Annotated in this window: 54 protein-coding genes, 1 other RNA gene and 1 pseudogene (1 of these 56 only partly in view); 19 read left to right on the top strand and 37 right to left on the bottom strand. The window is 26.1% G+C overall.

The genetic code is table 11. The annotated features are described in order from the left end of the window. Positions 1 to 799 (bottom strand): hypothetical protein (locus ACH5BH_RS07740; protein ID WP_423297968.1); only part of this gene is annotated, 799 nt, incomplete at its 3' end. 121 nt (positions 800 to 920) lie between these two features. Here ACH5BH_RS07740 and rnhB point away from each other — a divergent pair. Then, entirely contained in the window at positions 921 to 1,493 is a 573-nt protein-coding gene (rnhB, locus tag ACH5BH_RS07745) for a ribonuclease HII (protein WP_423297969.1), read from the top strand. 1 nt (position 1,494) lies between these two features. Here the strand turns inward: rnhB and ACH5BH_RS07750 are convergent, their stop codons facing one another. After that, positions 1,495 to 1,809 carry an MTH1187 family thiamine-binding protein gene (locus ACH5BH_RS07750; RefSeq protein ID WP_404305369.1) on the bottom strand — a complete coding sequence of 105 codons (315 nt, stop codon included), beginning with the start codon at positions 1,807 to 1,809 and terminating at the stop codon, positions 1,495 to 1,497. Positions 1,810 to 1,970: 161 nt separating this feature from the next. After that, positions 1,971 to 3,125, bottom strand: coding sequence for a signal peptidase I (lepB, locus tag ACH5BH_RS07755; protein WP_423297970.1), 1,155 nt, complete (start codon positions 3,123 to 3,125; stop codon positions 1,971 to 1,973). A 322-nt stretch (positions 3,126 to 3,447) separates the two neighbouring features. Between lepB and ACH5BH_RS07760 the strand changes: the two genes are divergently transcribed. Next, positions 3,448 to 3,786, top strand: coding sequence for a hypothetical protein (locus ACH5BH_RS07760; RefSeq protein ID WP_404305373.1), 339 nt, complete (start codon positions 3,448 to 3,450; stop codon positions 3,784 to 3,786). Here ACH5BH_RS07760 and msrA read toward each other — a convergent pair. The 7 genes from msrA to ACH5BH_RS07795 form a co-directional block, all read right to left on the bottom strand. Further along, positions 3,783 to 4,265 (bottom strand): peptide-methionine (S)-S-oxide reductase MsrA, encoded by a 483-nt coding sequence (msrA, locus tag ACH5BH_RS07765; protein ID WP_423297972.1) that lies wholly within the window; start codon positions 4,263 to 4,265, stop codon positions 3,783 to 3,785. The two genes, ACH5BH_RS07760 and msrA, sit on opposite strands and share 4 nt — an antisense overlap. Next, complete coding sequence (locus ACH5BH_RS07770) at positions 4,258 to 4,626, bottom strand: methionine-R-sulfoxide reductase (RefSeq protein WP_404305377.1); 369 nt, start codon at positions 4,624 to 4,626, stop codon at positions 4,258 to 4,260. The genes msrA and ACH5BH_RS07770 overlap by 8 nt, the downstream gene beginning before the upstream one ends. Positions 4,627 to 4,635: 9 nt before the next feature. Continuing rightward, positions 4,636 to 5,250: a fumarylacetoacetate hydrolase family protein gene (locus ACH5BH_RS07775; protein ID WP_423297973.1), complete on the bottom strand. Its 615-nt coding sequence runs from the start codon at positions 5,248 to 5,250 to the stop codon at positions 4,636 to 4,638. 3 nt (positions 5,251 to 5,253) lie between these two features. Continuing rightward, complete coding sequence (locus ACH5BH_RS07780) at positions 5,254 to 6,138, bottom strand: tetratricopeptide repeat protein (protein WP_423297974.1); 885 nt, start codon at positions 6,136 to 6,138, stop codon at positions 5,254 to 5,256. Between the two features lie 65 nt (positions 6,139 to 6,203). After that, positions 6,204 to 6,860, bottom strand: coding sequence for an NUDIX hydrolase (locus ACH5BH_RS07785; RefSeq protein ID WP_404305383.1), 657 nt, complete (start codon positions 6,858 to 6,860; stop codon positions 6,204 to 6,206). A 1-nt stretch (position 6,861) separates the two neighbouring features. After that, positions 6,862 to 8,127 carry an adenosylmethionine--8-amino-7-oxononanoate transaminase gene (gene bioA, locus ACH5BH_RS07790; protein WP_423297975.1) on the bottom strand — a complete coding sequence of 422 codons (1,266 nt, stop codon included), beginning with the start codon at positions 8,125 to 8,127 and terminating at the stop codon, positions 6,862 to 6,864. 43 nt (positions 8,128 to 8,170) lie between these two features. Next, a complete protein-coding gene (locus ACH5BH_RS07795; protein WP_423297976.1) occupies positions 8,171 to 10,768 on the bottom strand; it encodes an ABC transporter substrate-binding protein in 2,598 nt (865 codons plus the stop codon). Between the two features lie 182 nt (positions 10,769 to 10,950). On the opposite strand from ACH5BH_RS07795, the gene ACH5BH_RS07800 reads away from it, so the two are divergent. The 3 genes from ACH5BH_RS07800 (at position 10,951) to ACH5BH_RS07810 (ending at position 12,788) form a co-directional block, all read left to right on the top strand. Further along, positions 10,951 to 11,229: a hypothetical protein gene (locus ACH5BH_RS07800; protein WP_423297977.1), complete on the top strand. Its 279-nt coding sequence runs from the start codon at positions 10,951 to 10,953 to the stop codon at positions 11,227 to 11,229. 361 nt (positions 11,230 to 11,590) lie between these two features. Beyond that, positions 11,591 to 12,475 (top strand): LysR substrate-binding domain-containing protein, encoded by an 885-nt coding sequence (locus ACH5BH_RS07805; RefSeq protein WP_423297978.1) that lies wholly within the window; start codon positions 11,591 to 11,593, stop codon positions 12,473 to 12,475. Positions 12,476 to 12,575: 100 nt separating this feature from the next. Beyond that, entirely contained in the window at positions 12,576 to 12,788 is a 213-nt protein-coding gene (locus ACH5BH_RS07810; RefSeq protein ID WP_423297979.1) for a hypothetical protein, read from the top strand. A gap of 11 nt (positions 12,789 to 12,799) precedes the next feature. Here ACH5BH_RS07810 and ACH5BH_RS07815 read toward each other — a convergent pair. Continuing rightward, positions 12,800 to 13,456: pseudogene (locus ACH5BH_RS07815) on the bottom strand (DUF2161 family putative PD-(D/E)XK-type phosphodiesterase). A gap of 211 nt (positions 13,457 to 13,667) precedes the next feature. Between ACH5BH_RS07815 and ACH5BH_RS07820 the strand changes: the two are divergent. After that, on the top strand, positions 13,668 to 15,605 hold the full coding sequence (locus ACH5BH_RS07820; protein WP_423297980.1) for an amidohydrolase: 1,938 nt from the start codon (positions 13,668 to 13,670) through the stop codon (positions 15,603 to 15,605). A gap of 162 nt (positions 15,606 to 15,767) precedes the next feature. On the opposite strand, the gene purH is transcribed toward ACH5BH_RS07820, so the two are convergent. The 3 genes from purH to ACH5BH_RS07835 all read right to left on the bottom strand — a co-directional run bounded on the left by purH (position 15,768) and on the right by ACH5BH_RS07835 (position 20,629). Further along, positions 15,768 to 17,300: a bifunctional phosphoribosylaminoimidazolecarboxamide formyltransferase/IMP cyclohydrolase gene (gene purH / locus ACH5BH_RS07825; protein ID WP_404305397.1), complete on the bottom strand. Its 1,533-nt coding sequence runs from the start codon at positions 17,298 to 17,300 to the stop codon at positions 15,768 to 15,770. An 84-nt stretch (positions 17,301 to 17,384) separates the two neighbouring features. Further along, positions 17,385 to 19,598, bottom strand: a complete 2,214-nt coding sequence (purL, locus tag ACH5BH_RS07830) for a phosphoribosylformylglycinamidine synthase subunit PurL (protein ID WP_404305399.1) — start codon at positions 19,596 to 19,598, stop codon at positions 17,385 to 17,387. Positions 19,599 to 19,663: 65 nt separating this feature from the next. Further along, positions 19,664 to 20,629, bottom strand: coding sequence for a L,D-transpeptidase Cds6 family protein (locus ACH5BH_RS07835; protein WP_423297981.1), 966 nt, complete (start codon positions 20,627 to 20,629; stop codon positions 19,664 to 19,666). 80 nt (positions 20,630 to 20,709) lie between these two features. On the opposite strand from ACH5BH_RS07835, the gene ACH5BH_RS07840 reads away from it, so the two are divergent. Next, positions 20,710 to 21,891, top strand: coding sequence for a peptidoglycan DD-metalloendopeptidase family protein (locus ACH5BH_RS07840; protein ID WP_404305402.1), 1,182 nt, complete (start codon positions 20,710 to 20,712; stop codon positions 21,889 to 21,891). Positions 21,892 to 21,907: 16 nt separating this feature from the next. Beyond that, entirely contained in the window at positions 21,908 to 23,260 is a 1,353-nt protein-coding gene (gene mgtE / locus ACH5BH_RS07845; protein ID WP_423297982.1) for a magnesium transporter, read from the top strand. A gap of 23 nt (positions 23,261 to 23,283) precedes the next feature. On the opposite strand, the gene folE is transcribed toward mgtE, so the two are convergent. The 9 genes from folE to ACH5BH_RS07890 all read right to left on the bottom strand — a co-directional run bounded on the left by folE (position 23,284) and on the right by ACH5BH_RS07890 (position 33,541). Continuing rightward, a complete protein-coding gene (gene folE, locus ACH5BH_RS07850; RefSeq protein WP_404305406.1) occupies positions 23,284 to 23,856 on the bottom strand; it encodes a GTP cyclohydrolase I FolE in 573 nt (190 codons plus the stop codon). Positions 23,857 to 23,869: 13 nt separating this feature from the next. Further along, complete coding sequence (locus ACH5BH_RS07855; protein WP_404305407.1) at positions 23,870 to 25,063, bottom strand: type II secretion system F family protein; 1,194 nt, start codon at positions 25,061 to 25,063, stop codon at positions 23,870 to 23,872. After that, on the bottom strand, positions 25,060 to 26,427 hold the full coding sequence (locus ACH5BH_RS07860) for a GspE/PulE family protein (protein ID WP_423297983.1): 1,368 nt from the start codon (positions 26,425 to 26,427) through the stop codon (positions 25,060 to 25,062). The genes ACH5BH_RS07855 and ACH5BH_RS07860 overlap by 4 nt, the downstream gene beginning before the upstream one ends. Then, positions 26,408 to 27,046 carry a hypothetical protein gene (locus tag ACH5BH_RS07865; RefSeq protein ID WP_423297984.1) on the bottom strand — a complete coding sequence of 213 codons (639 nt, stop codon included), beginning with the start codon at positions 27,044 to 27,046 and terminating at the stop codon, positions 26,408 to 26,410. The genes ACH5BH_RS07860 and ACH5BH_RS07865 overlap by 20 nt, the downstream gene beginning before the upstream one ends. Beyond that, positions 27,021 to 27,896, bottom strand: a complete 876-nt coding sequence (locus ACH5BH_RS07870; RefSeq protein ID WP_423297985.1) for a hypothetical protein — start codon at positions 27,894 to 27,896, stop codon at positions 27,021 to 27,023. Before ACH5BH_RS07870 ends, ACH5BH_RS07865 begins: the two co-directional genes overlap by 26 nt. Positions 27,897 to 27,968: 72 nt before the next feature. Then, positions 27,969 to 28,853, bottom strand: a complete 885-nt coding sequence (gene era / locus ACH5BH_RS07875; RefSeq protein WP_423297986.1) for a GTPase Era — start codon at positions 28,851 to 28,853, stop codon at positions 27,969 to 27,971. A gap of 83 nt (positions 28,854 to 28,936) precedes the next feature. Further along, positions 28,937 to 30,805, bottom strand: coding sequence for an HD domain-containing phosphohydrolase (locus tag ACH5BH_RS07880; RefSeq protein WP_423297987.1), 1,869 nt, complete (start codon positions 30,803 to 30,805; stop codon positions 28,937 to 28,939). Position 30,806: 1 nt separating this feature from the next. Next, entirely contained in the window at positions 30,807 to 31,982 is a 1,176-nt protein-coding gene (locus ACH5BH_RS07885; RefSeq protein ID WP_423297988.1) for an ABC transporter substrate-binding protein, read from the bottom strand. Positions 31,983 to 32,035: 53 nt separating this feature from the next. After that, on the bottom strand, positions 32,036 to 33,541 hold the full coding sequence (locus tag ACH5BH_RS07890; protein WP_423297989.1) for a YifB family Mg chelatase-like AAA ATPase: 1,506 nt from the start codon (positions 33,539 to 33,541) through the stop codon (positions 32,036 to 32,038). Between the two features lie 140 nt (positions 33,542 to 33,681). On the opposite strand from ACH5BH_RS07890, the gene ACH5BH_RS07895 reads away from it, so the two are divergent. Further along, a complete protein-coding gene (locus ACH5BH_RS07895) occupies positions 33,682 to 34,050 on the top strand; it encodes a hypothetical protein (RefSeq protein ID WP_423297990.1) in 369 nt (122 codons plus the stop codon). 26 nt (positions 34,051 to 34,076) lie between these two features. On the opposite strand, the gene def is transcribed toward ACH5BH_RS07895, so the two are convergent. From def to tig, 3 genes are read right to left on the bottom strand one after another with little or no spacing between them, the layout of a single operon-like run. After that, positions 34,077 to 34,598 carry a peptide deformylase gene (def, locus tag ACH5BH_RS07900; protein ID WP_423297991.1) on the bottom strand — a complete coding sequence of 174 codons (522 nt, stop codon included), beginning with the start codon at positions 34,596 to 34,598 and terminating at the stop codon, positions 34,077 to 34,079. A gap of 11 nt (positions 34,599 to 34,609) precedes the next feature. Continuing rightward, a complete protein-coding gene (clpP, locus tag ACH5BH_RS07905) occupies positions 34,610 to 35,194 on the bottom strand; it encodes an ATP-dependent Clp endopeptidase proteolytic subunit ClpP (RefSeq protein ID WP_404305426.1) in 585 nt (194 codons plus the stop codon). A gap of 17 nt (positions 35,195 to 35,211) precedes the next feature. Next, positions 35,212 to 36,513 carry a trigger factor gene (gene tig, locus ACH5BH_RS07910; protein WP_404305428.1) on the bottom strand — a complete coding sequence of 434 codons (1,302 nt, stop codon included), beginning with the start codon at positions 36,511 to 36,513 and terminating at the stop codon, positions 35,212 to 35,214. A gap of 90 nt (positions 36,514 to 36,603) precedes the next feature. Here tig and ACH5BH_RS07915 point away from each other — a divergent pair, with 90 nt between their 5' ends. After that, positions 36,604 to 38,253, top strand: coding sequence for a VWA domain-containing protein (locus ACH5BH_RS07915; protein ID WP_423297992.1), 1,650 nt, complete (start codon positions 36,604 to 36,606; stop codon positions 38,251 to 38,253). A 24-nt stretch (positions 38,254 to 38,277) separates the two neighbouring features. Here ACH5BH_RS07915 and ppk2 (ACH5BH_RS07920) read toward each other — a convergent pair whose 3' ends face one another. The 5 genes from ppk2 (ACH5BH_RS07920) to ACH5BH_RS07940 form a co-directional block, all read right to left on the bottom strand. Beyond that, positions 38,278 to 39,399 (bottom strand): polyphosphate kinase 2, encoded by a 1,122-nt coding sequence (gene ppk2, locus ACH5BH_RS07920; protein WP_404305432.1) that lies wholly within the window; start codon positions 39,397 to 39,399, stop codon positions 38,278 to 38,280. Next, entirely contained in the window at positions 39,400 to 40,326 is a 927-nt protein-coding gene (gene ppk2 / locus ACH5BH_RS07925) for a polyphosphate kinase 2 (protein WP_404305434.1), read from the bottom strand. It abuts the gene before it with no gap. Positions 40,327 to 40,343: 17 nt separating this feature from the next. Continuing rightward, complete coding sequence (gene nspC / locus ACH5BH_RS07930) at positions 40,344 to 41,483, bottom strand: carboxynorspermidine decarboxylase (RefSeq protein WP_423297993.1); 1,140 nt, start codon at positions 41,481 to 41,483, stop codon at positions 40,344 to 40,346. Next, positions 41,473 to 41,637, bottom strand: coding sequence for a rubredoxin (rd, locus tag ACH5BH_RS07935; protein WP_423297994.1), 165 nt, complete (start codon positions 41,635 to 41,637; stop codon positions 41,473 to 41,475). The genes nspC and rd overlap by 11 nt, the downstream gene beginning before the upstream one ends. 83 nt (positions 41,638 to 41,720) lie before the next feature. Then, complete coding sequence (locus ACH5BH_RS07940) at positions 41,721 to 42,923, bottom strand: saccharopine dehydrogenase family protein (protein ID WP_423297995.1); 1,203 nt, start codon at positions 42,921 to 42,923, stop codon at positions 41,721 to 41,723. A 137-nt stretch (positions 42,924 to 43,060) separates the two neighbouring features. On the opposite strand from ACH5BH_RS07940, the gene ssrA reads away from it, so the two are divergent. Both ssrA and ACH5BH_RS07950 read left to right on the top strand, forming a co-directional pair. Next, positions 43,061 to 43,458: a transfer-messenger RNA gene (gene ssrA / locus ACH5BH_RS07945) on the top strand. Between the two features lie 184 nt (positions 43,459 to 43,642). Beyond that, on the top strand, positions 43,643 to 44,878 hold the full coding sequence (locus tag ACH5BH_RS07950; RefSeq protein WP_423297996.1) for a tyrosine-type recombinase/integrase: 1,236 nt from the start codon (positions 43,643 to 43,645) through the stop codon (positions 44,876 to 44,878). Positions 44,879 to 44,884: 6 nt separating this feature from the next. Here the strand turns inward: ACH5BH_RS07950 and ACH5BH_RS07955 are convergent, their stop codons facing one another. After that, positions 44,885 to 45,724, bottom strand: coding sequence for a hypothetical protein (locus ACH5BH_RS07955; protein ID WP_423297997.1), 840 nt, complete (start codon positions 45,722 to 45,724; stop codon positions 44,885 to 44,887). Positions 45,725 to 45,855: 131 nt separating this feature from the next. Between ACH5BH_RS07955 and ACH5BH_RS07960 the strand changes: the two genes are divergently transcribed. Genes ACH5BH_RS07960 through ACH5BH_RS07980 form a run of 5 tightly spaced genes read left to right on the top strand, consistent with a single transcriptional unit; the run spans position 45,856 to position 49,156 of the window. Continuing rightward, positions 45,856 to 46,062: a helix-turn-helix transcriptional regulator gene (locus tag ACH5BH_RS07960; RefSeq protein ID WP_423297998.1), complete on the top strand. Its 207-nt coding sequence runs from the start codon at positions 45,856 to 45,858 to the stop codon at positions 46,060 to 46,062. Then, positions 46,052 to 46,279 (top strand): hypothetical protein, encoded by a 228-nt coding sequence (locus ACH5BH_RS07965; protein WP_423297999.1) that lies wholly within the window; start codon positions 46,052 to 46,054, stop codon positions 46,277 to 46,279. Before ACH5BH_RS07960 ends, ACH5BH_RS07965 begins: the two co-directional genes overlap by 11 nt. After that, positions 46,260 to 47,048 carry a hypothetical protein gene (locus ACH5BH_RS07970; protein ID WP_423298000.1) on the top strand — a complete coding sequence of 263 codons (789 nt, stop codon included), beginning with the start codon at positions 46,260 to 46,262 and terminating at the stop codon, positions 47,046 to 47,048. The genes ACH5BH_RS07965 and ACH5BH_RS07970 overlap by 20 nt, the downstream gene beginning before the upstream one ends. Before the next feature lies 1 nt (position 47,049). Continuing rightward, positions 47,050 to 48,762: a DUF5906 domain-containing protein gene (locus ACH5BH_RS07975; RefSeq protein ID WP_423298001.1), complete on the top strand. Its 1,713-nt coding sequence runs from the start codon at positions 47,050 to 47,052 to the stop codon at positions 48,760 to 48,762. Position 48,763: 1 nt separating this feature from the next. Next, positions 48,764 to 49,156, top strand: a complete 393-nt coding sequence (locus tag ACH5BH_RS07980) for a hypothetical protein (RefSeq protein ID WP_423298002.1) — start codon at positions 48,764 to 48,766, stop codon at positions 49,154 to 49,156. A 443-nt stretch (positions 49,157 to 49,599) separates the two neighbouring features. Here the strand turns inward: ACH5BH_RS07980 and ACH5BH_RS07985 are convergent, their stop codons facing one another. Then, complete coding sequence (locus ACH5BH_RS07985) at positions 49,600 to 50,187, bottom strand: tyrosine-type recombinase/integrase (RefSeq protein WP_423298003.1); 588 nt, start codon at positions 50,185 to 50,187, stop codon at positions 49,600 to 49,602. 181 nt (positions 50,188 to 50,368) lie between these two features. On the opposite strand from ACH5BH_RS07985, the gene ACH5BH_RS07990 reads away from it, so the two are divergent. Then, positions 50,369 to 51,697, top strand: a complete 1,329-nt coding sequence (locus ACH5BH_RS07990) for a flagellin N-terminal helical domain-containing protein (RefSeq protein WP_423298004.1) — start codon at positions 50,369 to 50,371, stop codon at positions 51,695 to 51,697. Positions 51,698 to 51,847: 150 nt separating this feature from the next. Here ACH5BH_RS07990 and ACH5BH_RS07995 read toward each other — a convergent pair whose 3' ends face one another. The 3 genes from ACH5BH_RS07995 to ACH5BH_RS08005 form a co-directional block, all read right to left on the bottom strand. Next, positions 51,848 to 52,375, bottom strand: coding sequence for a hypothetical protein (locus tag ACH5BH_RS07995; RefSeq protein ID WP_423298005.1), 528 nt, complete (start codon positions 52,373 to 52,375; stop codon positions 51,848 to 51,850). Between the two features lies 1 nt (position 52,376). Next, the gene (locus tag ACH5BH_RS08000; RefSeq protein ID WP_423298006.1) at positions 52,377 to 53,534 is read right to left on the bottom strand and encodes an NB-ARC domain-containing protein; all 1,158 of its coding nucleotides are present in this window, start codon (positions 53,532 to 53,534) and stop codon (positions 52,377 to 52,379) included. Positions 53,535 to 53,649: 115 nt separating this feature from the next. Then, the gene (locus tag ACH5BH_RS08005; protein WP_423298007.1) at positions 53,650 to 53,973 is read right to left on the bottom strand and encodes a hypothetical protein; all 324 of its coding nucleotides are present in this window, start codon (positions 53,971 to 53,973) and stop codon (positions 53,650 to 53,652) included. A gap of 1,125 nt (positions 53,974 to 55,098) precedes the next feature. Here ACH5BH_RS08005 and ACH5BH_RS08010 point away from each other — a divergent pair. Then, positions 55,099 to 56,361, top strand: coding sequence for a GIY-YIG nuclease family protein (locus ACH5BH_RS08010; protein WP_423298008.1), 1,263 nt, complete (start codon positions 55,099 to 55,101; stop codon positions 56,359 to 56,361). Between the two features lie 8 nt (positions 56,362 to 56,369). On the opposite strand, the gene ACH5BH_RS08015 is transcribed toward ACH5BH_RS08010, so the two are convergent. Beyond that, positions 56,370 to 57,671 carry the final stretch of a hypothetical protein gene (locus ACH5BH_RS08015; RefSeq protein ID WP_423298009.1) on the bottom strand. The gene runs 2,457 nt beyond the window's last position, so only the last 1,302 of its 3,759 coding nucleotides appear in the window; its start codon lies beyond the right edge, outside the window; it ends in the stop codon at positions 56,370 to 56,372.

Genomic DNA, 57,671 nt, shown 5'->3' on the forward strand with positions numbered 1-57,671 from the left:
CTACTTTTAAAATATAACATTTTAGGATATCTGTATTTTGTCTAAGTAATAGTTTCCAATTAGTTTTATCAATAGTAGTATACATACCATAATCTATAGTATTAAGATAATTGTTTTTAAATTTAGTAAGTTTATATTCATCAACAACATCAATTAAATCTGTAAAATAATTACGAGATAAAGAATTATTTATACTATCTTGTTTTTTTGTTAGATCATGATTTATAATAAATTTTTTATTTGAATCAAACAGTCTAATCATTGATGAACCATCAGAATTTTTAAAAGCTTTAGTTAAATTTATAATTTTTTCTAAAGATATTAAAAATATAATTTTCTTTTTTTTCACCTTAAAAGAGTATGCTATTGAGGTATTTTTTTGAAAATCAAAATATATTAAATCTGACCAAGCCTTTTTGATATTTATTTTATCATTTGAAAGTTCATTCAAAAAATTCAAATAAATATCTGTTTTTGAATATATTTTTTCAACTTTGTTATTTTCATTAAATAAAAGTATTGTTGATATCTCTTTATTTGTATTTAAAATAGGTTCTAAAATTATATGTAAATTCTCATTTTCATTTTCTAAATACACTGATAGTTTTTCTATTTTATTCATAAAATCATTTATTTGATTTTTTACATGTATTAATATCTCTTTTTGAGAATGTTGTAAAGATTGATTGTTTAAATTAAAAAAAGAAATAATAGTAATTAATAATGTTATTATAGAAAAAAATAAAGTTATTAAGACGACCATTGTTATGATATTTTGTTTTAAACTTTTTGCTTTCATCAAAACAACCTTTAAACTTCCATAAATATATATTATAATATTTTTACTTAATATAAGTCTTAATTATTTATTTAAATATAATTTCTTTTTAGATATATTCAAAATAAAAAGTGATAATTATATGTTATGTGGAATTGATGAAGCTGGAAGAGGACCTATTGCTGGACCTCTAGTTGTAGCAGGTGTTGTATTAAAAAAAGAACTTGAACAATTAAATGACTCTAAAGTTTTAAGCGAAAAAAAAAGAGAATTACTTTTTGATAAAATTATTGATAACTCTTATAATCATATCGTTTTTAAAAGTGCAAAAGAAATTGATGAAAAAGGAATAAGTAAATGCCTGCAAGAATCAATTACAGAAATAATGCAAAAACTATCATCAAATGCCAGTTCATTTTTAATGGATGGAAATACATCATTTGGTATAAATAAACTTGAACATAAAATCAAAGCAGATGCAACAATAAAAGAAGTAAGTGCTGCTTCAATTCTTGCTAAAGTATCAAGAGATAGATATATGTGCAAAATAGCCTCTAATTATGAAAATTATGACTTTGAAAAACATAAAGGATATGGAACTAAAGCCCATGTTGAAAAAATAAAAGAGTTTGGAAGAAGTGATGAACACAGGTTTACATTTAGACTAAAAGCCTTAGGTGAAGAGAAACTAGGAGTTCAAAAGAGTCTATTTTAGACTATTTTGAAACTTCGCCTATATAACTTTCAACTGATTTAATCTTTTGAGTCATTCTATCTTCATGATTTTTTCTTATATCAAAAGTTATAGTTGAGTAAACTCTATTACACCCTAAATCTTCTAATACCTTGTAACATCTACCTATCAAATCTAAAGCCTCACTCATTTTATTTGTTTCTATAATTGTACACATTGAAGTTAATTGATAAGAATATCCACTATTTTTAATAACTTCAATTACTTTTGAAACTTCTTTAGCCTTACTTTCACTTTTATCTGTTGGAAACATTGCCATTTGCACTAAAACACTCATCTAAGCTCCTTATTATAGATATTCTTTTATATTTGTTTCAATATTATATTAAATCATTGACACATGAATTTGATACAAGGATTGTAGCAAAATTATAATAAAGTATTTTCTAAAAAAATAAAACAAGATAAACTATAAATCAAAATTAGATTTATAGTTTATTAATTAATTTTTTTACCTATTCTACTTATATCATTAAAATTTATAAATATAGATTTTACATAGCCAACAATTTGATTTTGCGAAACAGTTCCCCAAAACCTTGAATCATTTGAATGATCCCTATTATCTCCCATCATGAAATATTCATTTTCTGGAACTATTATAGGATACATATTAAATAATTGTGAAGGACTTAATACATTATTTACAACAAGATTATCATTACTTATCGATGAAAGTTTAATTTTATAGGGATTAATTACCCAAAATTTATTTCCAACCTTCATAATATCCTTATTAGAGTAATTATTTAAAATGTATTCATTCCCTTCTTTAGGATGCAAAAGTAAATTTTTATCTTGTATAGCAATAATATCTCCACTAGTAGCAACCACTCTTTTTATGTACAATATCTTTTCATTTTTTGGATATTTAAATACTACTACTTCACCTCTTGTAGGTATAAATTGTGTTTTTTTAACCAAAAACTGATCATTTTCAAGAATTGTAGGGGACATTGAAGAAGAAGGCTGTGTAAATAATTTAACTGTTACACTTTTTCCTAAAATTGTAATATATGAGAAATAAAATATACAAGTTATTATGAGAAAATACCATTTACTAAACTTACTATATTTGATTTCATTCTTATTTATAATACTAATTAGATTAAATATTGGAATAAAATATAATAAAAGAGCAGAAGAATATATTAATAAGACAGTAAAAATATTAGTATATTCAAATATTGAATTATATAAAAAATATAGGAATAAAGGCATTAGAAACATATATAAATAACCTTTTTTTATATGACCAACATATATATAACCTAAACCAGGAGCAATAAAAGTAAGTATAATTCCAACTATTTTACTTTTCTTTTTTTCTTTTTTTACATTTAATTCTTCATTACCATCATCTATAGTAGAAGATTCAATTTCTAAACTATTTTCAGTATTGATATTTTCTCTTTTTATTTGTTTTCTTCCTATAAAAGGATATAAAATTGCAGTTACGGGTATGAATATTAATAGTAAAACCCATACTATTTTATTATTTGGTTCTTTAAAATTATTTACAAGAACAGAAAAAAAAGCATAAAGCCAAATCAAAAAAACAATGGTATAAATAATTAATATTGATACAAACATATTATTTTCCACTTAATTTTGAATTTACTATTTTCTTATATTCATCTATAAAACTATTTACTCCAACTAATAAAAATAATCCTACTAAAATAAAACATTTCGTCATTGTGTTTCCTCTATTATGTTATAAAATTACTAATAAAATAATAATTTTTAAAAAAGTTGAAAATTATATCATAATAAGTTATTAGACTAATATTAAATTCATAGAACCACTTATATTTATTATGTTCTTTTTTTAAAGTATATATTTTATATACTTTTTTACTTATATTTTAAAACTTTTTTGTTATTATACAATATTAATAAAAGGAGAAATAATATGCAAATAGATGTATCTGCAGAAGTGATTTTATCACAACTTGGATATTCAAAAAGTGATGCTTCAATGAAGCAAGCTGAAAAAATGATATCTGTTACAGACAACTTTGATAAGTTTTCTAAACACATTTTTTCTTTAAATGATCATTTAAAGAAAATGAATGCTTACGTAGGACTGTCAAATAAAACTGACTATTTAAAAATCAAATGTGATGAAAATGATGCACAAGAAATTTTAGAAGAATTTCATGAAGAAGTTTCACACTGGGCTAACAAGTACAATGTAAAACTTCAACAATTAGATGCAAAACCTATTTACTATATTTTAGGAACTCACTAAAAAATTTTCTTATAAGAATGACAGTAAGGCACCTTTTGGTGTCTTGCATAATAATCTTGATGATAATCTTCTGCTTCATAAAATGGAACAACTTTATATAAACTTGTAGCAACTTTATAACCCATTGATGTCAATTTTTCAATCAATTTTTCAGAAATTTCTTTTTCCTCATCATCATTATAAAAAATAGCAGATAAATATTGACTTCCAATATCTGGACCTTGTCCATTTGTTTGGGTAAAATCATGTGTTTCAAAAAACTGAATGGCAAGTTGTTCAAAACTAACTTCAGTTGAATCATACTCTACTTTTACAACTTCTAAATGTCCTGTTTGACCTGTACAAACACTTCTATAATCAGGCTTTGGAATATGTCCACCCATATAACCTGAAACTGCTGTTTTTACACCTTTAAAGTTTTCAAAATAATATTCTGTTCCCCAAAAACAACCTGAGGCAAAATAAGCTTCTTTAATCATTGTTTTCTTCCTTAAAATTTAAAGATATTGAGTTTACACAATGTCTTGTATTCTTAGAAGTAAATCCCTCACCTTCAAAAACATGACCTAAGTGACCACCACAAGCTGCACAAACTATTTCAACTCTTCGTCCATCTGCATCAGCAACTCTTTTTACAGCTCCTTTAATTTCATCATCAAAACTAGGCCAGCCACAACCTGAACTAAATTTATCTTCTGACTTATATAGTGGAGTATTACATTTTTTACAAGTAAAAACTCCCTTTTTATAAAAATCATTATATTTCCCACTAAATGGAAGTTCTGTACCTTTATTCTCTATTACTCTTATTTCTTCATCTGTAAGTTTATTAAATGCCATATCTTCTCCTTAAGAAACTATAAATTTTTTAGTAAGCAAAACTTCATTATCATAAAGAATTTTTCCTTCAAATACATCACCTTTTTTAAACTCCCCTACACCTTTTGGTGTACCACTCATAAGAATATCACCATCTTCAAAAGATGCAAAAGATTTAAACTCATTTATTATGTCATAAGGCTTATTAATCATTAAAGATACATCACCTTTTTGAGCTAACTTATCATTAATAAAAAGTTCTACTTCAAGTTTTGATATATCACCATCAAAACTTACAAAGTCAGAAAAAACAGCAGAATTATCAAAAGCTTTAGCTCTCTCCCAAGGTAAACCTTTAGCTTTTAGCTTAGATTGTACTTCTCTTAATGTTAAATCCAATCCAAATGCAACAGCAGATATTTTATCTTCTTCAATTAAAAATGAAATTTCAGCTTCATAATGACAAGAGGCATTTCCTTTTGGAAATACTAGATTAGTTGAAATAGAAGAGTTTGGTTTTATAAAAAAAACCATTTCATCAGGCACTGCATTGTTTAATTCTTCTATATGCTCACTATAATTCCTACCAATACAAACCACCTTTGAAGGAGTTATTTTTTGTTCTTGTAAAGTAATACTATTCATTTGTTATTTACCTTTATTATCTAGTTTTTTTAGTTTATACATAGAGTATTTGTTTTTAGATTCTTTATATAAAAATATAGCTTTTTCAATATCTTTTTGAACACCTAAACCATTTTCATAAAAATAAGCCAACCATGATTTTGAATAATCACTACCTAAACTTGAAGCTTTTTCAAACCAAGTAAATGCTTTTTTATAATCTTTTTTTATGCCTAAACCTTTAGCATAAAAATACCCTATTTCAGACATACTAAAAATATCACCAGCTTGAGCACTTTTAGTATAAAGATCAAAGGCTTTTTTTAAATCTTGCTTTGTTGAAATACCTCTTTTATAAAAATAAGCTACTTCTCTTTGAATAAATTTATCATCTTCTATTTCTAAAAATTTTGAAAAATAAAAGAAAGATTTATCAAAATCTTTCTTTACACTTAAGCCATTATGATAAATCAAACCTAATTGTTTTAAAGAATAACTATCATTTAAAAGGGCAAGTTTTTCCAAGTAAGGAATTGCTTTTGAATATTTTTTTTCTGTTATATAGATTTTACTTAATTTCTTAATTGAAGCAATATCATTCTTTAAAGCTGCTTTTTCAAGCCATAAGACAGATTTTTCTTTATCTTTTTTAGTATTTAAGCCTTCTTCATAAAAAGAAGCAATAGTTCTTAAAGCATCGATATCACCAGCTAAAGCTTTTTTCATAAAACAATTAAATTTTAAATTACCTTGTTCTAAGTCTTTACAAAGAATGGCTTTAGGTTTCTTTATTATTTTTTTTTCAGCTTTTTTTGCTGTTTTGGGTTCTTCTTTTATATTTTCTTTTACATCTTTACTTGTACATCCAATAATAAAAAAAGAAACTAAAACTAAAAAAAAGTTTTTCATTTATACTCCTATTCTAAACAAAAGTATTTTATCTAAAAATACTATTATTTAAATGAAGAGTTATATTAATACTTCTCTAATAAATCATTTATAATAACAGAAGTAATTCCCCAAATTACCTCATCTTCATATTTATAAACCCAAATTTTATGTCTTTTATTTCCCCAAGGCTTCTTATATGTATCAGGAAGTCCTAACTCTTCTACTGGAAACAACACCTCTTTTTTGCCTTCTTCATTAAATCTAAAAGGTTGTATTTCATGAGACAAAGTATATTCTAAAGCTTGTGTTTCTTTAAAAAATTTTAAAGGAATTAAAATAGTTTTTTCAACTTCATTTTTATCAATTTTCATTGTTTTTAAAGCTCTTTTTTTAATCGTAGCAACAAAAGGCTCAATTACTGCACCTATAGGAGCAACATAAGAATCTAGTTGTCCTATAATTTTAATATCTTTTGCTTCAATTCCAAGCTCTTCATAAGTTTCTCTTAATGCTGTTTGTTCAAAATTTTCATCAATTCCTTCTTCAAATCTTCCACCTGGAAAACATATATCTCCACCTTGTCTAATATGAGCTGCTCTTTTTTGAAATAATAAATGATATTCACCTTTTATTTTTATAAGAGGTATTAGAACAGCTGAATTAAAAAACCTATCTCGACCTAATACACCTGGAGTTTTTGGCATATTTGTAACTAACTGTTTTAAATCACTTTTTTTCATATTAACTCTTTATAGATTTTATAGCTTCAATCATAGTTCTAATTATTTTTCTTAAATCTTCTTCTTTTATAGTATAAGCTACAATTGAATAAATAAGTTTTCCAAAAGGTCTAATCCAAACACCTTTTGAAACACAATAATCTTGTATATATTGAGCATAACTATCATCTTTCAATTCAATAACCCCAATAGCTCCAATATTTCTAATACTTTTTACCAAAGGTATATCCCTTGCTTCATCTAGTTCTTCTGCAAAAATAGTTTCTATTTTTAAAACTTTTTCTTCCCAATTTGTTTGCTGTAGTAATTTTATACTTTCAATAGCTACACTACAAGCAAGAGGATTACCCATAAAAGTAGGTCCATGCATAAGAATACCTAATTTAGAATCACTTATTGTTTTTGAGACATTTTTTGAAGTAATCATAGCAGCCATTGTCATATAACCACCTGTTAAACCTTTACCTACAGTCATAATATCAGGTTTTATATCTGCCCACTGACATGCAAACATTTTTCCAGTATGCCCAAAACCTGTTGCTATTTCATCTGCTATTAAAAGAACATCATACTTAGTACAAAGTTCTCTTGCTTTTTTCAAGAATTTTGGATTATATATTCTCATACCACCTGCACCTTGAACAATTGGCTCTATTATAAAACCTGCTAATTCCTTATGATACTTCTCAAAGTTTTTTTCTAACTCATAAATTGCATCATCACAATTTTCATCAAAACCAATATTTGGAGCTTTTGTAAAAATATGCTTAGGAAGGTAAGAGCCATAAATACTATGCATAGAATTATTTGGATCACATACACTCATAGCAGCTAAAGTATCTCCATGATAAGCATGTTCAGATGCTAAAAATTTATATTTTTTAAAGCCTTTTGCTTCTTGATATTGAATAGCTGTTTTCAAAGATACTTCAACAGAAACAGAACCACTATCACATAAAAAAACACTATTTAAACCTGTTAAATCTACTAGCATTTTAGATAATATAGCTGCATTTTCATGAGCTAGCCCACCAAACATAATATGTGGCATAAGTTCAACTTGTTTTTTTAAAGCTTCATTTAATTTAGGATGATTATATCCATGTATTGCACTCCACCATGAACTCATAGCATCTATTAACTCTTCACCTGTTGAGAGAAAAATAGATGTTTTATCAGTTCTTTTTACTGGTAGTATTTTTGTTCTAGTAGGCAACGAATTATAAGGATGCCAAACATGCTCTTTATCTATATCTAACCAATTCAATAAAAATTCCTATTTTTAATATATATTAGATTATAGCTTAATATCAATTATCATCAAATAATGTAACAGTAAATTCAGCACCTTTATATTTTTGCTCTTTATATTCAAATTTTTTATTTGTAACTTCTATTTGTCCATTCATATATTTAGATATTATTTGATCACACATATAAAGCCCTATTCCTGTACCTTTTGAAGTATGTTTTGTAGTAAAATAAGGTTCAAAAACTTTATCTAAAATTTTTGATTTTATTCCTCCTGCATTATCTTTTATTTTTATAACTATTTTACCTTTCTTTCTTTTTGTTTCTATAAAAATAAATTTATTATCTTTATCATTTAAAGATAACGCATCTTTTGCATTGTTTAAAATATTTATAAATACTTGAATAAACTCTGTCTCATGTCCATAGACTTCTATAGTTTGAAAATCTTTAACTATTTTAATATTTTCTTGTTCAAACTTTGAGTTTAATAAATTTATTGTTTTTTCTAGAGTATTTGAAATATCAAATTTTACTTTTTTATCTTGAGGCTTAAAGAAATATCTAAAATCATCAATAGTATGAGATAAATAGTTTGATGAATTAACAATCCTATCTAAGGTTTCAAAAAAGAACTTATCATCTAAATCTCCAACTTCTTTTTTAATCTTTAAACCACTAGCACTAGTAGTTATTACAGATAAAGGCTGTCTCCATTGATGAGCTATATTTTCAATCATCTGACCCATTGCAGCCATTTTAGACTGTCGAACTAATAATCTATCTTTTTTTAGATTCTTCTCAACTTCATCTTTTATCTTTTCTTCTAGTGTTTCATTTATTCTTTTTAACTCTTGTGTTTTTTCTTCAACTTTTTTATTTAAATCTTTATTAACCTTATTTAATAAATTTTGTCTATACAATAAAAATAAAATTACAACTGTAATAGCAAAAAGAATCTGATACAATAAAGTATAATCAAACTCTTTTTTATGTTCCACATAAACCCACTTATTACTTAATAATTCTATAGTTTCACTATCCAAAGTATTTATAAACTTATTTAATATATCAAATAATTTACTCTCATCTTTTTTGACACCTATTCTAAGTTCTACTCTTTCATCAATTTTACCTGATATTTTAATATGCGATAAAAAATCATTTTGTAATATATACCAAGCTTGTCCCATAGAAGAAATATAGCCATAAAACTCACCTTTGTTTACCATTTCTAAACCATCAACTATATTATTCAACTCAATAAAATCAATATCTGGGTACTTTAACTTTAAAGCTTCAAAAGAAGAAAAATCTCTATTTACACCTATTTTTACATCTTTAATATTAGATAAATTTTCTATGAAAGGTTTATCATCTTTAGTCATAAGTACAGAAGGTATATCAAGATATGATTTTGTAAAATTCATAATATCTTTTCCCTCTTGAGTCAACTGAGAAGTAGGAATAATATCACATACACCTTTTTTTATAAGTTCTATAGAATGTTCTGTATTATTAGTTTTTACATAAGAAACATTTATGTTTAATTTTTTTTCTAACATTTTCATAAAATCCGATGTAATACCTTGAAGTCTATTTTCTTTTATATCACTATAAGGCATAGCATTTGGAATAATACAAGCTTTAATAACTTTTCTTTTTTCTAAATATTTTTTTTCATTACTTGTAAAAACTAATTTATTATCTTCAAAATAAATAAAATCATCAAAATCTATTATATTTTTAGTAAGCCCCATAATATTATATAAGTCATATATTCTTTGAAGCTTTTCTTTTTTAATTTCTCCTAGTTTTTTGGTGTTAAAATAAGAAAGTTTTTTAAGTTCTTTTCCTTCATAAACTAATTCTTCCTTTGAAAGATTTTGGGAATTATATTTCTTAATTATTAAATCCACACTCTCTTCAATATTTTCATAAGCATACTCCCAACCTTTAAGTGAGGCATTTTTAAAAGCAAGAACTGTATTTATGTCATTTTCAATCATATTTTTACTAGTAAAAAGCAAATCACTATACATGTCAAAACCAAATTTTTTAGGATCAAAAATATTATAGTCTATACCTTTTTGTTGTAATTCAAATGGAGACTTAGAAATATATGCTGAGATAACATCTGTTTTTTTATTTATTAAATCGTTAATATTATGTGTATGTTTTACAAAATTTAAATCTTCTAATCTAACATTATGTGAACGTATCATAGCTTTTAAAGATACTTCACTTGAATCATCAATTGTTGTCATAATAGTTCTATTTTTAAAGTCTTCAATAGAATTAACTTTTGAATTTTTTGTACTAACTAAAATCAAAGGGGTAGCTTGGAAAAGTGCATATAAAGCTACAATATCAGCTCCTTTTGATTTATCAAGAATTAACGTTTCTCTTCCTACTGCAAAATCAAACTTTTGTTTTGCCACATCATTGGGAATATTAATACCAAACTCAAAAGGCTTAATATTTACATCTAATCCTGCTTCTTTGTAAAAACCTTTTTCTTTAGCTATATAGTAGCCAGCAAATTGGAATTGATCAAACCATGATAATTGAATTGTAATTTTCTTTAAATCTTTTGATAAAAGTAGACTTGGGAAAAAGATAAAAATTAAAATAATATAGAGTAATTTCTTAAACATATAAACTCACTTTCTTTTTATGAAGCAAATATTATAACAAATAAATCTCACTTTCTAACAAAAAAAAAGATAAAAAATTACTAATTTTAAATACTTATAAAAACACCTAAAGTACAATAAAGTTATCATTTTTTTATCATACGATTCTAATATAATTTAGCAAAAAATTAGGAGTATTTTCAATGGAACATCAAGACTTAGAATTAAAACACATCTCAACAGTTGAGGATAAAAGATATTTTATTTCAACAATTAAAATGCATGTTAGACACTCTTGGCTAAATCAACATAACAATGTTTTCGTTTATGAAACAATGATATTTAAAAAAGAAGACAATAAAGTAATCTACCATGAACCTGTATATAATAAAAGATATAATAGCTATGAAGATGCAATAAATGGTCATCAATATGCAGTTGAAAATACAGCAAAAATCATAAAAGAAGGTATTCTTTGTTAAATTCATAGGTTTTCCTATGAATTTAATATAAGCTTATTTTCTATACTATTTAATACACCTACTAAATTGAACTAGTTAACAAAGTAAATATTTTGTAGAAAAATCTAAACTACTTTGCTGTTTTATTAAAGTATATTTACTAAAACTATTTGATAAAATTAAACCTAAAAGTATAGCAACAATCAAAATAAAACTTACTATACTAAAGAATATGATAAGAATCATTCCTTTATAAAATTCTATTTTTTTTAAATTTTATATTTTGTACTCTTTAATTTTGATTGAATTATAAAGGATTATTTATCATTTGTAAAATTAATTATTTTTGATATAATAATAAAAAAAATTTATAGGATTTGTTTTGATTACACTAAAAGAACTAGATATATTTTTCAAATTATGTGAAGACTCACATATTTCTAATCTTGCTAAACAAATAAATATGACACAAGCTGCTATATCATCAAGTCTTAACTCTTTAGAAAAAAAACTTGATGAAAAACTTTTTGATAGAGTAGGTAAAAAACTTATATTAAATGAAAGAGGAAGACTATTTAAAGACAATTCGTACTCTCCATATTTAGAGCTTTTAAATAGTACAGAAATTTTTGATAAAGAAAAGCTAAGAGGAAAAGTAAAACTTGCATCAAGCAAAACTTTTAATTGTATTGACTTATCTATATATCTTTATGACTTTATTTCTACACATGATGTGCAAGTTACAAAAAGTTCAAACAATACAAAACAAATTGTACAATCTATAGTAGATTCAACTATTGATTTAGGTTTTATTGAAAATGACTTTATTGATCCACACATAATAAAAGAAAAATTAGCTGATGATGTACTTATTGTTGTAAGTGCAAATAAACACTTAAGTAACAATAGTTATTTTATAGATGAACTATATGAAAAAAACTGGATACTAAGAGAAAAAGGTTCCGCAACAAGAGAAATATTTTTGAATAAAATACCAGATACTAATAAGCTTAAGATCACAATGGAAATTTCAAATTTCGATGAAATTAAAAGTATCTTACTCCATGATAAAAATAGTATTACTTGTATATCAAAACTTGCTGTTCAAAAGGAAATTGAAGAAGGAAAACTTTTTAAAGTAGATATCAAAAATATAGATTTTAAAAGAGAATTATATATGATTCATCATAGAGACAAATATAAAAGTAAACTTTTTTTAGAATTTAGTGATTATATTAAAGAGTGTTTTCGAAAAAACTATCCATAAATTACAAATCAATTACGGTTACATTTTGGTTACAGTAAAATACCTATAAATTAAGTGATAAATTGTCATTATTCCACCAAGAAAATAAAAAAGGATACTTATGACATTTATTCCAGTTTCAACACAATTATTACAAGCTGTAAACTCTAACAATGCAACAAAAGTAGAAGAGCTTATTTTAAACTCAGATACAAAAAGAGAACTTATACTAGAACATGTATCAACATACGGAGAAAAGTCTTTAGCAAATTTGCTTCCAAGATTTAGAAGCAAAGGTTTAGTTCTAAATATTCAAACTTTATTGAATATCTAAGAACTAGGCTTCTATTCAAGCCAAAACTTAATTTCTTCTTTTCCTTTAGCATTTAAAGAATAAATACCCTTTCCAACTCTTTCAAACCAAGAATAGTAGTTGTTATACATAATTTATCTAGCTTTTTATTCATCTAAGTCTTTTGCTATTTGAGAAGCTTTACAATCCCCATGTCTTTCTAAATATAAAGCGATTTTCAAAGCTTTTTGTCTATATGAAGTAATAACACCTCTTCTACTAGCCATACCACCAAGATTGGGATCACCTACTCTACTTTGAAACTCACCTAAGAGTTTTTCTTTTTTTTGCTTTATTTTCCTTGGTTTATACTCAATAGGATCTAGTACTACTTCAACTTTATTTTTAATATGGTCTATTAAAATAAGCCCAAAACCTAACATCTTTAAAAGTTTTAAAGCTAATTTTCTTTTCTTTTTAAAAGCTTTTGAATCATGGGGAATACCAATATATATAAGCGATGATAAAGAAATTCTATCCACACCTTGAAGCAATACATCAAGATTAAGAGATAGTTTAAGCTCAACTATTATAGGAGCTTCATCTTCACGTACTGCCACAACATCACAATCACAAACTTCACCTTTCACTTCATAGTTTTGTGATTCTAAATATTTTTTTAGAGGTAAGTATAAATCAGATTCTTTCATTATAAGTTCTTTTATATTTAATTTTCAAGTATGGTATATAAAAATTACTTAATTAGTTGTATTTATAAACATTGTCATAAAAACATTATAAAAAGAAAATTAATCAACATATTATTTAGATTTTTTCACTTTGCCAAAGTTTAACAAAAGTTTTTTATAAACTAAATAAGGTAAATGTCAATTTACTAAAAAACTAACATAAAGGAAAAAAATGAGTCACTCACATATAGAAGATTGCATTCATTGTGGATGTAATAATCCAGTATTTAATATACTTCATGATAACCTTAAAAGTAAGAATATTGATTCTCTAAAGATTATAAAAAAAGGTCTTAAAAATAAAAAGACCAAGATAAAAAATCAAAATAATGAATCTAGTGCAAGGATTTATTATGGAGGAACAATTAGACCTATGATAAATGGGAATACAGATAAAGTTGAAGCTATTGCTTTTTATAATGGTATTGTTATATCATCAGGAAAATATAAAAAAGTTAAAAGAAAATTAAAATATCACCTTGAATGTAATAGAAATACTAATAAAAAAATAAAAAAAATAAAATTAAAATGTAACGAAACTTTATTACCTGGTTTTATAGAAGCACATGCACATGTAGCTGCTACAGTAATTACTAGTGGAAAGTTATGGTGTAATTTAGGTCCATATAAAAATCAAAGAATTATAAAAGATTATAATCTTGAATATATTAAGAATAATCTTAATTCTTTCATAAAAAACTTAGAAAATGATAAAAAAATTAAAGATGATTTTTGGGTACTTGGACAAGGGCTAGATCCAGCACTAATGCCTTTTAAAGGGAATAATCTAATTGACATAAATATAGAACTATTAGATAAAATAGAAACTAAAAGACCAATCTTACTAATGTCAGCCTCTTTACATACAGCCTACGTAAATACTTTAGCACTAAAAAAAATATATGCTAGCCATTATGCTAATAATCCTAAAAGCCATTACAAGAATGAAGAATCTTATATTTCTGCAATGTCTGCTCAAGGTGCACTACAAGAGAGTGAACAAATTATGTCAGCATTAACATCAATGCCAACTAAACAAAGTATTATGCTTATAAAAAATTTTGGAAATACAATAAAGGATACTATTAATAAAGCATTAAAAGCAGGTATTACTACATTTCTAGATGCAAGTATGACTTCAAGTTTTCTAAAATACTTTAATAAGTTCTTTGAACATAATGAAAAAAAAATAAGGCTTGCTTATGCTCCAGTTTGTACTACTTTATGTGAAGCAAAGAACTTAGGCCCTTATAAACAAGTTAAAGATATAGATCAAAATATGTTCCCTGTCATTGCAAAACTTATATCTGATGGTTCTAATCAAGGTCTTACTGGATATCAAAATGCACCTTATCTATGTAATCAAACAACCCCTTTAAACTATGGCGTATTTAACTTTTCAAATATTGATAATTCTATCTACAATTATACAGATATTGCTACAACTATTGATAGCAAAGGATGGCCTATTATGATTCATGCAAATGGAGATAAAGCTATTGATCAAACACTTGATGTTTATGAAAAAGTTTTGGAAGGAAAAGATAAAAGTAAACTTAAAAAAGTTTGGCATAGAATTGAGCATTGTTCTTTATTAGATGATAATAGAATTAACAGAATGCAAAAGCTAAGTATTTCTCCAAGTTTCTTAATCGGTCATGTAGGATATTGGGGATACTCTTTCAAAGAAATAATTTTTAGAGAAAAAGCTACTACTCAACTTGATCGTTGTAAATCTATGATAAATAAAGATGCAGTTATAACATTACATAGCGACTATGGAGTAAGCCCATTAGGACCTTTGAGACTTATGGAACAAGCTGTAACAAGAATCATGGAACATACAAATGGTCAAGAAATTAATCCTAAAGAAGTCTTGAATAAAGAAGAAAAAATATCAAGAGAAGAAGGGCTTAGAGCTATTACTATAAATGCTGCAAAACAATGTCAATGTTATGATTTTATTGGAGACTTAAAAGATAAGAAAAAAGCTGATTACTTGATTCTTGAAAACGATCCATTAACAATATCAGATCCAACAAAAATTCGAGATATATGTGTTAAAGAGACTTGGATAGGAGGGAAAAAAATAAAACCTTATAAAATTTAACTTTAATTAGTATCTTAAAAATAAATAGACACTTTAAAAAATCAAAATAAATTAAAGAAAAATAAATGTAGGAGCTTATATCTAATAAGTGAGTACATTTATTTTCCTTGACAACATAGCATTATGAAGAAAGATTCTTTATAGAATCAATCTTTCATTTTTTTAGTGTAGGAAATGTCTTTTGTTTGAGAAATATAAAGCCATACCAAATTCATTAGCAGCTTCTATAATTTCATCATCTCTGATAGAACCACCTGGTTCGATTACACACTTAACACCTGCTTCTTGGGCAGCGTCAATTGAGTCTCTAAATGGGAAGAATGCTTCTGATGCTAAAGCAGCACCAGTTACATCAATACCTAAATCTTCTGCTTTTCTAAGTGCAGCTTTAGCAGCGTCAACTCTTGAAGTCATACCCATACCAACAGCAACCATTGCAGAATCTTTTACATATACTACACAGTTTGATTTAGTTAATGAAGCTACTTTATAAGCAATTTCCATATCTTTTTTCTCTTGTACAGTTGCTTCTCTAGTTGATTTTAATTCAGAGTTTGCAACTTCATCATCTTCAACTTTATCAGCATCTTGATATACAAATCCACCATCAACAATTTTGAAGTTAAAGTCATCGTTTGCCATTTCTAACTTAGTTGTACCTTGTTTGAATAACTTGATTCTTTTCTTCTTGTTTAATTCTTGCTCAGCTTCTGCTGTGAAATCAGCTGCAAATACAACTTCTAAGAAGATTTCATTCATTTTAACAGCTAAGTCTAAGTCAACGATACCATTAACAGCAACTACTCCACCAAATGCAGAGATTGGGTCACATCTTAATGCACTCTCGTAAGATTCTAATAAAGTATCTTTAATAGCAAATCCACAAGGATTACCATGTTTTACAATACATACAGCATTTTCATCACCAAAAGCAGATGCAATTTTTGCAGCGCCTGAGATATCACCCATATTATTGAAAGATGCTTCACCTTTTAATGTGATAAATTTATTAGATAAGTGCTTATCAAATTCGTATAATGCACCTTTTTGATGAGGGTTCTCACCATATCTAGTATCAAATACTTTAACACCCGTGATAAATTGTTTATTACCCATACCGTTGTTGAATCTTTTGTTCATATAATTAGCAATCATAGAGTCATAAGCAGCAGTATGCTCATAAGCTTTAATCATCATATCTCTTCTGAACTCTTGAGTATTTGAATCGTTTTTTAAGTTGTTAAGAACTAGGTCATAATCAGCTACGTCTGTTACAATAATAACAGAATCATGGTTTTTAGCAGCAGATCTAACCATCGCAGGTCCACCAATATCAATGTTTTCAATAATTTCTTCGAAATCATCAGTTTTTTCAATTGTAGCTTTGAATGGGTAAAGGTTTACACATACTAAATCAATACCTTCAACACCTAATTCTTTTGCTTGGTCTAAGTGTGATTGTTTATCTCTTCTATGTAATATACCACCGTGAATATATGGGTTAAGAGTTTTTACTCTACCTTCAAAACACTCAGGAAATTTAGTAACTTCATTTGCTTCAATTACTGCAATTCCAGCTTCTTTTAATTTATTATAAGTACCACCTGTTGAAATAATCTCATAACCTAAAGATACTAACTCTTTTGCAAAGTTTTCAACACCACTTTTATCACTTACTGATATTAATGCTCTCATTTAAATTCTTCCTTGTTAAATTGTAAATATTAATAAAATAAAAAAAGCCAAACTCTATTTAGAGTCTGGCTTTGGCTTGTTTGATTATAAGTCTTGCTCGATTACTTGCTTGAACTTATTGAAATATACGTCAGACATGGCTTCTAAATCTTTATAGATATCATTAATAGATATTTTATCTGAACCAACTGTACCTATTGCACTACACTCAATACCTTGTGCATTTGCTATAGCTTCAAATGCAGCTGCATTTTCAGGCTTAACTTCAACAATAGCTCTTGATAAAGATTCAGCAAAAATTTCTTTTGAGTCATTTAAAGAAATATTTGCTTCAATACCTTTTTTACCAACTACTGCCATTTTAGCTAAAGCAATAGCAATACCACCAACATTAACATCTTTTGCAGCTTTAATTAAACCTTTTTTATTTCCTTCAATTACAGTATTCCATAAAGAAAGCTCTTTTTTAAAGTCAACTTCTGGGTGAGCACCTGCTACTTGATTATACATTTTTTTCATATATAAAGATCCACCAAATTCAGCTTTTGTTTCACCTAATAAGAAAAGCATATTCCCTTCTTCTTGAACACAAGAAGGAAGAACTTTATTTGCATCATCATTTACACCAACCATAGCAATTGCAGGAGTTGGGAAAACACCAACACCATTAGTTTCATTATAAAGTGATACATTTCCACCAATTACTGGTGTGTTAAGTTCTGCACAAGCTTTTTTAATACCTTCACAAGCTTGAGCAAATTGCCACATAACCTCTGGGTTTTGGGGATTACCAAAGTTTAGACAATCAGTAATAGCCTTTGGAGTTGCACCTGTCATAGCTACATTTCTTCCTGATTCCATTACAGCTGCAGCTGCACCTAATTCAGGATTAATATAACATTGTCTTGTATTACAATCAGCAGACATTGCTAAGGCTTTTCCATTTTCTTTTACTCTAATTACAGAACCATCATTTTGACCTGGGCCTTTAACAGTGTTAGTTTGAACCATAGAATCATATTGGTTATAAACCCATGATTTATCAACTACTTCCATATCTGAGAATAATTCTTCAAATACTTCTTGGTTTGATAATTCTTTATCTAAAGCTATATCTTCAATACCATCTAAGTATGCAGGTTTAGCAACTGGTCTATCTAATACAGGAGATTGTTCTGATACAGGCTGAACAGGAACTTCTGCACACTTTTCCCCATGCCAGAATAATTCCATATTTCCAGTAGCAGTAACTTCACCAATTACAGCAACATCTAATTCCCATTTTTCAAAAATATCTATAATTGCTTGTTCACAACCAGCTTTTGCACAAATTAGCATTCTTTCTTGAGATTCTGATAACATAAAGTCATAAGGAGTCATTCCCTCTTCTCTTGCAGGTACTTTATCTAAATGCATAATCATACCAGAACCAGATCTTCCTGCCATTTCAAATGAAGACGAAGTAAGTCCAGCAGCACCCATATCTTGAATACCAATAATTAAATCTTCTTTAAATAATTCTAAACAAGCTTCTAATAATAGTTTTTCAGTAAAAGGATCACCAACTTGTACAGTTGGTCTTTTTGATTCAGAATCTTCATCAAATGAAGCAGAACTCATAACAGCTCCACCAAGTCCATCTCTACCAGTTTTTGAACCTACATACATTACTGGGTTCCCAATACCTTCTGCTTTACCATAGAAAATTTCATCAGCTTTAGCAATACCTAAGTTAAATGCATTAACAAGATTATTTCCTGCATAACACTCTTCAAAGTTTGTCTGACCTCCAATAGTTGGAACTCCCATACAGTTACCGTATCCACCAATACCAGCAACAACACCTCTTAAAAGGTATCTGTGTTTTTTAGCAGTTTCACTATCACCTTCAATTCCAGCAAATTGAATTAAGTTCATAGATGCAACAGGTCTAGCACCCATTGTAAATACGTCTCTCATAATTCCACCAACACCAGTAGCAGCACCTTGGTATGGCTCAATAAATGATGGGTGGTTGTGTGATTCCATTTTAAATACAGCAGCATATCCATCACCGATGTCAATAACACCAGCATTTTCACCTGGACCTTGGATAACCCATGGAGCTTTAGTTGGGAATCCTCTTAAGTATTTTGTACTAGATTTGTATGAACAGTGTTCAGACCACATCGCAGAAAAGATACCAATTTCAACATGATTTGGATCTCTTCCTAAGATTTCTTTTATATTCTCTAATTCTTCAAGTGTCAAAGAGTGAGCAAGTGCCATCTCTTCTAGGTTCATCTCTTTATTTTGCATTTTTCGCCTTAAAATATGGTTATTAAGTAAGCGTGATTATATCCAAAAAAGAGTTAAACTATGTTTTAGTCTTCAAATAAAATTTTCATTTTATTATCAATAATCTCTACAATCAGTTCTTTATTTCCTATGAATTTTAAAGTATCACTTTTATAAAATTCATCCATATAAACCCTAAATAATCTTTTATTTAAAGAATTTGGATAAACATAAATATTAATATTTGAAAATCTTATAATTTTTTCTTCATCTTTTGAAAATACTCTATTTTTATATTGTGAAAACTTCTCAATTTTCATTCCATCATATCTTTTAAACTCATTAGAATAAAAATTTAAATACTCGTCAATATTTGAATACTTCCAAGCCAATTTCCATTTATTTAAAGAAGCCAAAACAACTGCTAATTCATCTTTAGAAGCTTCTGTAAAAGTATTTTCACTTGTAATTAGAACTGCGTCTTTAAGATTTATCTTATTTCCTAAATCTATCAACTTTTCATTATCTAAGGCTATACAACCCTTAGTAAATTCTTCTCTTTTACCATCAAGAGGCATTCCATGAATCCAAATACCATGACCTTTTTTACTCATACTTTTATCAAAATTATTTGGATATGAAGTCACAAGAGCGAAAGGCCCATAAAATTGATCAAGTTTTGTTTTTTTCTGTGTTAAGTCATACACTCCAATAGGTGTTTTTTTATCCCCTTCAAGATACTTATCACCTTCTACTTCTCCTGTTATAACTTCATTTTCAAAAAGTTTTTCTAGTTTTTTATTTTCATTTTTAAATAAAAAAAGTTTCTTATCTTTTTTATTTGAAAAAAGAATGTATTTTTTACTTTCGATATAACCAAATTTTGTGTCATAAGATTTAAGTACATAATCCCAATAATCTTTTTTAGTAAGTTCTTTTTCTATTTGTGTTTCAACTGCTTTCAGGCCTTCTAATCTATATAAATCAACTAATTCTTTTGAAAAAAGGTTTGTAATAAATAAAGAGAATATTAAAAATAATAATCTAAACAAAATAACTCCATAATATAAATTTTTAAGTTGCGCAATTGTATAATGATACCCCTAATTTTTAAATAAAAGTGAATATGTCCGTGAAAAAAATCATTGTTAGTTTATTATTTTTTATCAGTTTTTTGTTTGGTGCTGAAGTTAAGGAATTACCTTGGCCAAAAGGTGAAACTTTTTTAACATTTTTAGAAAAATATTCAATTCCTCAAAAATTATATTTTGAGCTTGAAAAAGAAGATAAAGAGTTATGTTCTGAAATAAGAGCTGATGATAGATATTATTTATATGAAAATGATGATGGAACATTAAATCAAGTATTAATACCTGTATCAGAAGAAATACAACTTCATATATATATAGATGAAGATAATACATACAAATTTCAGACTTTACCAATTAACTATAATGAATTTACAGAAACTATAATTGTTCCAATTACAAATTCAGTATCTTACGACCTACAAAAAGCAACAGGAAATGCAGCAGTATCAGCTCAAATAAAAGCTTTATTTAATGATGTAAATTTTAGAGGTATGCAAAAAGGTGATATTGTAGCTGTTAAATATTCACAAAAAGTATTATTAGGGAAAGCACATGGTTTACCTGATATAAAATCAGCTATGGTTGAAGTTGCAGGCAATAAATATTATAGATTTAAAAATGAAAAAGATGATAAATACTATAATGAAAAAGGTGTGGGTTTTACAAAAACATACTTCTTTAGAATTCCTCTTACATATAAAAGAATTTCAAGCCATTTTACTAGAAAGAGATGGCATCCGGTTCTAAAAAGATATAGAGCTCACTTAGGAACGGACTTTGCAGCACCAAGAGGTAGAAAAATTTATGCAGCAGGTGATGGAAGAGTTGAGTTTGTAGGTAGACGTGGGGGTTATGGTAAAACTATTATCATAAACCATAGAAATGGATATAAAACTCTTTATGCACACCAAAATAGATTTAACAAAAGCATAAGAAGAGGTCAAAATATAAAGAAAGGTCAGCATATTGGATATGTTGGAAGTACAGGTCTTAGTTCTGGCCCTCACTTACATTTAGGTTTATATAAAAATGGAAGAGCGGTTAATCCTTTAAAAGTTATAAAAAAACCAGATACAAATGGTTTAAAAGGAAAATCAAAAAGAACATTTGTTGCTAATGCAAAGTTAATGATTGAAGAAATAAATGCAAAAATAGATAATAAAGATTCAATTAAAGCAACAAGATTAGATAGAATAGATTATAAAAGTGAACTAAAAATTTAAAAAAAAAGGAGTCATTATGCCTCAAGAAGAAGTGATTATAACAGATCCTCATAAACTACTAGAAACCTTTGACTCTTTACACCCCACAGATATTGCTAACTCTTTAAAAAAGATTGAAAAAGAAAGTGTTGAAGATTTCTTTTTTGTACTAAAAAAAGTACCTGATGATATTTTAGGGGAAGTTATTCTTGAACTTCCAGATAATTTAAGAGAAATAGCCTATGAAGAGCTATCAATTAAAAAGCTTACGGATGCAGTAGAAGAGCTAGAATCAGATGATCAAACTGACCTTATTTTAGAATTAGAGGAAATAGATCAAGAAAAAGCAAAAGAAATTTATGATGGACTTGAAGAAGAAGACCAAAAAGATATTGACTGGCTTAAAAAATATGAAGAAGATGAAGCTGGTGCATATATGCAAACGGAGCTTTTCTCTGCAAATCTTGATGAAACGATTGGACAATCAGTAAAAAGATTGAAAGAAGCAAAAGCATCTGATGAATTAGAAAATATTCATCAAGTTTTTGTAATAGATGAAAATAGAATATTAATAGCTTCAATTTTACTTGAAGATTTAATCATTTTTGATTTTGAGAAAACCTATGATGAAATATTGAAAAGTGATGATAATAAATTTAAACCCTTTAAAGTTGATGATCATGAGCATATTGATAATGTAGCCAAAAACTTTGAACAATACGACTTATCAGTTGTTGCAGTTACAAGCTACCAAGGTGTTTTAATGGGTAGGATTACATCCGATGATATTTTAGATGTAATTGAAGAAAATGCAACTGAACAAATCTATCAATTAGCAGGGGTTAATGATGAATTTGAGCATGAAGACAAATTAACAACGACTGCAAAAAAAAGAGCATTTTGGTTGTTTTTAAATCTTGGAACTGCTATATTAGCTTCTTTAGTAATAGGTATCTTTGATGAAACAATTCAAGCTTATGTTGCTCTTGCGATTTTAATGCCAATTGTAGCTTCTATGGGTGGGAATGCAGGTACTCAAACTCTTGCGGTAATGGTAAGACAGTTAGCTTTAGGTGATATTGAACTTGATAATGCAAAAGATGCTGTGAAGAAAGAAGTAGTTATTTCACTACTTAATGGTTTACTATTTGCTGTAATTATGGGTGTTATTGCTTGGCTTTGGTTTGATACAAAACTTCTTGGATTAGTTATAGCTATGTCTATGATGATAAATCTATTCAGTGCTGGTTTCTTTGGTGCTGCTATACCGCTTATATTAAAAAGATTTGATATAGATCCTGCTATTGGAAGTACAGTTTTACTTACAACTGTTACTGATATTGTAGGATTTTTTAGTTTTTTAATGCTAGCAAAAATAATACTACTATAAAAGGTTCCCCTTTTATAGTAAATTTATTTATGAAATGAGTTTTTAACTATTGATAAAAACTCATCTTTAGTTGTCTTATTTGTTTTAAACAATCCTCTTAATGCAGAAGTAACAGTTGTTGAACAAATTTTTTCAACACCTCTCATCTCCATACACATGTGTCTTGCATCAATAATTACGGCAACACCTTTTGGTTTTAAGTGTTCATTTAAAGCATCACAGATTTGTTCTGTTAATTGTTCTTGAATTTGTAATCTTCTTGCAAAAACATCTACTACTCTTGGTATTTTAGATAATCCAACTACCTTTCCATTTGGAATATAAGCAACATGAGCTTTTCCAATAATTGGTAATATATGATGTTCACATTGAGAGTAAAACTCTATATCTTTTACCACAACCATTTCATCATTTGTTGATGAAAATAAAGCTTTTTGAATAATCTCTTTTGGATCTTGATTATATCCTCCACACATAAATTCATAGGCTTTTCTTACTCTACTTGGTGTATCAACTAAACCTTCTCTAGAAGGGTCTTCACCTACATACTCTAATACTTTTTTTATAGATTCTTCAAACTCTTCTTTTGTAACCATAATAAATATTCCTTTAGTTTTTTATCATATTTCCCATATCCCATATTGGAATAAAAATTGCTAAAATTATCCATAAGATTAAACTTACTATGATTATTAAAAATATAGGTTCTATATATGATATAAACTTTTTCATTTTTTCATCAAATCTATTTTTGTAAATATCTTTAATTTCTTTAGATATTAATATCATGGAATTTGAAACTTCTGCTGTATTAATTAAATTTAATACTAAAGAATCAAATAAACCAGATTTTTTAAAGGATAAATTAATACTCTTACCGTTTTTTAATAGATTTTCAATGAGCGATATTTTATCTAAAAGGTATTTATTTTTTATTAAAGCCTTTGAAGAATTTAGTGCATTAATAAATTCATATTGTGAGTTAAGCATAATATTTATAACTAAAAAAACTTTATACATCTGTATTGAAGAGTATAAATCTTTAAATATATATAACTTTTGAAAAATAAATTTTGAAAATATATACTGTAAATGTTCGCTTTTATAATATATATAAGCACATAAAAAAATCACTAAAACTAATAAGAACATTATATAAATAAAATAATTCATATATATAGAATGTATACTAAAAAGTAATTTTGTAGCAAGAGGTAATGACTCATAGTTATTTATAAAAATAGTTTTAAATTTAGGAACAACAAAATAAAATATTATATTTATAGATAAAAATAAAGAAAAAAATAGAATCAATGGATATCTCAATGCTTTAGAAAACTCTTTTTTTATTTTTGATTCTTCTTTTAGTAAAAAAGATAAAGCACTAATATTTTCTTTTATATTTCCATTTTTCTGACACAAATAAAGAAAAGATAGAACATATACATCAAGCTTATAATCTTTAAAAATATTAGAGCTTTTATCTAATCCCAAAAAAGTTTTTTTTAAATTAAGAATAAAAGACTGACTTGATTCATCTTGATAATTTTCTAACAGTATTTCTAAGGCATTACTTATCATTAGATTTGCTTGTAACATAATATTTAATTCAAAAAAAATTGATGTAACTATTTCTTTTGAAATTACAATCTTTCTTTTAAATAATTTAAGTTTTTTATTTTCTACATAAGGTTTTATACTTAAAATATCTTCCGGAAGTTGCTCTTTTTTTATATTTTCTGTGTGGATTATTTTGATTTTAACTTGGTCTTTTTCTTGATATTTCACTTCATATATTTTCATATTGTCACAACTTTTAATAGTTCTTGCATAGATGTAATATTTTGACTTACCTTTAACTCTCCATCATCAAAAAGAGTTTTATAATTTATCTGTTTTAAATATTTATTAAAACTATTTATACTTTCTTTTTTAAAAATCATAGAAGATAAATTTTCATCAATCTTTAAAGATTCAGATACAACAGTTCTGCCTTTATACTTTGTGTAATTACAAAAACCACAGCCTTCTGCTTTACACTTTGGACAATAAGATAAAACAAGTCTTTGTGATAGAATAAGTTTTAAACTAGATGAAATTAAAAAAGGATCTGCTTTTAAATCAAATAATCTAGTAATAGTCTCTACACTACTATTTGCATGAATACTAGCAAGAACTAAATGCCCAGTTAAAGAAGCTTGAAGTGCAATTTTAAGAGATAGTTCATCTCTAATTTCTCCTATAAAAATTATATCTGGATCTTGTCTTAATATATTTTTTAAAATCAAATCAAAACTTAAACCTACTTTGTTATTTACTTGTACTTGAGTTAAAGAGTCTATTTTATATTCTATAGGATCTTCAATAGTTATAATTTTTTTATCACTTGAATTTAAAAAATTAAGCATTGAATAAAGACTAGTAGTCTTTCCACTTCCTGTAGGCCCTGTAACTAAAATCAAACCTTGAGCTAAATTTAATGAATTTTGAATATTAAGTAAAACATGAGAAGAAAATCCAATATCTTTTATAGATATATCAATATTTTTACTATCTAAAACTCTTATTACTATTGATTCAGAATTTAAAGTAGGCATTGTTGAAAGCCTAAAATCAAATTTTTTATCATCTATATCTAAAGAAAATCGACTATCTAAAGGTAATCTAGTTTGTGTAATATCTAAATTTGAAATTAGTTTTAAAAAGGAAGAAATTAATTTCAAAAAATATTCATCTAATACAAGAAAAGTTTTTAGTTTTCCATCTATTCTAAATCTAATTAAAGTTAAACTATCACAATTTTCTATATGTATATCACTTGAATCTTTATAAATACTAAAAGAAAAAAGTTTTTTAACAAAATCTTGCATTAAAGAACTATTTGAGTTTTCAACTTCTTTTGTTTTAGTAGCAAGAAAAAACAACTCTTTTTTAATATTTATATCATTTAATAAAAATAGTATTTCTTCTTTTCTCACATTTATAAATTTTAAGTTTTTATTAGCAAAAAATTCTTCTATATTATTTAGATTAGACTTAGAGCATACATACAAATAAATTGTTAAACCATCATCTTTGAAAGGTAAAATAATATTATTTCTTAAATACTCTATATCATATAAAACAAGAAGATTATAATTTAATTTTTCATTTAAAATCGTTTTCATGATAGACCTTTATAATAAACTCTTTTGAACTTTTTTTTAATGTGACACTATTAGTATCTATTTTCAGTATTTTATAAGAAGAAAAAGTATCACCTACTTTTCTCCACTTTTTCTCTAAAAAGGCATAATTATCTATTATGCCTTCTACCTTAGGTAGAGTTTTCTTTTTTGACATCTTTATTTTTATATTGTTAGACTTTTTTAAATAAGTAGTTTTAAAATCTATTCTTATTTTCAACTCATACAGATTTTTTTTTTTTTGATATAGTTCAAAATAAGTGATTTTTGAATTTGAATTTATATATTCAATAAAATTAGTAAAAGAATTAAGTTTCTTCATTTTTCCAGTTAAAACTATATTTATAACTTTATCTTTTGAATCAATACTAGAAATACTTATTTTATTTTGTTTTGTATATTTCTCAATTTGATTTATTAAATCAATAGAAGAGTGATGATATATAGATTTAAAAGTAGGATTTTTAGTAGTAAAAGACTCATTTTTTTGCAAGTTTATAAAAAATAAGACTATACATAAAAAAGATAATAAGTATAATTGGATTTTTACTTTTACTGATAAATCAATAAACTTTTTATTTATTGAAGACAATATTTCCATGAAATACATACTCCTGTTTATTAAGTTTTAAATTACTTGAAACAATTTGTTTTTTATATGTATTAAGAAAATCAAAAATAGGTTTTTTTGCCTTTGAACTTATTGAAAAAGTATAATTTTTGCCCTTATATTTAAAAGTAATTAAATTCAAATTATTATCTCTAAGATATTCATTAAAAAGAGTAAAGTCCTTATGAAAGGATTTAAAATACATTCTTTTTCTTTCCTCATTTAACTTTATTATCTGTGCTTGCTTTTGTTTTTGAATATTTTTATCTTGTTCAATTTGAGAATAAAAATAAAATCCATAAGCAAAAAATAGTAAAGAAATTAAATAAGTGATAAAATATAATAAACTATGATTAGTTTTTCTATTTATATTAATTAAAGTAGTTTTACTTTTATTATTAGAATATATTCCATATAATTCATCAAGTTCGTTATGATTTATATTTACAATCTTTTTTATACGTATTCCCAAATATGTAAAAATAAAATCTTCTATTTTATTAGGAGACAATTCATATTCTAATTCTTTAAAATAATAAAATTTTTTTTCTATATAAACACAAAAAAAATTCTTTGAAATAACTAGAGTTTCTTCTTTACTAGTACAAAAAGAAGTAAAAGCTTCAAAGAAAAACTTAGTAAATTCATCAGTACATAAAAAAACTTGATATTTATTTGATTTAAATAAAGGATTTATATATATAGTTTTATTTTCATAAAATTCTTCATCATGAAGCAGTAGAGAAGTAAAAATAAAGTCTTTTAAATTATTTGATTTAATTTTTTCTTTTGAGTCAAAATCTAAAGTTTTAAAATCATCTTGTAGTGTAAGTAAATTCATAATAACTCATTTATAATTTAATGAGTTATTATAACAAATATAAGTTTTATTTGAACTTAATTGATAATATTTTTAATTATCTATATCATAGCCTAATTCTTTTAAGCCTTTTTTATTTTTTGTCCAACCTTTTTTTATTGACACAAAAAGCTCTAAGTAACATTTTCTACCTGTTAGCTTCTCAATTTTAAGTCTTGCGTCTTTACCTATTCTTTTAATAGCAGTTGCACCTTTTCCGATAATCATACCCTTTTGAGTACCTTTTTGTACAATAATCGTAGCTTTTATTACATCTAAGTTATCTTTCTCTTCTACTTTTTCAATTAAAACATCAGTCTCGTAAGGAATTTCATCTGATATATTTTCAAATATTGATTCTCTAATAAACTCTTTAAAAATATCTCTTAAATGTTCTGTTGTCATAATTTCAGGATCAAAAAGATAAGGATGTTCAGGAAGAAGTTTTACTACATCGTCTAAAATATCACTATGAGTAGTCTGTTTTTTAATTGATACAGGAATAATAGATTCATATTTACTAGAGTACTTTTCATACTCTTTCATTTTTTCTAATACTTCTGCATTTGATACATTGTCAATCTTTGTTAACAAAAGAATATGCTTAACATTTTTTTTATTTTTTTCTAAAAAACTCTCATAGTGTGAAAGTTTATCTGTAACAGGAGCTAAAAATAAAATTAAATCACAATCACCCATAGCTTTTAGTGCTTCATCAAGCATAAATTGATTTAAAAGTTTTTCTGTTTCATGAATTCCTGGTGTATCAACAAATATAATTTGATTATCTTCATGCATTACTATTATATTTGATCTTCTTCTTGTAGCATTAGCTTTATGTGATACCATAGCAATTTTTTCACCTACTAACCAGTTTAAAAGTGAACTTTTACCAGCATTTGGTCTTCCTACTACAGATACATAACCACATCTTGTCATTAATTTTCTCCTTGGGTTTTAATCCCTATTTTATTTAACTTTTGTATATTCTATCATCTTAGTGTTTACAAAGTGGTAAACCCCTAAAAATCGTCTTTATACCTATCTCTTATAGCTAAAAACTCATCGAAATATTCAAAAAGTAAATCAACAAGTTTTGGTTCAAAATGAGAACCTTTATTCTCTATAAAAAACTTTTTAATATCTTCTATTTTCCAAGCTTTTTTATAACATCTATCACTACCTAAGGCATCAAATACATCTGCAACAGCTGTTATTCTTCCATAAATATGAATTTCAGTTCCCTTCAATCCTCTAGGATATCCTGAACCATCCCATTTTTCATGATGCTCATGAGCAACAATTGCAGCAGCTTTTAATATTTCTCTTTGTGAGTGCTTTAACATATCATAGCCCAATTGAGCATGTGTTTTCATAATTTCCCATTCTTCTTTATCTAGCTTTGCAGGCTTTTTTAATATGGCATCTGGAATACCAACTTTTCCTATATCATGCATAGGAGAAGCTTCTTTTAAAAGTTCTGCTATATTTTTGTCTAAACCATATTTTAATGCTAAAAGCTTAGAATATTCAGCCACTCTTCTAACATGATTTCCTGTCTCTTTTGATCTACTCTCACCTATAGCACCCATCGTAAAAACAACTTCTTTTTGAGTACTTTCAATTTCATTATTTAAAGACTCAATCTCATGAATATTTTCATCAATAGTTGAAGTCATACTATTAAAAGAAATAGATAATTTACCAAATTCATCATTTGTAAATATTGGTAGTTTAGAAGATAAATCTTTTTTATGATTAATAATTTTTTCAATATATTTAATAATAAATTCTAAAGGAAAATTAATTCTTGAAATTAATGTTGCAGCTGATAAAACCAATAAAAACAATGAAGCAATGCTTACAATAATAATTATAACTGTTGTGCTTTTTGAAATGCTATCTGAATGATTTAAAATATTAGTTTTTATTTCATTTGATATCTTATTTAATTTACTTATTTGACTAATAACATCTAAATTTACAATTTCACTCTCTTTTATAAGACTTTCAAAAGCTTTTTCTTCAATAAGATGCCTTTGCTTAGAAATGACAAATAAGTTGATTAAATCTCGAACTTTGTAGAACTCATTATTTATATTGATCAGATTTTTATTAAATCTTTTATCGTTTATGCTATTGATTCTATTTAAAGTACTTTCAAAAAGAGAAATTAATTGATTTAAGTTATTTCTTTTTATACTTCTTAAAATATCAATATTATCTGTATTATTAATATAAGAAAGAAAAGTAGGTAGTTTTAATATAGAACTATCTAACTCCTTAGAAAGAGTCATAATTTTTTGATATTTACGTATTATATTAAAATCTAAATTTTCCTTATTTCTTCTTATATATCTTTTGTCGTAAAGTGATGCTTTTCCATATAACGCTTCTGTCTCATTTGATATATTTTTTATTGATTCATCTATCTTTAACTTATATTGTTTTATTTCGTTTTTAAAAAATAAAATTACATTTTTCGAATCAAATGTTTTTTTTTGAAATAAAACTAAAGTATTTATATTTTTTGATACTTTTTTTAATTCTTCATTATATTCAAATAAATAATCCTCATCTTTTTTAATTAAAAAATCATCATTAATATTTAAAAGTAATTCTTCATACCCCTTTAATGATTTTTGATTATCTACAAGTATTATTCTATTTTCTAAATAATTAATACTTTTAATTAATGTTAGTACTTTTTGGTTTTGTCTTTCTAATTCAAGAATATTCTTTAAAGTTGTTTGATCATATTTTATTGTAGAAGATAAATAAACCATTGTAAAAGCAAAAATTGTAATAACTATAGCCATTACAATAACTCCTCCAATTACAATCTTCTTAATCGAAAAATCTTTTGTTAACTTTTGAAAAAATCGTAACATATTATTTCCTAAATATATCAGTATCAGGAATAGAAACTAAATTATTATTTTCATCAATTTTACATAACCATACTTTATTACTATACTGAGATTCACTATTATTAAAATCTGATTTAAAATTTAAGCCTATATCCATATTACGTAAATTTTTTAAGGCTTTATATATCTCCTTTTTATTTATATTTAAATTATTCTGTAATTCAAGAGTATTTACAAATAATTTTGCTACTAAATAACCTTCAAATGAAATAATATTATAATCATCTGTATTAAACTTTTTTATGTATGCACTCTTAAACTCATCAATTAGTTTTTTATTTTTTAAATCAGATAAAGGTGGTAAGACTTGACTTGTATATATGTCATTTTTAAATGAGCTTAATTCATTTACAACAACTTTTGAATCTATAGGAGAGAGTAAAAAAAATTTAGCTAACTTAAAATCTTCTTTTGCATATTTGATAAATTTTACAGTTGACTTATTTACACCAACAATTATAATGGCTTTAAAATCTCTATTGTAATCAAGTAATTTACTTAATCCTATTTCTATATTTTCAGTACCCTTAGTATATCTTTCATGTGCTATATCTAAAATAGATAAATTATTATTCTCCATAATAGCTTTTAAAACACCATGATATCCACTATCTCCATAAGTATCATTTTGAGTAAAAACTGCTATATCTTTTAGTTTTAAACCTTCCAATAAAAGCTTTTTTGTAATAACATAAGCTTCTTGCGTATAAGAAGCTCTAAAATTAAAAACATAATCATTTTTACTATTTCTTAAAATATTCCCACCACTATACGCACCAACAAAAGGAGTTTTATATTTTTTTATTACAGGTAAAATAACATTAGCTGTAGGTGTTCCAACACTACCTAATATAGCTAAAACTTTATCTTCATGAATTAATCTTTTAACATATCTACTTGCTAAAATTGGATTATACATATCATCATATACAATTAATTTATATTTATTTTTTGAGTTTTTTTTATAATAGTATTTATTATGAATATTTAAATAAGCTTCAATTCCTTTTTTCATATTCTTACCAAGATATGAAATTGAACCAGTCATATCAGCAGTCATGCCAATTTTTATTTCCTTAGAATATAAAAAATTTAAAATAAAAAGAAAAACAAATATTATCTTAAATATATGAGTCATAACTAGCCTTTTAAATATTATTATAATATTCTAACATACATATATTAAAGTTATTATCTTTTTCTAAAATTCAAACTTTTTAACAAATCACTTTTCTGTATTTTCTCATGTTCATTTAAATCGGCTATAGTTCGTGCTACTTTTAATACTTTATTTATACTTCTATATGATAATTGAAAATTTAGAATTGCTTTTTCTAAAATATCATTACATTCATTATCCAAAATACAATACTTTTTTATATCCTTATCACTAAGTTTTCCATTTAAATTCTTTTGACCTCTTAAGATTTGTTTTTCAAAAACTTTTATTACACTTTTATGAAGCTCTTTTGAAGTTACTGTATTTTTATTATCATTTAGATTATCATTCATTGTAACAAATAAATCTATCCTATCTAAAAAAGGTTCAGAAAGCCTATTTTTATATCTTTGGATTTCAAGGTCTGAACATCTACACTCTTTTATACTTGATAAAAGGTTTCCACAAGGACACGGATTCATAGCAGATACAAAAGTAAATTTTGTTTCATACTCTACTTTTGTATTTACTCTTGAAATTAATATTTTATTATCTTCTAAAGGCTCACGTAAAGCTTCTAAAATTGATTTAGAAAAATGTGGTAACTCATCAAAAAAAAGCACTCCACTATTACTTAAAGCAACTTCTCCAATTTTAGCATTTTGACTTCCTCCTCCAAATATGGAAGATTTAGTACTGCTATTATGTGGACTTCTAAAACTTCTTAAGGGAGTAAAATCTACTTCTTTATAATCTAAAGCTAATAATTTTGCTTTTTCCAAAATTTCTTCTAATTTCATAGGAGGCATGATATATCTAATTCTTTTTGCTATCATAGATTTACCACAACCCGGACTACCTTCCATAAGTAAGTTATGGCTACCTGCTGCACTAACTAAAGCTGCAAATTTTGCCATATCTTGTCCTATTACATCAGCAAAATCTAATTCATAATCATCACAGTAATAATATTTTTCATCAAGAGATATTGATTTAAATTCTAAATTTGTATTTTTATATGATTCTTTTTTAGTATCTAATGTAAAAAAATCTATTGCTTGCTCTAAGTTATCAACTATATATATTTCAATACCTGGTATTTTAGATATTTTTTCAGCACTTTTAGTACATACAAGTACCTTTTTTATAAGTTTTTGTTTTGATAAGGACAATACTATAGGAAAAATTGATTTTGTATCCTTAATTACTCCATCTAAACCCAATTCACCAAATATATGATAATCATTAAAAAGCATTTCTTTTTTATCATAAAAACAAATTTGAAGAGCTATAGCTAAATCAAAATGTGAACCTCTTTTTTTTATCTCACTAGGTGCTAGATTTACAGTAATCTTCAAAGGAGGAAATTTAAAACCATTAGTTAAAAGTGCTGATTTAACTCTATCTTTTGATTCTTGAATACTTGTAGATATTAAACCAACTATTGTAAAAGATGGCAAACCTTTTGTAAAAGTTGCTTCAACATTGATATCACTTGCATCAATAGTTTCCAATGATGCAGATTTTATAATTTTCATATATTTTCCTATTTTAAATAATAAAATAAATTATAACAAAATAGTAATAAATATAACATTCTTTATATTTTAGAATTTTTAAATCATTGATTTATATTGAATAGGTATAATAAGAAAAATTTTATTATGGAGTAGTTTTTATGGACTTAATAAACTGTCCTGTATGTGAACATCAAATACTATCAAGAATTGGTACTATTTGCCCAAACTGTGGCCACACAGTTAAGTATTTTGAGGGGAATAAAAAAAGAAAAGAATACAGTAAATATTTTGCATTATCTATATTTGTTCCTTTTACATCATTTTTAATAGTTTTATTTTCAGCAGTTAACAAAATAGCATTTTTTACAGCAATTATATTATTTATAATACTTGCAGTATATACAATACCTTTGAGATATAATAAACTATTTTTTACAAGTTATGAAAAGTATTTGTTTTGGGGAATTTGGCTTTTAGGAAATGGTTTAATTGTAACAATGATTTACAATCTTTTAAATAAGCTTTAAATAAAAGAAAAAAGAGTGTAAAAGAATTAACTTTTACCTTTTTCTTTTAACTTTTTTTTCCATTCTTTTTCGAATTTTTTTCTTTTTAAAAATGATAAGTTTTCAATAAACAAATGACCTTCTAAATGCTCCATTTCATGTTGCCAAGCAACAGCTAGAAAATCTTGGGCTTCCATAGTCTGTTTTTGACCATTTCTATCATAATACTCAACTATAATATGATGTGCTCTTTTTACTTCTTCATGGAAACCAGGAACACTTAAACAACCTTCTGTGAAAACTTGTTCTCCATCTTTATGAGTAATAACTGGGTTTATAGCCTCAATTAAATCCTCTTTTTCTTGAAGATCATCTTCATCAGGTAGACTAATAATAAGTATATTTAAAGGAATTCCAACTTGTATTGCTGCAAGCCCAACTCCACTTTGATCAATCATTGTATCATACATATCATCTAAAAGTGTGTGAAGTTCATCGTCGAACTTCTCCACATCTTTAGATTTTGTTCGAAGTAATTTATTTGGATAAGTAATAACTTCTCTAATCATTATATAAATCTCTATTTATGTCTTGCTATAACTTCATCAACTAAACCATACTCTTTTGCTTCAGTTGCACTCATAAAGTTATCTCTATCAGTATCTTTTTCAACAGTTTCAATATCTTGACCTGTTTGTTCAGCAATCATTGCATTTAATTCATCTTTCATTCTTTGAATCTCTTTTGCTTGAATCTGAATATCAGTAGCTTGGCCTTGTGCTCCACCTAATGGTTGATGAATCATAATTCTTGAGTGAGGAAGAGAATATCTCTTACCTTTTACTCCAGAAGATAATAAAAATGCTCCCATAGATGCTGCTTGACCTATACAAATAGTACAAACATCAGGTTTGATATAGTTCATTGTGTCATAAATAGACATACCACTAGTAATCACTCCACCTGGAGAGTTGATGTAAAGATAGATATCTTTATCTGGATCCTCAGCTTCTAAGAATAAAAGCTGAGCAACAACTGTAGAAGCTACTTGGTCATTTATTTCACCACTTAACATAATAATTCTATCTTTTAGAAGTCTTGAGTAAATATCATAACTTCTCTCACCTCTTCCACTTTTCTCAACTACGTATGGTATATAGCTCATTTATCTATCCTAGTTAATTATTTACCTAATTTTTCATCTAATAATTTAGAGATAACTCTCTCTTCAATCATAGACATTTTAATAGCTGGTAGGTATCCTGCTTCTTCGTATTGTTTTAATACTTCTTGTGGGTTTTGTCCCATTTGCATTGCTTCATAATATAAAACTTGAGTAACTTCTTGATCAGATACTTCAACTTCTTCAGCTTTTGCTAATGCGTCTACAATAAATGTAGCTTTTACAGAGTTTTGAGCATCTTCTTTTAATTCATCTCTCATCTCTTCTACTTTTGATGCATCTTCTTGTAATGCTTTAATTTCATCTTCACTCATAGTTCTAACTTTGTTGTTTAACGCATGGTTAACTTCTTGCTCAACTACAGTTGCAGGTAAAGCGAAGTCTAAAGATTCAACTAATTTTTCTAAATATGCAGGTTTTAACTCTTCTCTATAGTAAGTTACTTTTGCTTCATTAGTAATTTGCTCTTTAATTTTTTCTTTTAAAGTTTCTAAAGTTGCTTCTTCTTCATTTGGTAAGAATTTTTTAGCTAGTTCATCATTTAACTCAGCTTCTTCTTTTTCTTGAATTTCATGTAAAGTTACTTTAAATGTAGCTTCTTTACCAGCTAATTCTTTTGATTGGTACTCTTCTGGGAATGTAACAACAATATCTTTTTCCTCTTCATACTTCATACCAATAACTTGATCTTCAAATCCTGGGATAAATGAACCTGAACCAATTTCTAAAGAATATTTTTCAGCTTTACCACCATCAAATGCAACACCATCAACAAAACCTTCGAAATCGATTACAGCATGGTCACCTTCTCTAACCATTCTTTTTCTTTTGATTTTTACTAATGGAGCAGACTGATTAGCTAATTCTTGTAATCTTGAAGTTACTTGCTCATCTGAAGCTTCTTTAGACTCAACTTCTGGTAATAATGCTTTATAATCACCTAAATCAATGTTTGGTTTTACTGCTACTTTAACTTCAACATCAATTGAACCATCTTCATTTTTGTCAAATTTAGAAATTGCTGGCTCACCAACCATATCTTCATTTTTAACATCTAATTGCTTTAATCCATCAGTTAAAACAGTTCTTAATGCATCACCTTCTGCATCTTCTCTTAATTTATCAGCATATCTTTGCTTTACAACTGAAACAGGAACTTTTCCTTTTCTAAAACCTTGAATATCCATAGTTTTAGCAGCTTGTTTAGCTAATTTGTCTAAGTTTGTTTCAATAGTTTGCTTTTCAACTTTTGCAGAAATTACTACATTTGCGTCATCAACTCTTTGTGCGTTAAATTCCATGTAAATTTACTCCGATTGTTATAATTTAAACCAAGATTTTATCTAAAAATTACTAAGGCTTTTATAAAATACTTTTTTAAAGGAGTTTACTTGAGTTTTTTATATATAAATGTACTTTTTTTTATGCTTATTCCAAGCTTTGTTTTATTGTTTTTAATCATCAAAAAAGGTGATAAGTTTTCTTTATATTTTGACAAAAATATTTTAAATAAACTATCAGTTTCCAATCGATATTTTTCAAATAAAGTTAGAAATATTATTTTACTATTAAGTCTTATTTTTATGATAATTGCACTTGCAAGACCAGTAATAAATGAAAAAAATTATTCTTTAAAACAAAACATAAACTCTGTAATACTAGCAATAGATATTTCCAAATCAATGTTAGCAAATGATATAATGCCAAATAGACTTATTTTTGCTAAGAAAAAAGCTATAGATCTTATAAATGAATATAATAATTTTGCAATTGGAGTAATTGTTTTTGCTAAAAATGCTTTTATACTTTCACCACTTACACAAGATTTAGAGTCATTAAAGTATTTAGTAAATAATCTTGATTATACTTTAGATTTTAATAATGGTACAAACTTATATGTAACTTTAGAAGCTAGTAATAAACTTTTAAAAAACTATGAAAATAAAAATCTTATTCTACTTACTGATGGAGCAGATAAAATTGATTTTTCAGAAGAGATAAGCTATGCAAAAGACAATAATATTAAAGTATTTACAATAGCTACAGCTACAACAAAACCTACACCTATAAAGTTAAAAAACAATACTTATTTAGTAAATGAAAATAATCAGGTTGTTACAGTAAAACTAAATGAAAATATAAAAAATTTATCATTACAAAGTAATGGTGGATATATAAATTTTACTTTAAATAATAATGATATTAAGCAAATAAAAAATGAAATAACTAAATCTTTTTCAAAAAAAGATTTTAAATCAAAGAATATAAAAACTTATACAGAATTGTTTTATTATCCTTTAGGCTTAAGTATATTCTTATTATTAATTGCATTTTCATCCTTTCCTTCTTTTAAAAAAAATAGTAAACCCATAAATAGCTTTTTTATAATTGTGCTATTTTCTTTTATATATCCTAATACATTAAAAGCTGAAATTTTTGATTTTTTACATATTAAAGAAGCTACGAAAGCCTATCAAAATAAAAAGTATGATGAAGCCTATAATGAGTTTATTAAAATTAAAAATACTAATGAAAAAGAATATAATATTGCTAATACTTTATATAAACAAGCTAAATATAAAGAAGCTATAAAAAGATATAAAAATATAAAGAGTGAAAATAGAGACTTTGAATTTAATAGACTACATAATATAGGAAACTCTTATGTAAAAAACAAACAATATGAAGAAGCTATAAAAAGCTATGAAGATGCACTTAAAATAAAAAATGATAAAAAAACAAAAGAAAATCTTGAAGCAGTTAAAAACTTTTTAAAGAATAAAAACAAACAAAAGAAAGAAGAAAAAAAGAAAAATAAAAACACTAAAAATAAAGATAAAAACAATCAAGAAAAAGAACAAAAGAAAAATAAAGAAGAAAATACTAAAAATAAACAAGAAAAAACAAAAATAGATAATAAAAAATTCATTTCTAAAAAAGAAGAAGATAAATGGCTAAAACAGATTGAAGATAAAAAACCAAAAGTATTTTTACAAAAAGTAAAAAGCAAAAAAAATGTAGATTCCCAAACTGCTTGGTAATCTACATTAAAATAAATCTAAAGACTAGTAGTTTTTAGATTTTCTCATTTGAAGTAACTCTCTTTGAACAGAAATATTCACTTCTTCATCAGCTTCAAAATCTAATGAATAATTTCTTCCATCATAATCAACAGAATTTAAAATAACTTTCATAGCTTCAAGTCTAGCTTTATGTTTATCATCACTTCTAACTATATGCCATGGAGCAGATCTTGAAGTAGTTCTTCGTAACATCTCATATTTTTTTTCTGAGAACTCATCCCATAAATCTTGAGCTTGCATATCAACCTCTGAAAACTTCCATTGTCTTAAAGGGTCATTGATTCTTCTATCAAATCTTCTTTTTTGTTCTTCTTTTGATACAGAGAAATAAAGCTTAATTAAAATCATTCCTTGTCTTACTAAATCTTGCTCAAAATTTACAACATCTTCCATAAAAATCTCATGTTCTTCATTTGTACAAAATCCAAAAATAGGTTCAACCATCGCTCTGTTATACCATGACCTATCAAATAATACCATTTCTCCGCCTGTTGGGAAATGTTCAATATATCGTTGGAAAAACCATTGGTTTCTTTGTGTTTCTGTCGGTTTACCTAAGGCTACAACTCTATAATGCTTATTATTCATATATCTAGTGATTCGTCTAATAGCACCACCTTTTCCTGAAGCGTCTCTTCCTTCAAAAAGAATTATCATTCTTTTGTTTTCTTTTTCAAGGTAGTTTTGAAGTTTAATAAGTTCAATTTGATACTTTTTTAACTCTTCTAAATCATAAATCTTTTGAATACCATAAGCCAATGTTTCTGGATGAATTTTTTTGTAATCACCTAAAATATCTATTAGTTCTTGGTTTTCTTTCTTTAGTTTTTCTAACTCATCATTTATATGTGTATTTGTTTGAACTGACACTTCTTTTGTATTTTCCTTTGTCTTTTTTGAAACAATTGATTCTTTAAAACTTTTCATAAGTTCTAGTGCTGTTTTTTTAGTTAGATTATCTTTTTTTGTATAACCTAAAACTTTTACATATCTTTTTCTTTCAAATTGAAATCTAGCTATATATTTTTTTCCAAAAACTGGATGCGTAGCTTTTGAAATATATAAACCACTATAATTCGTTTTTTCAAAATCACTCAAGTTCATCTATTGAGCCTTTGCGAACTTATTTTCTTGTTCCATAATTTCAATTTCTCTTGTACCACTAATTAGAACTTCATCATCAACATTGTCAATAACTTCATGTACTTTATTTGGATATTCAATATTTGATAAAATATGCTTAATACAATTTAATCTCGCTTTCTTTTTATTATCACTTCTAATTACAGACCATGGTGCATGTTCTGAATTTGAAGCCATTAACATTGAAAACTTAGCTACTGTATATTTATCCCATAAGTTTTGTGATTCTTTATCTACAGGTGAAAGTTTATATTGTTTTAATGGATCAACTTCTCTTTTTTTGAATCTTCTAGCTTGTTCTTTTTTCGAAACAGAAAAATAAAATTTCATTAAAATAATTCCTGATTTAACTAACATTTTTTCAAATTCAGGAACCTCTCTTAAAAACTCATGGTGTTCTTCTGTAGAACAAAACCCCATAACAGGCTCAACGCCACCTCTGTTATACCATGATCTATCAAATAAAACTATTTCACCTGCGCTTGGAAGATGCTTAGTGTATCTTTGAAAATACCATTGAGTTTTTTCAATATCACTTGGCTTTTCAAGAGCTACAACTCTTGCACCCCTTGGATTTAGATGTTCAGTGATTCTTTTAATAGTACCACCCTTACCAGCAGCATCTCTACCTTCAAAAATCATAAGTACTTTAAGCCCTTTTTCTTTTACATGGTTTTGAAGTTTTAAAAGTTCAATTTGTAATGAAGTAAGTTCTCTTTCATATTCTAAAGTCTCTTTTTTTACCCAAATTTGAACTTTTTTACCTTTATGTTTAAGTTCTTCTTTTTTTCTATTTTTATTTTTGAAGTCGTGTTTTATATCATTTTTTGTATCTATTTCTTCGTGATCTTTAAACTCTTCATTTATAATATTTCTTTCTTGCCCCATTGTATACCTTTATTATTTTATGATAATCTTCTTTTATATTCATTATATCCAAAATTGTTTACAACTTGGTAACACCCATTGTCTTTTTTTAACACAATTGCTGGTAACTTAATTCCATTAAATGTTGTAGTTTTTACCATAGTATAATGAATCATATCTTCTAAAATGATTTTATCTCCAATTTTTAACTCTTTATCAAAAGAATAATCCCCAATTATATCCCCAGCTAAACAAGTATTACCAGCAAGTCTATAAGTAAATTGTTTTTCATTTGCTAAAGCACTATTTCTTACATCTGCTCGATAAGGCATAGCTAAAGTATCAGGCATGTGAGCCTCAGCTGATGTGTCTAAAATGGCAACTTTCATACCATTATCAACAATATCAAGTACAGTTGCACTTAGGTATCCAGTTTGCCAACCAACTGCCTCACCTGGTTCTAAATATACTTCAAGATGTGGATATCTTTTTTTAAAACTTTTTAAAACATCAATCAATCTATTTACATCATAATCTACTCTTGTTATATGATGTCCACCTCCAAAGTTTACCCACTTCATAGAAGGAAGAAATTCACCGAAGTTTTTCTCAAAATTTACTAAAGCACCCTCAAGTACATCTACATTTTGTTCACATAAGGCATGAAAATGTAAACCCTCAACTCCTTCAAGTTCATCTTTTTCAAAGTTTGCTTTTGTAATACCAAGCCTAGAAAAAGGGGCACAAGGATTATATAAATCAACCTCAACAGAAGAATATTCAGGATTTACTCTAAGACCAATAGAAGTCTTACCAAGTGCTTTATGTTTTAATCTTTTTAGTTGTGAAAAAGAATTAAAAACTACATGATTTGATAAAGATACAATTTCATCAAACTCTTCTTCTTTAAAAGCAGGAGAATAAGTATGCACTTCTCCTCCAAACTCTTCTTTTGCTAAAATTGCTTCATGAAGTCCTGATGCACAACAACCTTTTAAATATTTTTTACAAATATCAAAAGTACTAAAAAGAGCAAAACCTTTTAGAGCTAAAAGTATATTTACACCAGCTTCATCTTGTACTCTTTTTAAAGTCTCTAAATTTTTTATAAGTAGTGCTTCCTCACAAACAAATGCTGGACTTGGAAGCTGTTCATTTTTAACAATATTATTCTTCAAGTGGTTCAAAATCCTCTTTACCTACACCACAGTCAGGACATTCCCAATCTTCTGGAATATCCTCAAAAGCAGTTCCTGATTCGATCCCACTATCAGGATCACCAATTGCTGGGTCATATACATAATCACATACTGTACAAATATATTTTTGCATTTTATATCCTTTTTTTAGTATGAACTATTATACCCCTAATTCAAATAATAGAATACTTAAAGAAAGCACTATTTTTTATTATTTTATTCAGTTGGTAAGTCTATTATCTTCCAAGGTAAGCCTTGAGTCATTAACTCATCCATAAATGGCTTAGCATCAAACTCTTCGATATTAAATACACCTTTTCCATCCCAAATACCTTTATAAAGCATTTTAGTACCAATCATTGCAGGTACTCCTGTCGTATAAGATACTGCTTGTGCACCTGTTTCTTTATAACACTCTTGATGGTCACATACATTATAAATATAAACTTTTTTCTTTTTACCGTCTTTAATACCTTCTATAATACAACCAATATTTGTTTTACCAACAGTTCTGGGACCTAAAGAAGCTGGATCAGGAAGTAATGTTGCTAAAAATTCAATAGGAATTATTTTTTGTCCCTTATGCTCAACTTCTTCAATACCTAACATACCTACATTTTGTAAGCAATTCATGTGTTGAATATATGAGTCTCCAAATGTCATAAAAAATCTAATTCTTTTTAAGCCTTTGATATTTTTTGATAATGACTCTAGCTCTTCATGATATAAAAGGTATGAAGGCTTTACTCCAACTTCTGGATAATCATGATCAACTCTGATTTCAAGTGGTTTAGTCTCAATCCATTCACCATTTTCCCAATATCTACCATTTGCAGATACTTCTCTTAAATTAATTTCAGGGTTAAAATTTGTAGCAAAAGGATAACCATGATCACCTGCATTACAATCCATAATATCAATATAGTTTATCTCATCAAATAAGTTTTGAGCTGCATAAGCACAAAATACACCTGTAACACCTGGGTCAAAACCAGAACCTAATAAAGCTTTAATTCCGGCTTTTTCAAACTGCTCATTTCTTGCCCATTGTTCTTTGTATTCAAACTTAGCTTCATCTGGGTGCTCATAGTTTGCTGTATCAACATAATCAACGCCCGTCTGCGTACAAGCATCCATGATTGTCAAATCTTGGTAAGGAAGTGCTACATTTAACACTACTTTTGGATTTACTTTTTTTATTAGCTCTACTAGCTCAGGAATATTATCAGCATCTACAGACGCAGTATCAATATCAACACCTTGATTCTTTTTAATATCTTCTGCTATTGCATCACATTTTGAAACTGTTCTTGATGCTAAAGTAATTTTTTCAAATGTATCAATATTCATAGCACATTTAACAGTAGCTACTCTACTTACTCCACCTGCACCGATGATTAAAATACCTTTTTTATCCATTTTTTTCTCCAAATTAATATGTGTGATATTATAAACTTTTTTTAGTAAATAACTATTGAATTTCTAATTTCATTTTAATTTATTTGTTTTATACTATTTTTTAAGAAAATTACGATATAGTTTCAAATATTTTTCATGGGGATGATATGGCTTCGATTAGAGCATTGAGGCTTGATTGCATGTCGGCCTGAGCATGCCGTTACGCGGCTCATTTTTTTTAGACGCAAACAATACAAATTACGCTCCAGCTTACGCTAAAGCTGCGTAAGTTTAACAACTTATAACGAGCTCCCTTCGGGTTGAGCTTTTGGAGGTTCGCTCTGTAGATTCTATCTATGCAGGATTTAGCGGATTCACCCAGATAGATTACCAAAAAAAGATTGATTGAATTTTTTTGGGACATCCTTAGATCTTAGCTTTTTAGTTGCCTTGCAGGTTGAGCTGCTAAAAAGTGAAACTTTTCAACCTTTCTAAGCATGTAGATGTCAAGAGTAGATGCTTTAAGACTCCGGTTCGATCCCGGACATCTCCACCAAACTAAATACTTATATATATCAATATATCTTAATTAACCCCTTATTTATGGCATCTTCACAAACATAAAACCCTTTTAAATATTTATATGTATCAATATAATCCAGAACTTATTGGGGTATATTTAGGGTATTTCTCGTACAATTAGATAAACATGGAATTATAAATACCCCTAAAGGAAACTTATGGCTAAAACTATTGTATCTCTTTCAGACAAGAAAATTAAAAATGCAAAACCAAAAGATAAAGATTACAAGCTTTTTGATGGTGGAGGATTATTTATATTAATCACGAAAGCTGGAGGAAAAAGTTGGAGACTAAAATATAGATTTGACAATAGAGAAAAACTATTAACACTAGGTTTATATCCTCATATCTCACTAAAAGAAGCACGAGAATTAAAAGATAAATATAAATCTTTAATTGCAAAAGGGATAGACCCTAATAAAGAAAAAAGAGAAAAAAAAATACAAAATAAGATGGATGAAGAAAAAAAAGAAAATTCCTTTTATAAAGTATCTCAAGAATGGCATAAAAATTATGCTACTGAAGTATCAGAAAACTATCACTATAAACTTGAAAGGGCTTTAGAAAATTATATTTATCCATTTTTAAAAAATAAACCAATTTCTGATATCACAAGATTAGATATTATAGAAATTCTAAAAGATTTAAAAAGTAAAGGAATTATTGAAACTGGAAATAGAGTATTTATGTTACTAAATAAAATCTTTAAATATGCCGTAACACTTGAATATACTCAACATAATATTATTGCAGACATTGAAGTTAAAAATATATTAGGGAAACCTCAAAAAAAGCATTACCCAACCTTTACAAAAGAAAAGAATATAAGAGGATTACTACTTGCTATTGATGACTATGAAGGTGACTATACAACAAAAATGGCTTTAAAAGTACTTCCTTATGTATTTGTAAGAAGCTATAACATTCGACATGCAGAATGGTCAGAGATAAGTTTTAAAAATAAAGAATGGATTATACCAGCTAATAAAATGAAAGCAAAAAAAGAATTTATAATCCCCTTACCTCAACAAGTATTAGAAATACTAAATGAAGTAAAAAAAATCACAGGAGATAATAACTATATTTTCCCAAGCTTTAGACAAAAAGATAGGCCAATGAGTGAGAACACTTTATTATCAGCAATTAGAAGGATGGGTTATACAAAAGAAGAATTTGTTCCACATAGTTTTAGGGCTATGTTTTCTACTATTGCATATGAAAATATGAATATTGAAAATGGACACAACCATTCAAGTGAAATTATTGAAGCATTACTAGCACATGAAGAAAGAAATAAAGTAAAAGAAGCATATAATAGAGCTAAATACAAAGTTCCAATGAGAGATTTAATAAACTGGTATGCAAATTATTTAGATAATGTAAAAAAAAGTTAAAGCTTATTATTTATTTAAAATAGCTTCATTTAAAGAATCATCTATGTCATCAAAAGAATCCATCTCATTATAATTATAAAGTTCAGAGTTCTCTATAAAAGGCTTATCATCTTTTTTTTCTGTTGAAAACTTATTTTCAATTAAACTTGTAGTCTTTTTTAATAAAGTCTTATTCTTATAATTTTCTCTTCTCTTTTCATTTCTTAAATCTCTTTTTTTCTTTTCTTCCTTGTAAAAATTTACAAGATTTATTTTTTCATTTCTTAAATCTCTTTTCTTATTTTCTTTCTTGTAAAAGTTCACAAGATTTATTTTTTGAGTACTGTTATCTACTTCTAAATGCTTTAATAACGAATAATTAACACTATAATTAAACTTGTAAACTACAAGTCTATTTTTATACTCTTTTTCTTTTTTAATTAAGTGTTTTCTTAATACCCCAGATATATCCTCAAAAACAATAAATACAATTTTATATAAATCTAATATTTTATTAAAGAAAAGTTCAAAATCATTATCAAAGTCTAATAAAAAAAAGAATTCATTACTGTCTAGTTTTATTACTTTTATAATAGATTCTTCTACATTAACTAAAAAAATTGAAGCTTTTTCAATTTTTGCATCTTCTTTTAGTTTTTTGTAATTATTTATAGATAATAAAAATTTTCTTTTATTTGATATATCCTCAAAACTAAATCCCATTCTTTTTATATACTCTCTTGTAGTGGATTTAGGTATATTAAGACTATATTCATTTTTAATAAACTTATTAATGTTTTTAACAGACCAAAAACAGTTTGTTTTATTTAACAACTTATTTCTTAGTTCATCTATTTCTATCTTCAAACTCAACCTTTTATAGATACAAAAATATTACGTTTTATTTTATCCAAAACCCCTTAAATAAAGAATTTAAATTATATTTCGTTCTATTATATAGAAATCTAAACTGTACATAAAAATCAAAAGGAGAAATTATGGAACAATTAAAAAACAAAATTTATTTAAGACCAAATGAAGCGTCTGAAATTACAGGAATTAGTAAAAGCCATATATGGTCATTAATAAAAAAAGGAATTCTACCTTCCTTTGCGCCAAGTCCAAAGGTTAGACTTATAAAATCTAAAGATTTAGTCTTCTACATTGAGAAATCAAAGAAAAAGGTAGATTTAGATGAAAATTAAATTTACTCTAATTACAAATAATGAAGGTTCTTTAAATAAGACCTTCTCTCTAGATCAATATGGTCAAATAAAAAAAGAATCAAATGCATTTCTTGTAAAAGGAACAGCTCAGACTTTTGAGGTGAACTCACTTAGTGAATTTTATCATGTATTAGAAAACTTACATTCAAACCAAGCGATAATTTTAGGAGTAATAAATGAACAACAAGATTTATAAGATAGTAAAAAAAGGACAGGAAAATCCTCCTCTTACTATATCAAGAAGTAATAAATATTTTTTATACTTCTTAACATCTCTATTACTAGGAGATTACGATCAGGATGAGGCAATGCCCTCATATATGATAATTAATACATTAGATGAATTCTATAGTCTATTAATTAAAATACTACCTCTGGGTTTTAATAAGGTTGAGTGTTTAATTGGATATGGATCAAGTTATGGGATAAAAAATAGTAAAGGTGAACTAGTTAACAGTAGTAACTCCTTTCATGCTTATTGGACAAATACAAACATTTCGGAAGAAACAGTTAATAATTTAATTGAATACATAAAAAGAGCTTGTATATATCATCAACAATATTTTTTGAAAATTCATAAAGATGGAAGTGCAAGTATGAGGTACGCATTAGATTTAAGTGTTATGAAATCTGCTTTATCTCGTCTTTGCTTTGAAGCTAAACCAACTTGTAAAGACGGTTTATATCAAGATAGACCAAAAAGTCTTATCTCAAATATGAATAGCCAAGAAAGTTTAGATTTATCAAAAGTTTATTATGACCATCTTCCAGATTGGAGACCTATTTATGAACAGTTAAAAATTGAAAAACAAGATTTAATTCAACAAACAAAAAGAGCTTATAAAACTTCAAAAATCAATGAATTAGTTTCTAAAGGCTTAACGCAAGATGTCGCTACAAATATTGTAGTAAAACAAATTAAAGAGAGTGTAATCTCTGTAAAAACATTAGTAGAGGTAAATTAAAATGAGTATATCAATACTACAACTATTAAATAAAACAAACCAAAATATTTATATTAGAGATGTAATAGAACAAGATAAGGGCCCTTCTAGGGCTATATTAAATACTAAATATCTTTTTAATGCGTACATTTATAGCCACCTTCGTGGTGGGAAAAAATATAAATTAGATTTTGATGAATTAGATATAGAGTCTATTTTAAAATTTCATAAATATACTAATGAAATCGAAAAAATCATAGAAGAACTTGCTGGATACTTAGTATCTAGTGAGAAACATAATAAGTTTGTAAAAAATATTTCAAAGCTTGTCTTAAAAGCTACAGAAGATGAAGACTTACAAATACATTTTGAATATTGTTATGACATTAAGTATTTAGAAAATAAAGCCTTTAAATACATGAATTCCTATGCCTTAATACAATCTGGTGGTAAAGTTGGATTTATTGCAAAAGATAAAGATGTTTTAGAAATCTATAGCAAGCATGACTTAAAAATCAAGTTTGAGAATAAGAAGTTAAAAGCTTTATTTAGCAAGAAGATTAATAATCCTGTTGATATCTTTACCTCTAGTAAAAACAGAGAAGATTATACTTCTATAGTTTTTAAGGATCCAAGTAAAGTAAAACCTTATGAATATAATTTATTTAAAGGATGGCCGTATAAGCCAATTAAATCTGTAGACACCTCATTTTATTGGGATTTTGTAAGAAAAGTCATTGCAAATAATGATACATTAATTTTTAATGTAATTTGTTCATGGATGGCTAAAACTATTCAGAATCCATTTTGGAAAGGAACAGCACTGGTCATTATTGGAGAAAAAGGCTGTGGAAAGGGAACTTTTGTAAAAGTATTTGCTTCATTATTTGGACACTATTTTATGGAAAGTGCAGATCCTAAAAGAATCTTCGGATCTTTTAATTCCCACCTCCAGAACTGCCTACTTTTATATGGAAACGAAGCATTTTGGAGTGGGCAAAAAGCTGATGAGAGTAAATTAAAGTCACTTATTACAGATATTGATTTTGTGTATGAAATCAAAGGTTCAATGACTTATAAAGGTGAAAACTATACGCATTTGATTTTAGATTCAAATTCTGATCATGTAGTTTTGGTGACAGCAGATGAGCGAAGATATACTATCTCTCACGCGGCATCTACTTATAGAGGTAATTTTGAGTTTTTTGAGCAGTTTAATAAGTTAGTATCAACAAAAGAGTTCAAAGAATCTTTAATGTATGACTTAATGAATTTTAATTATAAGCCATGGGAAAAATATTTGTATAAGGCTCCTATGTCTGAAGCTGTTATGGATCAATTATTACACTCATTGGATCTGTATGAACAATGGTGGTTTGATGTTCTTGAGAATGGTTCATTTGGTGAACAACTATGTAATTTTGATAGTGATTTAAGTGTAAGAGTTTCGAATGAAGCGTTACATGAAAGCTTCAAAAGCTTTCTAAAAGCTAATGGAAAAAAGAACTATGACTCTACTGCAACATTCATCAAGTCAATCAAAAAAAGGTTCTTACCTAATGACTTAATAATAAAAGAAACAATTAAAAGTCAAGATGGTAAAAATGCAAAAATTATATCTTCACTGGATAGGTGTAGAGCTATTTTTACTAAAAAATATGGTGTTGAAATCAACTCAGCAATTAATGAATGGCAAGTAAAAACTATGCCAAATTATATAAGTAAAGGATACTAAAATGACTACACAGTATGATATTACTCAAATAAATGTAATTAAAGAACACTTATTTCTTATTATAGAGGATAAGATAGAAAAAGATGAAGAAACACTGAAAAGACTTTTTCCTCACTATGCAAAAAAAATTGATGATAATAGTTTCATTTTTATGAATAAGTACAATGAAGTTATTGCTTATTACAAGGATAATTTTTGTATAAAGATCAATCAATATTATGACAAAAACTACTACAAGAATTTAGAAAATTTTAAAAGTTACTCTGTCAATGGTTTTATAAATAATGATATATTTTTTTATGATGAACAAACTTCTATTTGGAAGAATAAAAAAAATCTCGATAAATATTCAATAAGATTAAGTAACTTTATTAACTTTTTTACTGTTATTTAAATTGTAATTTACTTATTTTACCTATATTTCTTATATTAGTAAGATTATATCACGGCCCTTCTTTTGTATAGAAATAAATTAATAGTATTCAAATATAAAAGGTTTTAAATGACTAAATATTAAGAAATTAATTCTAAGTTAAAAGAAAAGTTAGAAGCTATATGTGTAGATAATCCAACTAATATAAATCCGAAACTACTTTACATTAATATTGTTAATAGTAAAGGTTCAATTCAAATGTTAGCAATAGCATTTAATGTTTCGGAGGAGTTAATAACTGAGGTTAAAAGAATAAATAAAAAACAAGACGGCTAACAGGCCGTTTTGTGCTTTTTTTAATGATAAACAACATAAAATGTATTAAAATATACTATTAAGAATTTTAACACAATCATTGTAAAAAGTAGATAAAACTTACAATTATAAAATTATTAAAAAGAGCACTACCTAATCAAACATTGTTTTAAATCATCATCTGTGGGTTTAATATACCGCATTGTAGTTTTTATATCACTATGACCAATAAACTCTTTTATAAACTTTGGATTTATTGATTTACTCATATCAGTAATCAAACCAGCGCGGAAAGAATGTGATGAATACCTATGACCTAATGCTTCTTGTATAAACTTATTTACTTGAGAAATATATGTTAATGCAGTAGGTGTTTTTTTAGGATTACCTTTAGCCCTTATTATATAATCGGTATTTGAGTCTAATTCACTAAATACAAAATGTTTTTTTATTTGTTTCACTGCTTCTTTAGAAAAGAATAGTTTTCTTTCTTTAGTTGTTTTATGAGTTACTATAATTAACTCTTGATTTTTAAGTATAGTTAAAATATCAATTACCGTTAACTGTTTTACTTCATTAATTCTCATACCAGTAAAATAAAGCAAAATGAAAGTCCTTTGAAGATTCTCTTTCGTATTTTTATTAATATTATTTTTACCTCGTAAATAAGTAAGAAGCTTTTGATATTCAACTTCTGTAATATTCTCTCTAATCTTAGTGATATTTTTCTTTTTCATATTATGACCTTATAATTTGTCCTATATAAAGGGATTTTATGAGTTTTAAACTCACAACTCACTGAGTTTTTCGCGTTAAACCGAATAATTTAATACATTTCATGTTTTTTAATAAAATTTAACATTGATTGGACATCAAGTAAGTATATTAATAAATTAAATAGGAGAGTAAAGTCTATATATGATTTTAAACAATACCTTTGCAGCACTAAATAATAGTATTACAAATCAAAAAGAAACTACTAACTCATTAAATAAGTTATCTACAGGACTTAGAATAAACAAAGCTAGTGATGATGCATCAGGACTAGCTATTGCAGATAAGTTAAGAACTCATGCTAGTGGAATTAAACAAGGAATTGAAAATGCTAATAGTGCTGTAGCTATGTTAAATATTGCAGATAAAGCAATGAGTGAACTTAGCAACATTCTTGATATTATAAAATCAAAGTCTATTCAAATGGCTACTGATACTACATCAGAAGAAGGTAAAAAGATTATAAAGACTGAAATCCTAAAATTGATTGATAATTACGATTCAATAGTTAAACAAACAAATTATAATTCATTACCTTTATTAACAGGAGAAAGAAGCCCGTTTACTTTTCAAGTAGGAAACAGTAGTAATGATATAATTAGTGCAGATATAGATTCTGTATATTCACATGAAATAGGAAAAGATATAGTTCCAAATAAACTTGCGGGGTTTCTTACTGGATTTAATGAGATAGTAAAACCTTTAGACAATGAAAATGGGCTTGTAGGAAACTCTGGAGTTGTAAGAGTTAATTTCTCATGGGATGAAGATATAGACATTGACCCAACTGTAATGGATCCATTAGGTGATGCAATAGGCTATCATTCATCAACATATGATTCAGGACCCGGAATAGATACAACAACAGCAAGTGGTGGAGTATGGGATGTAGATGATAGAGGGAATAACGATGGGTTAGTTGACAATCCAAATCAAGAGAATTTCTATTGGTCAACTACTGCACCTAATGGACAATATGATTTTTGGATTAGAAATCATACTAATACATGGCCGAATAATGAACCTATTAATATAACTGTAACAATAAAAAGAGGTGATAACCTCATCCAGAAGATTATTTCAATACCTATAAATACTCAAGATGTAGGACCATTTAATTTTGATTATGACAGTTTAAATCCTATAACAGAGTCTGTTTCAACAAAATATAGAGACGATACAAACTTAACACAACAAGCTACTAAATTAATGGGTATTATAGATGATTCACTAAATGAGTTAAATAGCATAAGAGGTAATATTGGTTCTTCTGTAAATCAAATAGAATCTTCAATTAGAAACAATATGACTAACTATGTGAATACAAAAAATGCAGAAGGTGTTATTAGAGATATAGATTATGCAGAGGAAAGCTCTAAGTTTAATAAACTAAATATTATTGGTCAAGCTGGTTCATTTGCGCAATCTAAAAATAATGAAACTCAACAAAGAGTTCTTGAATTACTTAAATAACTTAACATTAATTTCTGAAAATTCACTATCTATTCATCATTAGTTTTAGTGTCTCCACCAAACAATGGTTCGATATATCCTATATTAAAATCCCTCTCATCTTATTAGATTATAGAAGAATAATTGATACTATACTATACAATAAATATGCTAATTCATAATTTTAAAATTTTCTACTGTATACAATACCACTGTTATAATATTTTGAAGAAAAACAATTGAAAATAGAAGAATACCAATAGAATAAAAAAATACTATAAACTTTCTACTAAGACTCTTATCTTCTAAGCTTTCATTTAAAATTTTACTAAATATTTCTTTTTCATTAATTACATCCTTATTTTCTATTGCAACTTCAATTTCAGATTCAACTTCAGTTTTACCTTTTGAATAATCAAGAAGACGATAAATACCTACTCCTTTAGTATTAAAATCTGCATAAGAATTATTCTCATATATTATCTTTGGACAATAATATTGGAATATAAAAGTTCCTATCATAAAAAATATTGAAGCATAATAAAATAATTCCCACGAAAAAGGTAAGGTTAGAGTCAGTTGGAACATTTTTTCAATTTCGGGAGTGATTTTTAAAAAAATAGGAACAATAATAACCCACACTGTTGATGACTTTATTAATTTATTTTTACCAAACTTTGATATAAATTCCCAATTCATTTTAATACTTACCACTCCATTTAATATAAAACTTTAAGAAAGGATCTATTAAATATAAAATTTTACTATCAGTATCCCATTCTAGAATAGGATCACGTATAACATCACTAGATGAAGATAGAGTTTTCGCTAATGAAGTCATTTTATTTAAAACATAGGTAATTCTTGAATTATCAGGCTCATCTTTTAATATTGCCATTATATTCTTTTTTAATTCAAGATATATAATTGGTTTATCAATTTTTGACATAGATATCCCAGTTGTTACTGCTTGAAATATATCGATTTTTGAACCATTGGTTTTTTCAACCTCTTTTCGAGAGGTTGAATGAGATTTTGAACCATTCAAAACCCAGTTAAACTCATCTGTACAGTATGATTCAGCAATTTCACCATAAAACATCCTTTCTGATGTTTTAACTAATGGATTAGTTACTTTCCCTGCACTAAAATCACTTTCATTACTAGCTATTGTAGCTTTATAGCAAAGTTCTTGCATAATAAAAGGACTCCCGAAACTATTTCTTATAAAATTATCAATCATAGTTTTATCATTATTTAATTCTAACTTTTTAAAGCCTTCAATAGCTATTTGTTCTAATTCTTCTATTTCCCAAGTCGGTATTTCAATATCAATATTTCTTGAATTCATTTCTCTTTCTGCATTTACCACATCAACTAATTTATGTGGAACAGAAATAAGGACAATAGGTATAGCATTAAAAACCAAACTTTTAACAGATTGAATTATTTTCTTTTGTTCATCTTCCGGCATCAAGTGAAAATCATCAATTACTAAAGGTAGTTTTTTATTTTTTAAGATATTAACCCCTATTATTTGTGCATTTTCATCAGTTCTAGATTGAAATCTATTTGTATTAAATTTATCATCAGCATCCATTATTATTGTATCCCAAAGTCCTAAAGCATTTTTAGCAGTTCCTCCATCTACCCATATATGTTCTAACTCACTAAAAACTTTTTTTGTAATTACTGTTTTACCTAACTTTGATGGACCATGTATAATAATAATTTTTGATGAATATAGTTCATCTGAAATTTTTTCTTCTAATTTTTTTGTATGATTATCCCTTTTTATATATGTAACAGTTGGCTCTCCCCCTGCATTAAAGACATCATGAATCTTACGTATATCCAATATAAACCTTTTTTGATTTGATAGTATTATAAAATCTTTTAATACATAATTAAACTACCAAAAAGATAATAATATAATTATATTGCTAAATAGTTCTTTTCTTTAATTAGGAAGATTACCAAGATAAATCCGTTACATGCTTTTTAGAATGCTTAATTAAAGAATAGCTATCTTTTATTTTTTTTATCAAATATATATTAAGTATTTGTTTATTTCTTTCTCTTACAAAATATAGTAATTGTTCATCACTAATTTTAATAAATGAAGAAATATATTTATCACTATTTCGTGGAATAACTATCTTATCATCTATAAGAGTAGAGTTTGAAGTATGAAGTATTTTATTTTTAACTGCTATAGCTTGTTCAGTGTTTTCTACTAAATTAGGATTCAACATTAAGTTAAGTGAAAATTCAATGAAGCTTGACTTATTATTCAATATTTTATTTATAAAAGAATGAGTATTATTTATATACATATTATAAGAGATAAAAATATAGATTATTAAAAATATAAAATTTAAATTAATAAACTTTTTTTTAGCTTTATAGTTTTTTGATACTAACTGAGTAGAAAACTTTAAATCCATAGTAAAACTAAAAAACATATAAACAATAACAAAAGTTAATATTAAAGTGCTTTCTACTACAGCAAAAAGAATGGATAAGCCTTTATAAAAAATAACTCCTATTATTGATATGATAATTGTTAATAAAAAAACTGATATAACACTTGAAAGAAAAACTACTATAGAATTAATATTATTAATAGATGAAACTTGCTCACTTTTAAACTTTTTAAAATCATTATCAATTTTAAATAGTTTTTTATATAAATACGATAAAAATAAAATATGTGAAAATATGATAAGAACAAATATTATAAATTGACTGCGAAGTTCTTCTATTAAAGTAATTAATAGTAATACTACAAATAAAAAGGAAAAATAAAGCATAAATAGAAAACTTACTTTCACTATTTTTATAAAAAATGTTTTTATTTTCCTATAATTCTTTTCTTTCTTAACTTTATTAATCTTATCAAAATTAATAAAAGAAAGAGTATCACTTATAATAAACTTTACCCCAGATACAATAATAAATAAAACAAGTGATATTAGAAATATGATACCTAAAGACTTATATAAATAATCATTTAATATCAAACTGAAATAATTATTTAATGATAACCCAAATTTATAGAATAAAAATAAATCCCCAATAATTAAAGGTGCAAATAGTAATAGTAACCCTATTAAAATAACCTTTTTTAATCTCAAAATATGAGAAATTACCACTTGCATATTAAACTCTGTTTTCACAACTTCAAAATTAAAATTTAAATTGAACAATATATAACCTTATGACAAAAATTATTTATATAATTTTGCCAAATAATTACTTTGATAAAAAGTAATTTTATTTATATTTAAAACATTATTTTAAAATAAACTTTAATTTATTAAGCTACTACTTAAACACATATAATTACAGTATGCAATACTTTAAAGTAGATATTAATTTATTAGCTAATATTCTTATATATTTAATATAAGGAGTAACTTATGTCAAAAGTGACACATTTATACTTATTAGTAAAAAAAGATCGTCCATGTTTTAAAATTGGATTTTCTTTTCAAATAGATATTAGATCAAAACAACTTAGACAATTTGGTTCATTCGATGTATCAAAATCTAAAAAAATATTTATGTATACAAAGGATGAAGTAACAGAGTTTGAAAATAAATTAAAAAAAACACTTAAGCGATTTAATATTAATTTACCTGTAGAAAAAAGATATAATGGTCATAATGAATGGTTTAGTATGGAGTGCTATGAGGACTTTTTAAAATTATTAATAAACCATATAAAAATAGAAATATCTGATAATTACTCTAAACATTTTGTAGACTTTGAAAAAGAAGAAATTGAGAGTTTAATAAAAGTATCTTCATCTCAACAAGAATATAATTCAAGCTTTGATTTTGCATTAAAACAATATGAAATAAAAAAAGAAAATAATAAATCTAAACTTAAAGCTCTAAACTTTTTATCGTCATTAAATATTATTGGTATTGATAACCTTACAACAGAAGAAAGACACAAATTTAAAGTTTTATTTGATAGTAACAAAAAAGATATTCCTGATATTACATTTGAAACATTAGATACAAATTTTAAAACCTTTAATCGTGTATTCTCATCTTATAAAACAAACGAAGAACATACTTGTCTAGATATAAATTTAAATAAAGATAGTACTGCTTCATCTCACTGGACTAGCGAAGAATCAATAAAAAAAATTCTTAGCTACCTTAATGAAAAAAGACATAATAGTATCTCAAAAGAATATAATGAATTTGTATATAGACCTATTGACTATGAAAACTCTAAAGTTATTTTTATAGGAGATGAACTTATTGATAATTTTGTATTTAGTGTAGAAGGAATAGAAAGATTCTTACCTCAGAACTTTTCAAATGAAATACTAGAAAGATTATCAAGAGATACAGAGGATTTTTTATATGGTAGTTTAAAAAATGATGATAATGGTCTTTATCTAGTTCAAGTAATATTAATGATATTAACTTGTCATCAAAATGTAATTGATATAGATAGTGAAAAAAATCTAACAACAACTTTTAAAATCAATGAGCTTATGGAGTATATACAAATATATTCTTTTTTTATTGCACTAGAAAGCTTATATAGAAAAAATATATTACTTGAATATTCTACACCTAAAATCGAAAATATTTTCGATGATATTGATATTAATATAAAAGCAAATCATGATTATTTAATAGAACAAGGATTAATAGGATGATTATTTAATTAATAATCATCCATAAAATCACTTTTCTTTTCTCTTTTTATATCTTTTTCTATATATTTAATCTCATTTTCAATAAATTGTTTATGTTCAAGAAATTTAATACCATTTAAATATTGAAGTAAAGAATTATAATAATCTTTTTCTTTTTGTAAATAGGGAACTCTACTTCCTGACCAACTTTTAACCATTGGATCAAAAGATAACTTCTTAAATATTTCAAAGGAACTATTCTTTTTCAAGAAATAGGAAATAAACTTTTCTCTTTTCTCGTATGAAAGCTCTGAAATAAAATCAAATAGAAATTTAATTCTCTTTTCATCTTTATTAAACAAATCAATATACTTTTGTATTAATAAATCTATTTTAACATCTATTTCTTCTTCTTGTTGATAGTTAAGAAAACTTTCTAATGATTCCCCTTTTCTCCAGTTTTCTTTAGTTTTTAAGAAAATAGTTTCAATCAACTTAAAGAATATATCTTCATAATCAACTCTTAACCAAAGTTGTGAAAAATTATTCCATATATCACGAGAACTCAAATAGTCTTTATTCTTAAATAAAGTATCAATATATCTTTCTAGAAAAGACTTATCTATATCAATAAGTTTACTTAAACCATAACATTCATAGTCAAAATGTTTATTTGTTTGCATACATACTAAATAAAAAGTTTTTAGTTGTTCTAAATCATTTTTAAAATAAACTTCAAGGTTTTTAAATATTTTTGAATTTTGTTCATAAATCATTTCTATATTTAATATAAAGTTTTCATCTTCATTTTTTGTTCTTTCCGTTAGTATTTTGGTAACTTGGATAAAAATATTTGGTTCAAACTCTAAGTACTTTTCTAAATAATCTAAATTATAAGGAATAGAATTTTTGTCTACAGTTTTATAAAAGTTAATAATCTTTTCTATATCATTTTTTGAGGTTAATTCTTTTGGTAAAAATATAAAAAAGCAGAATAACCAATAATCTTTATTTTCATATGAGTATTTTTCTAAAAGCTTATAAGAATTATCTTTATTTAATATATTGATTAAACTAGTAAAGTTTAATCTGAGATTGTAAGGGTTTCCTATCTTTAGGTATTCTTCTAGAACTTGAATAAATAATTTTTCATCTGTTTCTAAAAGAATTTCAAAAAGTTCAGATAGGTTATTATAAAACTTGTAATTGTCTCTTTTTTTATCTTTATTATAAAATTCACTAAAGTTTTCAAATAATTGTATCCAATTGCTTAATTTGAAATTTTTTATTAGTTCAAATAATTCTTTTCTTTTAATTTTTTCTGCTTCTAC

This window comes from Arcobacter rhizosphaerae, assembly GCF_049472155.1.
Taxonomy (GTDB): domain Bacteria; phylum Campylobacterota; class Campylobacteria; order Campylobacterales; family Arcobacteraceae; genus Arcobacter_B.

Bases quoted from the DNA above. Each gene is read 5' to 3' on its own strand.
- rnhB (WP_423297969.1), top strand. From the start codon at position 921: ATGTTATGTGGAATTGATGAAGCTGGAAGAGGACCTATTGCTGGACCT.
- ACH5BH_RS07750 (WP_404305369.1), bottom strand. From the start codon at position 1,809: ATGAGTGTTTTAGTGCAAATGGCAATGTTTCCAACAGATAAAAGTGAA.
- lepB (WP_423297970.1), bottom strand. From the start codon at position 3,125: ATGTTTGTATCAATATTAATTATTTATACCATTGTTTTTTTGATTTGG.
- ACH5BH_RS07760 (WP_404305373.1), top strand. From the start codon at position 3,448: ATGCAAATAGATGTATCTGCAGAAGTGATTTTATCACAACTTGGATAT.
- msrA (WP_423297972.1), bottom strand. From the start codon at position 4,265: ATGATTAAAGAAGCTTATTTTGCCTCAGGTTGTTTTTGGGGAACAGAA.
- ACH5BH_RS07770 (WP_404305377.1), bottom strand. From the start codon at position 4,626: ATGGCATTTAATAAACTTACAGATGAAGAAATAAGAGTAATAGAGAAT.
- ACH5BH_RS07775 (WP_423297973.1), bottom strand. From the start codon at position 5,250: ATGAATAGTATTACTTTACAAGAACAAAAAATAACTCCTTCAAAGGTG.
- ACH5BH_RS07780 (WP_423297974.1), bottom strand. From the start codon at position 6,138: ATGAAAAACTTTTTTTTAGTTTTAGTTTCTTTTTTTATTATTGGATGT.
- ACH5BH_RS07785 (WP_404305383.1), bottom strand. From the start codon at position 6,860: ATGAAAAAAAGTGATTTAAAACAGTTAGTTACAAATATGCCAAAAACT.
- ACH5BH_RS07795 (WP_423297976.1), bottom strand. From the start codon at position 10,768: ATGTTTAAGAAATTACTCTATATTATTTTAATTTTTATCTTTTTCCCA.
- ACH5BH_RS07800 (WP_423297977.1), top strand. From the start codon at position 10,951: ATGGAACATCAAGACTTAGAATTAAAACACATCTCAACAGTTGAGGAT.
- ACH5BH_RS07810 (WP_423297979.1), top strand. From the start codon at position 12,576: ATGACATTTATTCCAGTTTCAACACAATTATTACAAGCTGTAAACTCT.
- ACH5BH_RS07820 (WP_423297980.1), top strand. From the start codon at position 13,668: ATGAGTCACTCACATATAGAAGATTGCATTCATTGTGGATGTAATAAT.
- purH (WP_404305397.1), bottom strand. From the start codon at position 17,300: ATGAGAGCATTAATATCAGTAAGTGATAAAAGTGGTGTTGAAAACTTT.
- purL (WP_404305399.1), bottom strand. From the start codon at position 19,598: ATGCAAAATAAAGAGATGAACCTAGAAGAGATGGCACTTGCTCACTCT.
- mgtE (WP_423297982.1), top strand. From the start codon at position 21,908: ATGCCTCAAGAAGAAGTGATTATAACAGATCCTCATAAACTACTAGAA.
- folE (WP_404305406.1), bottom strand. From the start codon at position 23,856: ATGGTTACAAAAGAAGAGTTTGAAGAATCTATAAAAAAAGTATTAGAG.
- ACH5BH_RS07855 (WP_404305407.1), bottom strand. From the start codon at position 25,063: ATGAAAATATATGAAGTGAAATATCAAGAAAAAGACCAAGTTAAAATC.
- ACH5BH_RS07860 (WP_423297983.1), bottom strand. From the start codon at position 26,427: ATGAAAACGATTTTAAATGAAAAATTAAATTATAATCTTCTTGTTTTA.
- ACH5BH_RS07865 (WP_423297984.1), bottom strand. From the start codon at position 27,046: ATGGAAATATTGTCTTCAATAAATAAAAAGTTTATTGATTTATCAGTA.
- ACH5BH_RS07870 (WP_423297985.1), bottom strand. From the start codon at position 27,896: ATGAATTTACTTACACTACAAGATGATTTTAAAACTTTAGATTTTGAC.
- era (WP_423297986.1), bottom strand. From the start codon at position 28,853: ATGACAAGATGTGGTTATGTATCTGTAGTAGGAAGACCAAATGCTGGT.
- ACH5BH_RS07880 (WP_423297987.1), bottom strand. From the start codon at position 30,805: ATGTTACGATTTTTTCAAAAGTTAACAAAAGATTTTTCGATTAAGAAG.
- ACH5BH_RS07885 (WP_423297988.1), bottom strand. From the start codon at position 31,982: ATGACTCATATATTTAAGATAATATTTGTTTTTCTTTTTATTTTAAAT.
- ACH5BH_RS07890 (WP_423297989.1), bottom strand. From the start codon at position 33,541: ATGAAAATTATAAAATCTGCATCATTGGAAACTATTGATGCAAGTGAT.
- ACH5BH_RS07895 (WP_423297990.1), top strand. From the start codon at position 33,682: ATGGACTTAATAAACTGTCCTGTATGTGAACATCAAATACTATCAAGA.
- def (WP_423297991.1), bottom strand. From the start codon at position 34,598: ATGATTAGAGAAGTTATTACTTATCCAAATAAATTACTTCGAACAAAA.
- clpP (WP_404305426.1), bottom strand. From the start codon at position 35,194: ATGAGCTATATACCATACGTAGTTGAGAAAAGTGGAAGAGGTGAGAGA.
- tig (WP_404305428.1), bottom strand. From the start codon at position 36,513: ATGGAATTTAACGCACAAAGAGTTGATGACGCAAATGTAGTAATTTCT.
- ppk2 (WP_404305432.1), bottom strand. From the start codon at position 39,399: ATGAACTTGAGTGATTTTGAAAAAACGAATTATAGTGGTTTATATATT.
- ppk2 (WP_404305434.1), bottom strand. From the start codon at position 40,326: ATGGGGCAAGAAAGAAATATTATAAATGAAGAGTTTAAAGATCACGAA.
- rd (WP_423297994.1), bottom strand. From the start codon at position 41,637: ATGCAAAAATATATTTGTACAGTATGTGATTATGTATATGACCCAGCA.
- ACH5BH_RS07940 (WP_423297995.1), bottom strand. From the start codon at position 42,923: ATGGATAAAAAAGGTATTTTAATCATCGGTGCAGGTGGAGTAAGTAGA.
- ACH5BH_RS07950 (WP_423297996.1), top strand. From the start codon at position 43,643: ATGGCTAAAACTATTGTATCTCTTTCAGACAAGAAAATTAAAAATGCA.
- ACH5BH_RS07960 (WP_423297998.1), top strand. From the start codon at position 45,856: ATGGAACAATTAAAAAACAAAATTTATTTAAGACCAAATGAAGCGTCT.
- ACH5BH_RS07965 (WP_423297999.1), top strand. From the start codon at position 46,052: ATGAAAATTAAATTTACTCTAATTACAAATAATGAAGGTTCTTTAAAT.
- ACH5BH_RS07970 (WP_423298000.1), top strand. From the start codon at position 46,260: ATGAACAACAAGATTTATAAGATAGTAAAAAAAGGACAGGAAAATCCT.
- ACH5BH_RS07975 (WP_423298001.1), top strand. From the start codon at position 47,050: ATGAGTATATCAATACTACAACTATTAAATAAAACAAACCAAAATATT.
- ACH5BH_RS07980 (WP_423298002.1), top strand. From the start codon at position 48,764: ATGACTACACAGTATGATATTACTCAAATAAATGTAATTAAAGAACAC.
- ACH5BH_RS07985 (WP_423298003.1), bottom strand. From the start codon at position 50,187: ATGAAAAAGAAAAATATCACTAAGATTAGAGAGAATATTACAGAAGTT.
- ACH5BH_RS07990 (WP_423298004.1), top strand. From the start codon at position 50,369: ATGATTTTAAACAATACCTTTGCAGCACTAAATAATAGTATTACAAAT.
- ACH5BH_RS07995 (WP_423298005.1), bottom strand. From the start codon at position 52,375: ATGAATTGGGAATTTATATCAAAGTTTGGTAAAAATAAATTAATAAAG.
- ACH5BH_RS08010 (WP_423298008.1), top strand. From the start codon at position 55,099: ATGTCAAAAGTGACACATTTATACTTATTAGTAAAAAAAGATCGTCCA.